Annotated in this window: 53 protein-coding genes (1 of these 53 running past the window's edge); 32 read left to right on the forward strand and 21 right to left on the reverse strand. The window is 36.6% G+C overall.

All coding sequences use genetic code 11. The features are described 5' to 3' along the window. Positions 1-1,465 (forward strand): site-specific recombinase (locus ASG21_RS09315; protein ID WP_241773480.1); only part of this gene is annotated, 1,465 nt, incomplete at its 5' end. Here the strand turns inward: ASG21_RS09315 and ASG21_RS09320 are convergent. Genes ASG21_RS09320 through ASG21_RS09345 form a run of 6 tightly spaced genes read right to left on the reverse strand, consistent with a single transcriptional unit; the run spans position 1,443 to position 4,668 of the window. Beyond that, positions 1,443-1,739, reverse strand: a complete 297-nt coding sequence (locus tag ASG21_RS09320; RefSeq protein ID WP_056078731.1) for a hypothetical protein — start codon at positions 1,737-1,739, stop codon at positions 1,443-1,445. The two genes, ASG21_RS09315 and ASG21_RS09320, sit on opposite strands and share 23 nt — an antisense overlap. 10 nt (positions 1,740-1,749) lie before the next feature. Then, positions 1,750-2,145: a hypothetical protein gene (locus ASG21_RS09325; protein WP_128414267.1), complete on the reverse strand. Its 396-nt coding sequence runs from the start codon at positions 2,143-2,145 to the stop codon at positions 1,750-1,752. A 32-nt stretch (positions 2,146-2,177) separates the two neighbouring features. Next, a complete protein-coding gene (locus ASG21_RS09330) occupies positions 2,178-3,284 on the reverse strand; it encodes a DNA replication/repair protein RecF (RefSeq protein ID WP_056078739.1) in 1,107 nt (368 codons plus the stop codon). Next, positions 3,281-3,589 carry a type II toxin-antitoxin system RelE/ParE family toxin gene (locus ASG21_RS09335; protein ID WP_056078742.1) on the reverse strand — a complete coding sequence of 103 codons (309 nt, stop codon included), beginning with the start codon at positions 3,587-3,589 and terminating at the stop codon, positions 3,281-3,283. Before ASG21_RS09335 ends, ASG21_RS09330 begins: the two co-directional genes overlap by 4 nt. Next, on the reverse strand, positions 3,577-3,891 hold the full coding sequence (locus tag ASG21_RS09340) for a hypothetical protein (RefSeq protein ID WP_056078746.1): 315 nt from the start codon (positions 3,889-3,891) through the stop codon (positions 3,577-3,579). Before ASG21_RS09340 ends, ASG21_RS09335 begins: the two co-directional genes overlap by 13 nt. Positions 3,892-3,903: 12 nt before the next feature. Next, on the reverse strand, positions 3,904-4,668 hold the full coding sequence (locus ASG21_RS09345; RefSeq protein WP_056078749.1) for a hypothetical protein: 765 nt from the start codon (positions 4,666-4,668) through the stop codon (positions 3,904-3,906). A gap of 107 nt (positions 4,669-4,775) precedes the next feature. Between ASG21_RS09345 and ASG21_RS09350 the strand changes: the two genes are divergently transcribed. The 18 genes from ASG21_RS09350 to ASG21_RS09430 all read left to right on the forward strand — a co-directional run bounded on the left by ASG21_RS09350 (position 4,776) and on the right by ASG21_RS09430 (position 26,614). After that, positions 4,776-9,953: an MG2 domain-containing protein gene (locus tag ASG21_RS09350; RefSeq protein WP_241773481.1), complete on the forward strand. Its 5,178-nt coding sequence runs from the start codon at positions 4,776-4,778 to the stop codon at positions 9,951-9,953. Between the two features lie 24 nt (positions 9,954-9,977). Continuing rightward, entirely contained in the window at positions 9,978-10,643 is a 666-nt protein-coding gene (locus ASG21_RS20595) for a hypothetical protein (RefSeq protein WP_241773482.1), read from the forward strand. Between the two features lie 9 nt (positions 10,644-10,652). Then, positions 10,653-16,514: an alpha-2-macroglobulin family protein gene (locus tag ASG21_RS09355; RefSeq protein ID WP_056078752.1), complete on the forward strand. Its 5,862-nt coding sequence runs from the start codon at positions 10,653-10,655 to the stop codon at positions 16,512-16,514. Positions 16,515-16,531: 17 nt separating this feature from the next. Next, positions 16,532-16,921 (forward strand): lysozyme inhibitor LprI family protein, encoded by a 390-nt coding sequence (locus tag ASG21_RS09360; RefSeq protein WP_056078757.1) that lies wholly within the window; start codon positions 16,532-16,534, stop codon positions 16,919-16,921. 102 nt (positions 16,922-17,023) lie between these two features. Beyond that, positions 17,024-17,479, forward strand: coding sequence for a DUF1569 domain-containing protein (locus ASG21_RS09365; RefSeq protein ID WP_056078760.1), 456 nt, complete (start codon positions 17,024-17,026; stop codon positions 17,477-17,479). Positions 17,480-17,488: 9 nt separating this feature from the next. Then, on the forward strand, positions 17,489-17,959 hold the full coding sequence (locus ASG21_RS09370; protein ID WP_056078763.1) for a hypothetical protein: 471 nt from the start codon (positions 17,489-17,491) through the stop codon (positions 17,957-17,959). Further along, complete coding sequence (locus ASG21_RS09375) at positions 17,959-18,366, forward strand: hypothetical protein (protein WP_056078767.1); 408 nt, start codon at positions 17,959-17,961, stop codon at positions 18,364-18,366. The genes ASG21_RS09370 and ASG21_RS09375 overlap by 1 nt, the downstream gene beginning before the upstream one ends. A 70-nt stretch (positions 18,367-18,436) precedes the next feature. After that, on the forward strand, positions 18,437-18,811 hold the full coding sequence (locus ASG21_RS09380) for a VOC family protein (protein WP_056078770.1): 375 nt from the start codon (positions 18,437-18,439) through the stop codon (positions 18,809-18,811). A gap of 198 nt (positions 18,812-19,009) precedes the next feature. Then, on the forward strand, positions 19,010-19,462 hold the full coding sequence (locus tag ASG21_RS09385; RefSeq protein WP_056078772.1) for a VOC family protein: 453 nt from the start codon (positions 19,010-19,012) through the stop codon (positions 19,460-19,462). Between the two features lie 216 nt (positions 19,463-19,678). After that, positions 19,679-20,353: a DUF2490 domain-containing protein gene (locus tag ASG21_RS09390; RefSeq protein WP_056078775.1), complete on the forward strand. Its 675-nt coding sequence runs from the start codon at positions 19,679-19,681 to the stop codon at positions 20,351-20,353. 129 nt (positions 20,354-20,482) lie between these two features. After that, positions 20,483-22,096, forward strand: coding sequence for a Na+/H+ antiporter (locus ASG21_RS09395; RefSeq protein WP_056078778.1), 1,614 nt, complete (start codon positions 20,483-20,485; stop codon positions 22,094-22,096). A gap of 17 nt (positions 22,097-22,113) precedes the next feature. Further along, positions 22,114-22,542: an SRPBCC domain-containing protein gene (locus tag ASG21_RS09400; protein WP_056078781.1), complete on the forward strand. Its 429-nt coding sequence runs from the start codon at positions 22,114-22,116 to the stop codon at positions 22,540-22,542. Positions 22,543-22,739: 197 nt separating this feature from the next. Then, positions 22,740-23,093 carry a hypothetical protein gene (locus ASG21_RS09405; RefSeq protein ID WP_128414268.1) on the forward strand — a complete coding sequence of 118 codons (354 nt, stop codon included), beginning with the start codon at positions 22,740-22,742 and terminating at the stop codon, positions 23,091-23,093. An 82-nt stretch (positions 23,094-23,175) separates the two neighbouring features. After that, a complete protein-coding gene (locus ASG21_RS09410; protein ID WP_056078785.1) occupies positions 23,176-23,559 on the forward strand; it encodes a VOC family protein in 384 nt (127 codons plus the stop codon). 34 nt (positions 23,560-23,593) lie between these two features. Further along, positions 23,594-24,619, forward strand: a complete 1,026-nt coding sequence (locus tag ASG21_RS09415) for a glutaminyl-peptide cyclotransferase (protein WP_056078789.1) — start codon at positions 23,594-23,596, stop codon at positions 24,617-24,619. A gap of 88 nt (positions 24,620-24,707) precedes the next feature. Beyond that, positions 24,708-25,601 carry a hypothetical protein gene (locus ASG21_RS09420; protein WP_185113723.1) on the forward strand — a complete coding sequence of 298 codons (894 nt, stop codon included), beginning with the start codon at positions 24,708-24,710 and terminating at the stop codon, positions 25,599-25,601. Between the two features lie 23 nt (positions 25,602-25,624). Continuing rightward, complete coding sequence (locus tag ASG21_RS09425) at positions 25,625-26,239, forward strand: deoxynucleoside kinase (protein WP_056078792.1); 615 nt, start codon at positions 25,625-25,627, stop codon at positions 26,237-26,239. 27 nt (positions 26,240-26,266) lie between these two features. Continuing rightward, the gene (locus tag ASG21_RS09430; protein ID WP_056078796.1) at positions 26,267-26,614 is read left to right on the forward strand and encodes an ArsC/Spx/MgsR family protein; all 348 of its coding nucleotides are present in this window, start codon (positions 26,267-26,269) and stop codon (positions 26,612-26,614) included. A 53-nt stretch (positions 26,615-26,667) separates the two neighbouring features. Here the strand turns inward: ASG21_RS09430 and ASG21_RS09435 are convergent, their stop codons facing one another. Both ASG21_RS09435 and ASG21_RS09440 read right to left on the reverse strand, forming a co-directional pair. Beyond that, complete coding sequence (locus ASG21_RS09435; protein WP_056078799.1) at positions 26,668-26,973, reverse strand: DUF493 family protein; 306 nt, start codon at positions 26,971-26,973, stop codon at positions 26,668-26,670. A 24-nt stretch (positions 26,974-26,997) separates the two neighbouring features. Next, positions 26,998-27,678, reverse strand: coding sequence for a DUF4197 family protein (locus ASG21_RS09440; RefSeq protein WP_056078802.1), 681 nt, complete (start codon positions 27,676-27,678; stop codon positions 26,998-27,000). A gap of 404 nt (positions 27,679-28,082) precedes the next feature. On the opposite strand from ASG21_RS09440, the gene ASG21_RS09445 reads away from it, so the two are divergent. From ASG21_RS09445 to bglX, 8 genes are all read left to right on the forward strand, one after another. Next, positions 28,083-30,875, forward strand: coding sequence for a SusC/RagA family TonB-linked outer membrane protein (locus ASG21_RS09445; protein WP_056078805.1), 2,793 nt, complete (start codon positions 28,083-28,085; stop codon positions 30,873-30,875). A gap of 15 nt (positions 30,876-30,890) precedes the next feature. After that, positions 30,891-32,354 carry a RagB/SusD family nutrient uptake outer membrane protein gene (locus tag ASG21_RS09450; protein ID WP_056078808.1) on the forward strand — a complete coding sequence of 488 codons (1,464 nt, stop codon included), beginning with the start codon at positions 30,891-30,893 and terminating at the stop codon, positions 32,352-32,354. Positions 32,355-32,370: 16 nt separating this feature from the next. Continuing rightward, a complete protein-coding gene (locus ASG21_RS09455) occupies positions 32,371-33,351 on the forward strand; it encodes a LamG-like jellyroll fold domain-containing protein (protein WP_056078811.1) in 981 nt (326 codons plus the stop codon). A 44-nt stretch (positions 33,352-33,395) separates the two neighbouring features. Further along, positions 33,396-34,793, forward strand: a complete 1,398-nt coding sequence (locus tag ASG21_RS09460) for a glucoamylase family protein (protein ID WP_056078814.1) — start codon at positions 33,396-33,398, stop codon at positions 34,791-34,793. A gap of 193 nt (positions 34,794-34,986) precedes the next feature. Then, positions 34,987-36,372: a glucoamylase family protein gene (locus ASG21_RS09465; protein ID WP_056078817.1), complete on the forward strand. Its 1,386-nt coding sequence runs from the start codon at positions 34,987-34,989 to the stop codon at positions 36,370-36,372. A 571-nt stretch (positions 36,373-36,943) separates the two neighbouring features. Next, complete coding sequence (locus ASG21_RS09470; RefSeq protein ID WP_056078820.1) at positions 36,944-37,651, forward strand: prolyl oligopeptidase family serine peptidase; 708 nt, start codon at positions 36,944-36,946, stop codon at positions 37,649-37,651. 31 nt (positions 37,652-37,682) lie between these two features. Continuing rightward, positions 37,683-38,249: a hypothetical protein gene (locus ASG21_RS09475; RefSeq protein WP_056078823.1), complete on the forward strand. Its 567-nt coding sequence runs from the start codon at positions 37,683-37,685 to the stop codon at positions 38,247-38,249. Positions 38,250-38,406: 157 nt separating this feature from the next. After that, positions 38,407-40,734, forward strand: coding sequence for a beta-glucosidase BglX (gene bglX / locus ASG21_RS09480; RefSeq protein ID WP_056078827.1), 2,328 nt, complete (start codon positions 38,407-38,409; stop codon positions 40,732-40,734). Positions 40,735-41,207: 473 nt separating this feature from the next. Here the strand turns inward: bglX and ASG21_RS09485 are convergent, their stop codons facing one another. The 11 genes from ASG21_RS09485 to ASG21_RS09535 form a co-directional block, all read right to left on the reverse strand. After that, positions 41,208-41,630, reverse strand: a complete 423-nt coding sequence (locus ASG21_RS09485; RefSeq protein WP_056078829.1) for an organic hydroperoxide resistance protein — start codon at positions 41,628-41,630, stop codon at positions 41,208-41,210. A gap of 1 nt (position 41,631) precedes the next feature. Continuing rightward, on the reverse strand, positions 41,632-42,066 hold the full coding sequence (locus ASG21_RS09490; protein WP_056078832.1) for a MarR family transcriptional regulator: 435 nt from the start codon (positions 42,064-42,066) through the stop codon (positions 41,632-41,634). Between the two features lie 24 nt (positions 42,067-42,090). Then, complete coding sequence (locus ASG21_RS09495; protein WP_056078835.1) at positions 42,091-42,723, reverse strand: NAD(P)H-dependent oxidoreductase; 633 nt, start codon at positions 42,721-42,723, stop codon at positions 42,091-42,093. A 191-nt stretch (positions 42,724-42,914) separates the two neighbouring features. Further along, a complete protein-coding gene (gene lipB, locus ASG21_RS09500; RefSeq protein ID WP_056078838.1) occupies positions 42,915-43,667 on the reverse strand; it encodes a lipoyl(octanoyl) transferase LipB in 753 nt (250 codons plus the stop codon). Positions 43,668-43,745: 78 nt separating this feature from the next. Further along, positions 43,746-44,522 carry a tryptophan synthase subunit alpha gene (gene trpA, locus ASG21_RS09505; protein WP_056082283.1) on the reverse strand — a complete coding sequence of 259 codons (777 nt, stop codon included), beginning with the start codon at positions 44,520-44,522 and terminating at the stop codon, positions 43,746-43,748. 237 nt (positions 44,523-44,759) lie between these two features. Beyond that, positions 44,760-45,968, reverse strand: a complete 1,209-nt coding sequence (gene trpB / locus ASG21_RS09510) for a tryptophan synthase subunit beta (RefSeq protein ID WP_056078840.1) — start codon at positions 45,966-45,968, stop codon at positions 44,760-44,762. Next, complete coding sequence (locus ASG21_RS09515) at positions 45,955-46,623, reverse strand: phosphoribosylanthranilate isomerase (RefSeq protein WP_056078844.1); 669 nt, start codon at positions 46,621-46,623, stop codon at positions 45,955-45,957. The genes trpB and ASG21_RS09515 overlap by 14 nt, the downstream gene beginning before the upstream one ends. Positions 46,624-46,644: 21 nt before the next feature. After that, the gene (gene trpC, locus ASG21_RS09520) at positions 46,645-47,424 is read right to left on the reverse strand and encodes an indole-3-glycerol phosphate synthase TrpC (protein ID WP_056082286.1); all 780 of its coding nucleotides are present in this window, start codon (positions 47,422-47,424) and stop codon (positions 46,645-46,647) included. A 229-nt stretch (positions 47,425-47,653) separates the two neighbouring features. After that, the gene (gene trpD / locus ASG21_RS09525) at positions 47,654-48,643 is read right to left on the reverse strand and encodes an anthranilate phosphoribosyltransferase (RefSeq protein ID WP_056078850.1); all 990 of its coding nucleotides are present in this window, start codon (positions 48,641-48,643) and stop codon (positions 47,654-47,656) included. A 78-nt stretch (positions 48,644-48,721) separates the two neighbouring features. Next, positions 48,722-49,330, reverse strand: a complete 609-nt coding sequence (locus ASG21_RS09530; RefSeq protein ID WP_056078854.1) for an aminodeoxychorismate/anthranilate synthase component II — start codon at positions 49,328-49,330, stop codon at positions 48,722-48,724. A gap of 15 nt (positions 49,331-49,345) precedes the next feature. Beyond that, a complete protein-coding gene (locus ASG21_RS09535) occupies positions 49,346-50,770 on the reverse strand; it encodes a chorismate-binding protein (protein ID WP_056078859.1) in 1,425 nt (474 codons plus the stop codon). Positions 50,771-51,146: 376 nt separating this feature from the next. Here ASG21_RS09535 and ASG21_RS09540 point away from each other — a divergent pair, with 376 nt between their 5' ends. The 5 genes from ASG21_RS09540 to ASG21_RS09565 all read left to right on the forward strand — a co-directional run bounded on the left by ASG21_RS09540 (position 51,147) and on the right by ASG21_RS09565 (position 55,846). Beyond that, the gene (locus tag ASG21_RS09540; protein WP_056078861.1) at positions 51,147-51,362 is read left to right on the forward strand and encodes a hypothetical protein; all 216 of its coding nucleotides are present in this window, start codon (positions 51,147-51,149) and stop codon (positions 51,360-51,362) included. Further along, on the forward strand, positions 51,362-51,730 hold the full coding sequence (locus ASG21_RS09545; RefSeq protein ID WP_056078864.1) for a c-type cytochrome: 369 nt from the start codon (positions 51,362-51,364) through the stop codon (positions 51,728-51,730). The genes ASG21_RS09540 and ASG21_RS09545 overlap by 1 nt, the downstream gene beginning before the upstream one ends. 3 nt (positions 51,731-51,733) lie before the next feature. Next, positions 51,734-52,657 (forward strand): 23S rRNA (adenine(1618)-N(6))-methyltransferase RlmF, encoded by a 924-nt coding sequence (gene rlmF, locus ASG21_RS09550; protein WP_056078867.1) that lies wholly within the window; start codon positions 51,734-51,736, stop codon positions 52,655-52,657. 535 nt (positions 52,658-53,192) lie between these two features. After that, positions 53,193-54,893 (forward strand): lysine--tRNA ligase, encoded by a 1,701-nt coding sequence (gene lysS / locus ASG21_RS09560; RefSeq protein ID WP_056078874.1) that lies wholly within the window; start codon positions 53,193-53,195, stop codon positions 54,891-54,893. 125 nt (positions 54,894-55,018) lie between these two features. Continuing rightward, the gene (locus ASG21_RS09565; RefSeq protein WP_056078877.1) at positions 55,019-55,846 is read left to right on the forward strand and encodes an OmpA family protein; all 828 of its coding nucleotides are present in this window, start codon (positions 55,019-55,021) and stop codon (positions 55,844-55,846) included. A 295-nt stretch (positions 55,847-56,141) separates the two neighbouring features. Here the strand turns inward: ASG21_RS09565 and ASG21_RS09570 are convergent, their stop codons facing one another. Both ASG21_RS09570 and ASG21_RS09575 read right to left on the reverse strand, forming a co-directional pair. Continuing rightward, positions 56,142-57,155 carry a cytochrome d ubiquinol oxidase subunit II gene (locus tag ASG21_RS09570; RefSeq protein WP_056078879.1) on the reverse strand — a complete coding sequence of 338 codons (1,014 nt, stop codon included), beginning with the start codon at positions 57,153-57,155 and terminating at the stop codon, positions 56,142-56,144. Further along, a protein-coding gene (locus tag ASG21_RS09575) for a cytochrome ubiquinol oxidase subunit I (RefSeq protein ID WP_056078884.1) crosses the window boundary here: on the reverse strand, positions 57,152-57,671 show its 3' end. 824 nt of this gene lie beyond the right edge of the window; the window shows 520 of its 1,344 coding nt (coding positions 825-1,344); the start codon falls outside the window, past its right edge; the stop codon is at positions 57,152-57,154. The genes ASG21_RS09570 and ASG21_RS09575 overlap by 4 nt, the downstream gene beginning before the upstream one ends.

A 57,671-nucleotide genomic window follows, 5' to 3' on the forward strand; every position in this document is an offset into this window, starting at 1 on the left:
TCCTTTTTTAGCACTCCAGAATGAATTGGAAGCGTTGGCTGAGGAATTTAAAATCAATCCCAAACTCCAGCTTTCGTCAAAAGACAGCCGTTACAAACAGATAAAAATCTACACTGAACAATGTCTGGATTTTGTAAATATTTCCTTCAAAAACTCCTCAAAGTATGGGATTTCAGGGAAGATCAATCAGTCACTTTTAAAGATCAGACAGCAGACAACGAGAATTTTTGAAATTGCCAATCTTTTGGTCATAGATTCACAAAAAGATGATTTATTAAAATCTAAGCAGTTGATATTTAATATTTTATCTTATAAATCTCATAAGAATAATATTGCTGAACTTTTCAATGACAGTACAAGACTGATTTCGCATTTAATTACCAATCATACTGCAGAAACAGGAAGTCACTACATCACGGCAAACCGCAAACAGTACATGAGTATGTTCTACAAAGCCAGCGGTGGCGGAATTATCGTAGGTGCGCTCTGTGTTTTGAAAATGTTGTACGGCTTTATGCCCGGCAGTGATTTTTTTCATGCTTTCCTGTATGCGATGAATTACGCGATGGGTTTTGTCATGATTTATCTGATGAGTTTTACTCTGGCAACCAAACAGCCCGCAATGACGGCTGCTACAATGACTAAAGTACTTTCTGAACAGGGAAATTCGCAGAAAAATTATACTGAGTTTGCAGATTTGGTCTCCAGGCTATTCAGAAGTCAGTTTATTGCATTTGTTGGAAATGTTTTGCTGTCTTTCCCGATTGCGCTGGCGATTATTTATGGTTTGGATGTTTTTTTCTCACAGAATTTAGCAGTGGAAAGATCAGATAAACTTTTAAAGGATTTGGATCCTTTTCAGTCAAAAGCCATTCTTCATGCGAGTATTGCAGGATTTTACCTGTTTATTTCAGGGATTATTTCAGGTAATATTGCCAACAATTCTGTATTTTATCAAATCCCAGACAGGATTGCCAAAAATCTGACTATCAAGAGATGGTTTGGGGGAAAATTTGCCAGGAGTCTTTCAAAATATTACGCAAAAAACTGGGCTGGAATAATTTCAAATTTCTGGTTTGGTGTTTTTTTGGGAGCAACTGCGCCAATCGGTTTTTTCTTCGGGCTTGATCTGGATATCCGTCACATCACATTTGCTGCAGGAAATTTTGCATTGGGACTTTATGGAAAAGACTTTTCCGTAGACAGTTACACTTTCTGGCTGTCGTTTCTCACCGTTTTTCTGATTGGTTTTTTCAACTTTGTGGTGAGCTTCGGTCTTTCCATGTTTTTGGCGTTCCGTTCCAGAAAGCTGAATTTGGGTGAAGTAAGAGATATTTACCGCGAGATTTTCAGGTATTTTTTACGCCGTCCGCTCAGTTTCTTTATTCCGATGCGTTCGGTTTACGACAGGAAATCTGATGCCTTAATCAGCAACAGCATTCCTACAAAATCTGAAGATCATTAAACTTTTCTTCCCCGAATTTCTCCTGAAATTTTTTTAGGAAAAAACTTTTTCTCATCTGAAAATCGTGCTTCAGTAAAGGCGAATTTACTTTTATAGAAATAATTTTATCTTCGAGATTTACAGATTTTATTTCATCAAATAAAGCTTCATCAAGATAGTCTTCAAGGAAATCTTTAATCTCAAACGCCACCAGTTTATCTTCAAAACCATGAATTCTGGCAAAAGATTTTACCAGTTCTGAAGATTGAAATTCTCGTTTTCTGTTTTTTCGCATCGGAGTGTTTTTATAGTTGGATCTCGTGAATAAATAAATCTCTAGTTGTTTCATTCCAATAAAATTGCGAATCTATTTTTTGATAAACAGTAGAATTTTTATTCGGTCTAAACCATTCTGGTATTTCTATTACTCTTTTATAATCTGGTTTTAATTTTAGCCGGATCTCTTCTGAAAAATTTGATTTATGAGCTTCCAATTCATTCACTTTTTTAAATTCATTCCACCATTTCTCAGTCGGTTTCAAATGAATGTAAACTTCGTATTCCTTCGTGAAATGTCCAGATTCCCAATATTTACCGTTTATTGTCAGTACATCTTTCGGGAGTTCAGCATTTGTCCAAAGATAAAAAATCTGTTCTTTATTATCAGTTTCAATTCCACAGCTTATCAGTGTGGTTAGCAAAAAGAATATTTTCAGAATTTTTTTAAAACTTTTCATCCTATTTCAAAAATAATACTTTCTTCATTAATCTTCTTTACGACATTTTCCGTACGTTCCCTGTGCGTATCCGTAATAAAAATCTGTCCGAAATTTTCCTGATTTACAAGTTCAATTAACTGGGAAACACGGCTGTCATCGAGTTTGTCGAAAATATCATCGAGGAGAAGGATTGGAGTTTTTCCCGTCAATTCTTTTACCAAACTCATCTGAGCGAGTTTTAAAGAAATTAAAAACGATTTCTGCTGACCTTGTGAACCGATTTTTTTGATTAAAACTGAATTCATTTCAAAAAGTAAATCATCTTTGTGAATGCCTTTTGAAGTGTAGGTGAGCATTCTGTCGCGGTCAATATTTTCGTGTAGCAGATCTCTGAAAATCTTTTCAGGCCGGTTGCTGTCGTAGCTTTCCAGCAAATGAGATTCGTATTTTACAGAAACAGTTTCCCTGCCGCCGGAAATAATCTGATAAAAATTCTGGACAATCGGATTGAGCTGTGAAACAAACTCTTTCCTTTTCTCAAAAATTTTTGTGCCCGATTTTACGATGGGATCATCATAAATCTCCAAAGAATCTTTGTCCCAGGTTCTGTTTTTGGCGAAGTATTTCAGCAAAGCATTTCTCTGTTGAACGGTTTTCTGGTATTGAATTAAATCAAAAAGATAAGAAGAATCGGTCTGCGAAATCATCGAATCCAGAAACTTTCTGCGGCTTTCCCCCGAATCTGAAATTAAATTTGAATCGTAAGGCGAAATCATGACACTGGGCAGGTAACCGATGTGATCGGCCATTCGGTCATAGCTTTTGTCGTTTTTCTTAATCACTTTTTTGGCCTCTCTTGGCTGAAGAATTTTGATAATATCTTCAGAATCTCCATTTTGAATTTCAGCTTCTATGGTGAAAAAATCTCCGTCATCCTGAATATTGTTCAAATCGCTGTTTCCCAGGAAACTTTTCCCCACCGACAGATAGTGAAGTGCATCTAGAATATTTGTTTTTCCCACGCCGTTGTTGCCAACAAAACAGTTGATTTGCGGGGATAGAGTGAAGTGCTTTTCTGCGTGATTTTTGAAGTTGTAGAGGGTAAGTTTGTTGATGGTCATAATCCTAAAATTTTGTCCAGTTTTTCAGGATTCTGATGATTTTCCCAAAAGGATATGATGGAAATAGTGTCTTTTTCTATGTAATAAACTAAGCTGTAATTCTTCAAAATCAAGATTCGGACATTTTCAGTGAGCATTTTTTTTCCTGTAAAAGGAAAAATTTTCAATTGATTTGTCCTTTGTCTGATAAGGTGTTTCAATTTTTTAGAGTAAGATGTACTTTTGTTTCTTTTGTTCCAGTAATCAAAAATTTCGTCTCGCTGTTGCTTGGCAAAATGGGTCCATACGACTTTTACTTTAGCCATTCCTCATCCATTTTGTCGATTTCTTCTTCGGTGTAGACTTTTCCGTTTTTCACATCATCCATTCCTCTTTCAATCATATTCATCAAATTAGCGGGCAAAACAACCACTTCTTCCTTAAAATATTCATCAACTTCCTCATCAGTCATCGGACGTTCTGAATCATAAAATGAAACAGGTTCTGAAACTGAAAAATCTGTGGTTTCGTCGTTCCAGAATTTCCACAAACGAACAATTTTTTCACGGTCAGCACTTTCTGAGATTGCTCTGAGTAATTTATTCTGAATTGTTTCGAAAGATTCCATCACTACAAATTTTTAGTAAAGGTAAAACATTTCAGACAGAATTAAAAACAAAAGAGGAAGTCCCGAGCAAAGCTCTACCCAAAAAGAAAAGTAAGAATCTCTGTTTGAATTTTCAGAAAAGTAGATGAGAATAAAGGTTGAGATTAAGGTTAAGAAAAAGCTTATAGAAAAGTTTAGTTTTAAATAAATTAAACCCAAAATAGTCGCTGCGAAAACTAAAAAGTAAGCTAAATATTTGGTATTCTGAACTCCGATAATCATTGGGAAAGTCTTCACTGTATCACTTTTCATATCGCGAATATCGAATGGCAAAACCAAAGCGGTAATAAATAAAAAACTGATCAGAAAAATAGGCAGACTGAATTCGGATAATGTAAGCCAGCAATTCATCAGACCCCAGACCAAACCGACGTAAAACACTTTCAGTAAGGGAATTTTTCTAATGTAAGTTTCCAAAAAAAATGAGTTGTAGAGTAGGCCGAGCACGACAATGATAAACCATTTTATCAAGCGTATTTCATTATGGTTTAAAATAATTAAAACTGCTGAAGCGATGCCTGCAACAAAATTTAAAACAAGGATTTTGGGGAAATATTTCGTTTTCTGATATTTTGTGTAAAGATAACCGCTGAAATAAGTGATAAAGATAAGCGCAACGGTCGGCCAGCGAAAGGTTTGCTGTTCCAGCATGAAAAAAACCGCAAAAAAAGTTCCCATCAAAGAGACAAATATTTGGCTGTCGATGATGTATTTTTTCAGTAAATTTAAAGCATTCATTCAGACAAAAATAAGATCTATGAAATCGCCATTAATTAAGTTTGCAAACAGGTACCGATGAAAATGTGGCGATAACATATGACAAAATAAAACAATAAAATCTACATATGAAAACCATATCCAAATGTCTTTTACTGTTATTTGTATTTTTCACAACTTTCATCTTTGCTCAGAATTCTTATGAAGAGCAGTGGAAAAAAATTGCCGAAGGTTATAAAAACGGAGAATTCAAATCGTCACTTCCGCTGATTCTCGACATTCAGAAAAGGGCAATCAAGGATAAAAATGCTCCACAGATCATTAAATCTTTAAAGGCAGAATTTGGAATTTATAAGGAAACCCACGACGATACGAAAAATGATTACGCTTCCGCATTCTTTGCAAAAATAAAAGAAACAGAAAATCAGCTTAAAAAAGATGATCATTTGTTCTTTAAAATCCTTGAAATAGAGTTTTTTGAAGAATATTTCAACCGTACCAGATATGAAATTCAGAATCGGACGAATGTGGCGGAAGGAAATGTTTCTGAAATTGAAACATGGACGAAGCTCGACTTTAAAAATCATTTTAAACAAAAGTTTGCCGAACTTTCGACACTTGATAATCAGCTCAAAAAAGTAAGGCTTGAATCTTACAAAGAAGCACTTGGCGAAAATACCGATTACGATTATTATCCAACTCTGTATGACTGGAAATTAAAGAAAAATATAGATTTTCTGAATAATGAAAGCATTTTCACAAAAGATGAAATCAAAGAAAACCATACTTCTATAAGAAATCTTTATCAGAATTTAATCAGTTTCAACAGGGGAAATCCACAGCTTTATTTTCAACATCAGCTTTTAATTTTTGAAAACAGTATAAAAACCAACGAGCAGTTTCTGAAAAAACAGATTGACATTGTCAATTCTCCCGAAAAAGGCGAATATAAAGTTTTAATCGTTAAAAGAATTGCCGAAGAATTACAGAGAAAATCTGAATTTAAAGAAGCCATCCGCTGGATTGAAAAAATAAAAGCTGAATATCCCAATTCGAAGCTTGTAAGCAATCTGGATTATTTAGAAAATAACATTAAAAGTCCTTTTGTACAGGTTTTTTATGAAGAACACAATATCCCCGAAAAACCAATTCATCTGGTGGCAACGCATAAAAATGCAGACCGCTTTGAAATAAAAATTTATGAGGTTAACGATTTCAAAAATCAATTGCTCTATCTGCAAAGTCTTGATTATGTAGAGTATTACAAAAAGATCGATAAAACTTTAGTAAGAACTGATGTTTTTGAACTTCCCAATCAAAAAGACTATAAAAATTATTCAACCTCACTGGAAATGAAAGGTCTTCCAAAAGGCCTGTATATCGGTGAATATATCAATGGGGGAGATGTTTCTAGGTTTCTGTTTGTTTCCACATCTTCAAGGGTAATTTATGATGAAAAGAAAGATTACATTTTGGTCGACAGAGAAACCTGTGAGCGAAAAATAAATACCCAGCTTCAGAGATATTATTTCAGGGACTACAAAAATGTAAGCGAGACCGAAATATTGATTCAGACTGATAATTTTGCGAAATTTCCTTCCATAAAAAGTTACCACGATTATAATCCCTACCTGATTTATGATGCAGTTTCGGGAGATTTTAATATTTTAAATTCTGTTTATGACGGAGGTGATGACTACAGAAGTCACGAAGAATTGTATCAGGTTTTTCTTGACAGAGAAATTTACAGACCCGGACAGACCGTTCATTTTAAAGTAATCGCCACAAGGCCTGATTATGAAAAACGTAAAGATGTTCTGCTTGTGAATAAAGAGCAGGAGGTGGTCATGTTTGATACTAACCATCAAAAAATATCTTCACAAAAATTCACGACCAATGATTTTGGCTCATTCAGTGGAAGTTTTGAAATTCCCAAAGACAGACTGAATGGAAAATTTTCAATTTATGTTTCTGGAAACCGTTATAATCAGAAATACTTTTCAGTAGAAGAATACAAAAGGCCAAAATTTGAAATCACATTTGATACAATTAAAAGTGAATACAAATATGGTCAAACCATTGAACTGAAAGGAAAAGTCACTACATTTTCTGGAGTTCCGCTGAGCAAAACTGCAGTAAATTTTGATATTAAGAGAGAAAATATCCGAAACAGATATTTCTGGTGGTATCCCGCAGAATACAGCAACGAAAATTCAGTTTTAGGAAAGGTTGAAACCAATGAAAAGGGAGAATTTATCATTAAAATTGATCTTAAAAAAGATGAAAACGTAAAAGGAATTCAGGTTCATAATTACAAAGTAAATGCAACCGTTACCGACCTGAACGGCGAAACCCAAAGTGCCGAAACCAATGTGAAAGTAGCTTCGGTATCGCACTATTTAAAAACAAATCCAGTTTCAGAAGCTTCTGCAAATGAAGATCTTAAAGTAAAAGTCGAGAGCTTTAATTACAATGATGTTGCTTTGGACAAGAGTTACAAAGTTAAACTGATGCAACTGAAGCAACCGGAGCGGATTTTAAGAAATAATTTTAAAAACAATGTCCAAAATCTTCCGAAGATGGGAAGAGATGAGTTTTTAAGCAAATTCCCCCATGACCGATATGATAAATCTGATGACCAGAAAAACTGGAAAGTTTTAAAAACAATTACCGACGGGACAAAATCCGGAAAAGAACTCAATTTCGGTAGACTGAATGCCGGAACTTACAGACTTTTAATCTATAATATTGAAGGCAAAGATTCCATCAAAACAGAGCAGGATTTCAGTGTCTGGGACAAAAAACGTTTGGGTGAAAATCAGTTTCCTTTTCTAAAAATTATTGGGCCTAAAAATGAAGTGAAGAGAGGTTCTACAGTGACGATTTACGCTTATTCTGCTATTCCTGATGCTGAAGTTAATATTTATGTTCAGGACGGATTTGGCGCTCCGAAAATGGAAAAAAGAAAATTCTCAAACGGAATTTTGGCTTTCCCATTGACCATTTCTCAGGAAAAAAATATTGAAAAATATAATGTCCAGTTCGTTCTGGCTCAGTACAACGATGTTCAAAATGAATACATTAATCTCAATATTAAAAATGAAGATCCGCCTCTGAAAATCGAATTGACAACCTTCAGAGACAAGCTGGAGCCCAACTCAAAAGAGAAATGGAGTATTAAAATTTTAGGCAGAGAAAAGGAAAAGGTTGTTGCGGAAGTTTTAGCTAATATGTACGATAAATCGCTGGATAAATTTGTTCCCAATACCTATTCATGGACGAAAATTTACAGACCGAGAAACGTTTTCAAAGATTTTAATGTTGAGATTTATCCATCACAGCTGTATTGGTATCAACAGGTTAAATACCTTGAAACAAAGCAAATCAATCTGCCACAACTTAAATGGTTTGATGAAAATGTTTTCTACGAATTATTGGTAAAATATGGTTTAACGACAGATATGGATGGCGACGGAATTGATGATATGAAAGATGCCTGCCCAAATGTTCCGGGATTGGAAACGTACAATGGTTGTCCGAAGCCGAATGCAATGATGGCAATGGAAGTTTCTTCTGAAAAAAGATCGTCCGGCCGTTTCGCTGATAAAGATGCCGACGGTGTTTTAGATAAAGACGATGCGCCACCGCCGCCTGTAAAAGATGAAGATTTGGATAAGGTAAATGCGAGACAAAATCTTAAAGAAACAGCTTTTTTCTATCCTCACCTGAAAACTGATGCTCAAGGCAATGTAAGTTTTGAATTTACTACGCCGGAAGCTTTAACCAAATGGAAATTAATGTTTCTCGCTCACACAAAAGACGACAGACAGGCAGTTTTAGAGCAGGATATTATCACTCAGAAAAAACTTTCAGTTACGCCAAATTATCCAAGGTTTTTAAGAGAAGGAGATGAACTCTCATTCCAGACTAAAATTTCTAATCTTACCGATACGTCTTTGGATGGAAAGGTTTCACTTCAAATTTTAAATGCCGAAACCAACGAAGACATTTCTTCTTTATTTGGAATTACGGGGTCAATTCAGGATTTTAAAGTTCAGAATACAGGAAATGCTGTGGCAAGCTGGAAGATCAAAACGCCTTACAATAAAGTAAATTCTATCATCATTAAAGTGGTGGCAAAAGCAGGCGATTTCTCGGATGGAGAGCAAATTCCCGTGGCCGTTTTATCGAATAGAATGTTGTTGACAGACGCAGTTCCGATTTTTGTAAAAGAAGGTCAGACCAAAACTTTTACTTTGGAAAGTCTCGCTAATTACACCACGGGAACGGCAGAAAACGTGAGAAATACTTTAGAACTGAAAACCAATCCGATTTGGGAAATTATTTTTGCTTTGCCTGATTTGAGTGAAAATTTAAATATCAGCTCGGATGACTGGTTCAATAGCTGGTTTGCAGATGTGGTTGGTACCGAAATATTTAAAGCAAATCCGAGAATGAAAGCAGTTTTTGATGAATATAAAACTGCTGATCTACTGAAAAGCAATCTTGAAAAAAATCAGGAACTGAAACAGGTTTTACTCGAAGAAACACCTTGGGTTCTGCAATCTCAGTCGGAAACGGAAACGATGAACAGAGTTGCACGACTTTTCGAGGTCAACCAGATGAAAAATTCTATTGCCAAAGACTGGAATATGTTACTGCGATATCAGAATGGCGACGGCGGTTTCCCTTGGCTTCCAGGCTACGAAAGTTCGTACAGCAATTCCTTATACATTCTTAAAAATTTAGGAAAAATGAATGTCTGGCTGAAAGACGGAATCGGAGAATACCAACCAGGCGGACAACAATCTATGGTTTCTCGACTCATCGGTTATATAGATTCTCAGCTGGAAAGACATTGGAGTGAAGAAAAAGACAACCCGTGGAGCAATTTTGCGTTAGATTACTTAGATACAAGACGTTATTGGGAAAAAGAATATCCGATTTCAGGAAAAGGAGAAAGATTAAAACAGATGATTATCGACAGAGCAGATAAGTTTAAAGTAACAGATCTGACATTTTATGGTGTACACCGTGCAGCATTGATTTACGATAATTACGGATTGAAAGACACCTCGAAAAAACTGATTAATTATTTAAAAGAAACCTCAGTTTCATCTGAAACTCAGGGTGCTTACTGGAAGAAAAATCTCAACGACTGGGGCTGGTACGAATCAAAAGCAGTAAATCATGCCGGAGCGATTGAAGCACTGGCAAAAGTAGCACCAAATGATATCGATTTTATTGAGGAATCTAAAATCTGGCTGGCTACACAAAAAGAAACCAATTCGTGGGGGAATTCGTGAACGACGGCGGAAATTATTTACATTATGATGAATTCCGGTAAATCGTGGACAACGCCTGAAGCCGATAAAGCAACGGTGATCTGGGGTGGAAAAGAAGTCGCTCCTCAAACAAAAACCACAGGATTTTTGAAACAGACCATCAATTCAGATAAAATAGATCCGAAATTAGGTCAGGTTACGGTGACCAAAACCGGTCCGGGAATTGTTCAGGGCGGATTGTTCTGGCAATATTATGAAGATATCAATAATGCAAAATCTACCGAGACCTACATTTCGATGACGAGAGAGTTTTACAAAAAAGTTAAAACTACGAATGGCGAAGAACTGCTTAAAATCACAGAAAACAGTCCGTTGAATGTAGGAGACCGCCTTACGGTAAGAATGATTTTAAACTCAGACCGACCGATGCAATATGTTCACCTGAAAGACATGAGAGCTGCCGGACTTGAGCCTGTAGATGTGCTTTCGGGGTATCAGTACAAAAACAATTTGGGTTATTATCAGGCAACGAAAGACGCTTCAACCAATTTTTATATTTATTACATGCCGAAAGGGAAATACGTTTTCGAGTACGATCTCGTTTGTAATGCAGCAGGCAGTTTCTCCAGCGGTTTTGCAACCCTTCAGAATTATTATGCACCTCAAATGAATGCCCGGACAAAAGGCGATAAACTTGAAATTAAAAACTAAGCATCAAATATGAAAAGCATTAAAATCATCTTAATTCTTCTGTGTTTTGGAATTTTCAGCTCCGTTCAGGCTCAGAATTATTACGACAGTCAATGGAATAAAGTTCAGGAAAATACAGATGGAGGAAAGTTTAAAAGCAATCTTCCTATCATTACAGAAATACAAAAACGCGCGATGAAAGAAAATAATGTAGTACAAATTATTAAGACACTGAAGGCAGAATCTGTAGTTGTCAGTCAGACTGCAGAAGACGAAAAAAATGATGTTTCTTCAAAGTTTTTTGCCAAAATTAAAGCAACACAAAAGCAGTTGAAAGGAGATGACAAACTCTTATTTAAAATTTTAGTTTCTGGCTTCGTTAAAGAATATTTTGAAGAGTACAGCTGGAAAATCAATCAGTTAACTAATGTTGATAATCAGGATGTTTCTCACATTGAAACGTGGTCTAAACTGGATTTTAAAAATTATCTTGCGCAATCTTACCAGGAACTGGATCAGTTTAAATCTGATTTAAAAAAGATCAGTTTTAATAAATACAAAGACGTTTTTTACAACAATGCAAATGCAGATTATTTCCCAACATTATACGACTGGTATGCTTTAGAAAAGATTAATTTCCTTGGCAATTCTGGTTTTTTTACTAAAAATGAATTAGCGGAAAACAAGATTCAGATTAATGCCATTTACGACGATCTAATCGCTTCAAATTCAGGAAATTCAAAGCTCTTTTTTTTACATGGTAAACTAAGTGAAAATTGTGGCTATAATTTTTGCAACAATAAGATTGATCAGCTTAAAACTCTTGCCGGTTTAAATATTGAGGGCGACTATAAGGTTTTGATATACAACGAAATTGCTCATCTTTTAGTTGAAAAAGATAACCAAAAAGAAGCTTTGGCACTTATTGAAAAAGTAAAAAAAGACTATCCGAAATCAATGTTTTTAAATAATTTAAAAAACATTGAAAGTGAGATTATAAACCCTTTTCTGAACGTCAGTTATGAGCAACAGACGTTGCCCAATGTGCCAGTTCATATTTCGGCGGAATTTAGAAATGTAGAAAATTTCATCTTTACTATTTATAAAGTTGATGATGTAAATGAATTTTTCCTGTTTACGCAAACAAATTCTTCTGATAAAATGAAAAAAACATTTGTCAGAAAAGATGAGTTTAAACTTAAAGCACCGAAAGATTACAAAACTCATATCGCATCTCTCGAAATAAAACCTTTGCCCACAGGAATTTATTTTGCAGAATATACTGTTGAGAATGATAAAGAAGATCTGAAAAATCAGCATTTTTATTTTTTGGTTTCAGAAAACAAAATTATTTATCAGTCCAAATCTGAAAAAGGAGATTTGCAGAATCTGATGAAATTAGTAAAAAGTGAAAATGGTCAAATCGCAGGCGAAGAAAATCTGATCATCTATGAATATTCCAGAGATAAAAAATTATCTGAAACGAAAGTTGTGACTGATAAAAACGGCGTATTTAAGTTTCCTGCAACCGATAACGAAGACAGTTACAGAAAATATCTGATTAGTCAGCCAAAATCCAATAGCTTCCAGATAATTAATATTTATGGTCACGGCAGATATCTTTACACTCACAGTGAAAACTCAAAGAAAGCACAGATTTTTACCGACAGAGCAATTTACAGACCTGGCCAGACGGTTTATTTCAAAGTAATCAACACTCAGATTGCAAATGATAAAGAATCTGTTGTTGCAAATCTAAAGCAGAAAATTACACTTACGGATGCCAATAATCAGGAAGTTTCGGCTCAGAACTTCGTTACGAATAAGTTTGGCTCTTATCACGGTAGTTTTATTTTGCCGAATGGTAAACTGAACGGAAATTTTACACTTTCTACTGACGGAGATAACAATGGCAACCATAATTTTCAGGTAGAAGAATACAAAAGACCAAAATTTGAAGTCAATTTTGAACCTGTCAAAGGCGAATACAAGTACGGTCAAACCCTTGAACTTAAAGGTAAAGCAATGATGTTTTCAGGTGTGGCTCTGAGCAATACGACCGTGAATTATGAAATTAAAAAACAAAACATCAGATGGAGATATTTCCCATGGTTCCCACATGAATATGGTAATGAAAACTCTATTTTGGGCGAGGTAAAAACCGATGATAAAGGTGAATTTTTAATAGAAGTTAATCTTAAAAAAGATGAAAAAGTTGAAGGAATTCAGATCGATAATTTTGCTATCAACGCTTCGGTCACTGATATTAACGGTGAAACTCAGTCTGCAAATACCAATGTGAAAGTAGCTTCAGTTTCCCATTATATTAGGATAGATGAGATTAAAAATGTTTTTGATAATGAAAATGTAAAACTTAAAGTTGAAACTAAAAATTACAACGAACAGAATCTTAAAAAATCTTATCAGGTAAAACTTTCAAAATTGAAATCACCGGAAAGAATTTTCAGAGACCAATTCAAGGACGAAATTCAGAACTTGCCGCAGTTTTCTAAAACTGAATTTGTTGCGAAATTTCCTAACGATCGTTTTGATAAAAATGATGAAAATAAAGAAGTTCAATCCATTATTTTAAATAAAACGGTGTATAGCTCTGAAGATGAAAGTTTGAATCTCGGCAAACTGAATGCTGGAAATTATGAACTGGAATTATTCAATATCGAAGGTAAAGACACGATTAGAACCAAACAGAATTTTGCTGTTTTCAATAGAAAATCAGTAGACAAAAACCAAAATATTTTTCTTGAAGTTGTGCAGACGCAAACAGAATTAAATCGGGGCGCAACTGCTGAGATATACGTTTATTCTTCCATTCCAAATGCTTTGGTCAATGTGTTTGTTCAAAACGGTGTCAGTGCGGTTGTGAGTTCTGTTCACAATATGAAAAATGGTGTTCTCAAATTTCCGGTCACTGCTCCGCAGGACGAAAAGATTTCTAATCTCAATATTAGTTTTCAGATTGTTGCATTCAATGATGTTCAAACAAAAACGGCAGAGTTTGCTATTGTAGACAACTCCAAAGATATAATCATCGAAACGGTAACTTTCAGAGATAAAATAGAACCAAATTCTAAAGAAAGATGGTCTGTAAAGGTTATAGGTGCCAATAAAGAAAAAATCAGTGCAGAGGTTTTAGCGAATATGTATGATATGTCTTTGGATCAGTTTAGTTCAAACAGATATCTGTGGAATTCAATGAGACAGTTCAATGATAATTTTGATTACTTTTCAATTGGAAACGCCCTTGATGAATTATCTTATCAAAAAGATATTGATTACCTCCGTCCAATTTCCTTTGGCAATCCCACATTCAGCTGGACTTATGACGCAGATATGTTCGCAGAAGATGGTGCAACACCTTATAAGGAATATTTGGATGAAGCTGGTGGGAGAGCTGGATTCAATAATGCTTCGCCTATAATGAGATTATCGAGCATGAGTATGGATGATGCAGCGGTAGAAATCCTCAATTCTGGAAGACAGCTTTCAAAAGAAGAAAAGATGCAATTCACAGATGTCATCGATCCTACACAATTGAGTCAAAAACTTGCCAATACAGTTCCAGTCCGCCAAAATCTAAACGAGACCGCATTTTTCTATCCCGATTTAAAAACTGACAAAGACGGAAATGTCAGTTTCGAATTCACATCTCCCGAAGCTTTAACAAAATGGAAACTAATGTTTTTAGCTCATACCAAAGATGCAAGAGCAGCTACTTTGGAGAAACAGGTCGTTACGCAGAAAGAGTTTTCAGTAACTCCAAACTATCCGAGATTTTTAAGAGAAGGAGATGAACTGAATCTTCAGTCAAAGCTTTCAAACTTAACAGACAAAAAATTAAGCGGAACAGCTCAGCTTCAAATTTTAGATGCCCTTACCAATGAAGAGATTACCGAAAGATTCGGATTAATTCGAAATAATTCGAGTGCATTTGAACTGAAAGAAAACGGAAATTCAGCTTTAGCATGGAAAATTGTTGTTCCGAAAGATGTTTCCTCAATTATTCTAAAAGTTGTTGCGAAGGCCGGAAATTATTCTGACGGCGAGCAAAAAGCAATCGCTGTTTTACCAAACAGAATGCTTGTAACAGAAGCGGTTCCCGTTTTTGTAAAAGAAGGAGAAACCAAAACTTTTGAGCTTCCAAATCTTAAAAATAACAGTTCAACTACGATATCCAATGTTTCCAATACTTTAGAATTGACGACAAATCCAATCTGGGAAATTATGTTTGCATTGCCAAGCCTTAAAAATGATCAGAACAATTCTGCTGATGTTGTTTTTAATAAATGGTTTGCCGATGTTTTGGCCTCGGAAATTTTTAAAGCCAATCCAAAACTGAAAACGGTTTTTGAAGATTATCAAAGCAAAGGATTGTTAACTTCAAATCTTGAAAAAAATCAGGAACTGAAACAGATGTTGCTTGATGAAACGCCATGGGTTTTGGAAAGTAAAAATGAAACAGAGCAAATGCAGAAATTAGCGTTGCTTTTTGATGCAAACACGATGAAAAATTCTATAAAAAGCGATTGGGATGAGCTTAAAAAACTGCAGAATCCTGATGGTGGTTTTTCCTGGTATCAGGGTTATCCTAGTTCGTATTCTACATCACTTTATATTTTGAAAAATTTAGGAAAAATCAATCTTTGGTTAAAAAATAATTCTAAAGATGAAGGAAATTCTGAACAAACAGATTTGGTTAAAAAACTGATTCAGTATGTCGATTTGGAAGTTGGAAAATATGATGTGAAAAAAGAAAATGTCTGGACAAATTTGACGTTGGATTACCTGAATGCAAGAAATTACTGGGAAAAAGAATATCCTTTGACCGGCAAATCTGCAACATTGAAATCTTTGGTTAAAGAAAAAGCCAAATCCGCCAAAATCACAGATTTTACATTCTTCGGACTGCACCGTGCAGCTTTACTGATGAACGACTATGGTCTGAAAGATGTTTCAGAAAAATTATTAACTTATTTAAAGGAAACCTCAGTTGATTCTAAAAATCAAGGCGTTTACTGGAAACAGAATTTAGACGACTGGGGCTGGTTCAACTCAAAAGTGGTCAATCATGCAGGCGCTTTGGAAGCTTTCAATAAATTGAAACCAAACGATCAGAAATTCATTGAAGACATGAAAATCTGGTTAATTACTCAGAAAGAAGTCAACTCATGGGGAAGCTCAAGAGGAACTGCAGAAGTTATTTTCACGATTTTAAATTCAGGAAAATCATGGACTACAAACGACAGCGATAAGGCAACAATTATTTGGGGCGGGAAAGAATTAAAGCCGGAAACTCAGGCAACCGGTTATGTGAAATCTTCTATAAAAGCAGACGTTTTAGATAAAAAATTAGCGACAGTTACCGTTACAAAACCAGGCACAGGAATTGTGCAGGGCGGATTATTCTGGCAGTATTATGAAGATTTAGATAAAATAAAATCTTCTGAAAATTATCTTTCAGTGACGAAAGAACTGTATAAAAAAGTAAAAACGGTTAACGGCGAAGAACTGAAAAAAATCACACCAAAAACTCCACTGAAAGTGGGCGATAAAGTGACCGTAAGAATGATTCTGAACACCGACCGTGCTATGGAATTTATCCAGATCAAAGATATGAGAGCGGCAGGTTTTGAGCCTTTAAGTGTAATTTCGGGTTATCAGTGGAAAAACAGTTTGGGATATTACCAGTCTACGAAAGATGCTTCAACAAATTTTTATATCCAGTCAATGCCAAAAGGGAAATATGTTTTTGAATACGATTTGATCTGTAATGCTTCCGGAGTTTTCTCCAACGGAATTACCACCATTCAGAATTATTATGCGTCGCAAATGAATTCAAATACGAAAGGTGTAAAAGTGGAAATCAAGGAATAATTTAAGAAATTTAAAAAATGAAAAAAACAGTAATCTTGTTTTCATTGATGTTCAGCTCTTCTGTTTTTGCCCAGACTCAGGCTGAAATGAATAAAATGGCTTACGACAATTATTCGAAAGCTGACAAACAACTCAATTTAGTGTACGGTGAGATTTTAAAGAAATATGTGAAGGATCAGGTTTTCCTGAAAAAACTAAAAGTTGCGCAGAATCTCTGGATAAAATTTCGGGATGCTCAGGTTGCAGCAAAATATCCTGAAGAAGACAAACAATATCATTATGGAACAGCATTTCCTGTTTGCTACAATATTTCGATGCAGGAACTTACAGAGCAGCGAACAAAAGAATTGAAAGTTTGGCTTGAGAAATACTATGACGGCGACGTTTGTAGTGGTTCAGCAAGGTAATTAATAAATGAATTTTCAATTAAATCATCATCGAGTTTGAGTTTAAACTAAAAATTAAAACAAAAAAAATAATATATTTGTTTGTATACAATTAATCAGACTATGGAAAACGTTTTCGACTCAAAAGATGCTCAGAATTACATCAATAGAATAAATAATCTCGTAGAAGATACACACGGAATGTGGGGAAGAATGACGGTAGACCAGATGTTGGCGCATTGTTGTGTAACTTATGAAATGGTTTACGAGCCCGAAAAACATAAAAAACCAGGCAGCATTGCCAAATTTATTCTCAAACGCTTTGTGAAGCCAAAAGTGGTGAGCGAAAAAGCGTATCCCAGAGATTCGCCTACAGCACCACAATTTGTGATTTCAAACAGAAGAAATTTTCACGATGAGAAAAAAAGACTGATAGGTTTTATTCAGAAAACGCAGCAGCTGGGAGCAGAGGCTTTTGAAGAGAAAGAATCTTTTTCTTTCGGGAAATTAAAGTCTCATGAATGGAACAATATGTTTGCAAAGCACCTTAATCACCATCTGAGCCAGTTTGGCGTTTAAAATTTTACCATGAAAAAATTATTATTTCTGTTCTTATTCTGCACTGCCTTCTGTTTTGCACAAATGCCGAATATTTCTAAAGTCTGGCTCAACGACAGCAAGCCGTACGTAGGGACGATAGGGAAAGAAGGTGAAGTGTTAAAACTTAAGATCAATATTTCTGAGCAGGATAAAAAAAATGATCAGGAATATTTCGTCTCGGGATATTCTTTGGTAGATAAAGTGTATGCAAAATTTGAAGGTAAAATGAAAATTACCAAATACAAAAATTCTGCAAAGAGAAGTACTGTTTACGGTGAATACGAGCTGGCTGAGGAAAATAAAGGCAAGCACTCCGGTGAGTTTAAAGGAACATTTGTTTATACTTTTACCTGGAACAGAGAAAAAGATCAGATTGAAAATCCTGTCATCACCCTGAAAGGAGACTGGTCGAGCTATGATAAAACCATGAATTTCAAAACAAAACTCAAAAACCAATAATGATGCTGAGAAAAATATTTGCAGTGATTGGCGGTATCGTCGTTGCCAATCTGATCATCTTTCTGGTGGAAGCCGTCGATCATATGATTTACCCGATGCCCGACGGTGTTACTTACGAAAAAGTGGAAGCTTTTAGAAAATATGTTCAGGAACTCCCTGTAGAAGCAAAAGTGATTGTAATTTTTGGATATGCCTTCGCTGCTTTTTCAGCAGGATTTGTGTCTACAAGAATTGCAAAGGACAGAAAACCGTACTGCGCAATTTTCTGTGGGGCAGTACTTTTGTCTGTGATTATTTTGAATTTCACTATGCTTCCTACACCAACCTGGATGTGGATTTGCGGTCTTGCGGCTCCTTTTCTCGTTTTCCCGGGATACAAAATGGCTTTAACTAAAAGTACGGTGTAAAATCACCACGATGACTTTTATTCCAAACTGAAAATGTACGGGATGATTTAAAAAAAATAAAAACCTAGCTATGAAATTAGGCGTATTCTCACTAAGTTTAAGTGTAAAAGATTTGGCTAAATCTAAAGAGTTTTACGAAAAACTGGGCTTCTCTTCCATGGGTGGAAGCATGGAAAACAATTATCTCATCATGAAAAACGGGAGCACCCTGATCGGTCTTTTTCAGGCGATGTTCGACGGAAATATGCTCACCTTCAATCCCGGCTGGGACGAAAATGCACAGAATCTCGAAGACTTCGATGATGTAAGACTCATTCAGAAAAATCTCATGGAAAGCGGAATCGAACTGGAAAAAATCGCCGATGAAACCACCACCGGCCCGGAGCATATCTTCCTCAAGGATCCCGACGGGAACATGATTCTTATCGATCAACACAGAGCATGAGTAATGTGTGATGAGCAATGAGTAATAAATGATGATTGATAAATGATGAATAAATCTCGCATCTCAAATCCCGAAACTCATAACCTAAGTCACAAAACTCGCAACCCGAATCCCGTAACCCGAATTTCAAACCTTGAATCTTAAATCTTAAACCTTGAATTTCAAATATCAAACCTCAAATCTCAAATACTAAATACCATGGCAACAGTAAACGTTTATCTTACCTTCAACGGTAATTGCAGAGAAGCATTCGAATTTTATCAGACCGTTTTCGATACGGAAATTCCTTACATGGGAACTTTTGGTGAAATGCCTCCTCAGGAAGGAACCGAAATGTCTGAAGAAGACAAAAACAAAATTATGCATGTGAGCATGCCGATTTCCAGCGAAACAGTTTTGATGGGAAGCGACGTTGCTGGCGAATACGCAGAACAGGTCACGATGGGAAATAATTTCGCCATCTCTGTGAATGCAGAATCCCGTGAAGAAGCCCAAAGAATCTACGAAAGACTGGGCAGACAGGGCGGACACATGAAAATGCCTATGACAGACACATTCTGGGGTGCATATTTCGGTATGCTCACAGATCAGTTTGGTATAAACTGGATGGTCAATTACGACGACCCCTCTAAAACGCAACAACATCCTTAAGATGTATTAAAATAAAGACCGTCAGTTTCTCTGGCGGTTTTTTGTTTTTTAAAAACGTTTAATTTCAATGACAATTTGACTTTTTGAATAAATGAGAATTAGATAATCTGACCATTTACGTCACAAAATTGATCTTCAATCCGACTCTTTGTCTGTTATTGATTTTTAGTATTGATTTTGATTATTTGATAGAGAATATTTATTGTCCAACTATACATGAAACTTATTAAACCCTTTTCTGCCTTCCTTTTTCTTTTGACAGGATCGTTTTCAATTGCTCAAACCAATGATCTCGGAGCCTGGTATATGTATTTTGGAAACAATAAAATCAGCAATAAATTTAATTTTCATAATGAAATTCAGTACAGAAGTTTTGACGGAACAGGTGATCTCGAACAGTTGCTGATCCGTACCGGAATTGGATATGACCTTACCGAAAACAATAATAATGTTTTGCTGGGGTACGGTTTTATCCTCAGCCAACCCTACAGAAACGGTGAAAAAACTGAGAATATTGAGCACCGGATTTTTCAGCAGTTTATTACAAAACAGAAATTCGGAAGGTTTAATCTTCAGCAGCGTTACCGTCTGGAAGAACGTTTTTTAGAAGATGATTTCAGGATGAGATTCAGATATTACATCGGTTTAAACATTCCTTTAAATAATAAAGAGATGAGTCCTAAAACTCTGTATTTATCGGCTTACAATGAATTTTTTCTTCATCTGAACAGCCCTGTTTTTGACCGGAACCGTGTGTACGGCGCTTTAGGATTTGTTATTAATAAAAATATGAAAATTGAAGCCGGCTATATGAATCAGATTCAGGAAAATAAAAACCGCGGACAGATACAGATCGGGTTTTATAACAACATTCCCTTCACGGGAAACTAAAGTAAAACAAGACCAGATTCGGTCTTTAAAAATACAGAGAAATTTAATTTTAATCTGAACATTTCCGTTTGTTACTGAGATTATTTTTAAATTTAAATTAAATAAAAACTACACTAAAACTCAAAAATAATGATTCACGATTACGTAATTATTTCAATAGCCGTGCTGCTTTCCGTCATGATTCTTGTAATGATTGGTCAGAAGCTGAAAGTTGCCTATCCCATTTTCCTTGTCATTGCGGGTTTGCTGGTAAGTTTCATTCCCGGAATGCCGCAAATCGAGATTGAGCCAGATCTCGTTTTCCTCATTTTTCTTCCTCCGATTTTATTTGAAGCTGCGTGGTTTACCTCATGGCAGGATTTCCACAAATGGAGAAAACAGATTTTTTCCATGGCTTTCGGTCTGGTATTTCTTACCTCAATCGTTGTTGCTTATCTTTCATCCTCAATTATTCCAGGGCTTACGGTGGCGATGGGATTCCTTCTAGGCGGAGTAAATTCTCCTCCCGACGCTGTTGCTGCAACATCAATTTTAAGGAATATGAAAATTCCGAAAAAAATTACAACCGTTTTGGAAGGGGAGAGTTTAATCAATGATGCTTCGAGTTTAATTGTATTTAAATTTGCTTTGGCGGCAGTTATTTCCGGGCAGTTTATTTTCCGCGAAGCCGTTCAGGACTTCTTTACAATGGCGATTGGCGGTGTCGCTGTAGGAGTCGGTGCAGGGCTTGTTTTCGGTAAGTTTTTAAGGATGATTCCTTCCAATTCAAATATTGACACAGTGATTACTTTGATTGTTCCCTATGTGATGTATGTTGCGGCAGAACATTTTCATTTTTCGGGAGTTCTCGCCGTAGTTGCAGGTGGTTTGCTGATGTCTTACAATTCACATTGCTATTTGAGTCACACCTCAAGAATCCAGACAGGAAATGTCTGGAGCGTTGTAATTTTCTTAATGAATACCATTATTTTCATACTGATAGGTCTCGAACTTCCGGTTGTTATTGAATCCATGAAAGATTACACCATTTCTGAAGGTATTTTTTACAGTATTGTCATCGGTGGAGCCATCATTTTTACACGTTTGGCTTACAGTTATGCAATAGTTTATGTTCCAAGGCTTTTTTCAAAAAAAGTAAGGCACGAAAACCCAAAACCCGACTGGAAAGAGCCTTTTATCATCAGTTTTGCGGCGATGCGAGGTGTTGTTTCTCTGGCTGCAGCACTGTCAATCCCAGTTTACATCAGTCCGGGCGAACCTTTTCCGCACAGAAATATAATTTTATTCGTAACTTTTGTCATCATTTTAATTACCTTAGTAGGGCAGGGTCTCCTGCTTTCTCCAATATTAAAATGGCTGAAAATAGAAGATGCCGGAAGTGAATTGCCTGAGGAAAAGCAGGAAGCAATCCTGATGCGGAAACTGAAAGAAACAGCTCTGGAAAAACTGACAAGTGATTTTTCTGAACTTTCAGAAAAAAACAAACTCGTAAAACACCAGATTCACAAGCTTGAAAATGAGATGATGATGATGGCTGATAAAGCCCAGTGTATGGCGACAACAGGAGACTACGTTCTGGCAATGAATGAGAATAAAGACGTGCTGAGACAGGTGATTCAGGCACAGCGTAATGAACTTCACCGCATGAAGCGTGAGAAAATTTTTGATGATCACGTGATGAGAACGATAGAAATGCAGCTCGATTTTGATGAAGCAAAAATCACAGGTTTTGCACACACTTAATATTTAAAAGTAAAAAAATGGACAATCCCATCGAAATTCAAACCGTAATTAAAGCATCTGCAACTCAAGTCTGGAAGGCTTTGACAGATAAAACAGAAATGAAAAACTGGTATTTCGATATTCAGGATTTTCAGCCCGTGACAGGAACTGTTTTCGATTTTTATGAGCCGGGAGATCATAAAAAATACCATCACGTAGGTGAAGTTCTGGAAGTAATTCCAGACAAAAAACTTTCGTATACATGGACGTATCCTGATTTTTCCACAGCAAAAACAACGGTTTTATGGGAAATTGAGGAAATGGAAACAGGGGAAACCTCCGTAAAAGTAACTCACAGCGATACAGAAAAATTCAGTGAACTGGGTGAAAATTTTTCACGCAAAAGCTTTGCAGAAGGATGGCGCGGAATTTTAAATCAAAGTCTGAAACCTTTTTTGGAGAAATAAATTTAATGTCAGTTATATAATTTATGTATTGTAAAAACTTAATCTGTTTATCTGTCTTCATATTGATCTTAAATTGCTCCAGATCCTCAGATTCAAAAGTTTCTGATCAGTTTATTGCAAAATTATCAGTCACTGACGATTCTTTACCTTCACCGTATGTTGGGTACAATTTATATGTTAAGACAAATAACGATTCAGTGATTGTAAGTAATGTTAATTCTTTACATGAAATTTACAGCGACCATTATCAGACTGAATTTAAAGACTTTCACAGCTTTCTGACAGCATTGTTAAAAAATAATTTTAAAATCAGTGAAGGAGCGGTTTCGAATCATAATTATGGAGCGTTTTTATCAGATAAAAAAATTACAGGTCTTCCGGTAGAATCAATTGTAAAAAAATATTTTGATCAGGATAAAAACAGTAAAAAATACTATTTTTACCCACAGACTTTATCTTATAATACAAAACAGACAATATTATACAAAATGTTCTTAGATGGTTATTTAGTAAGCTTTGATGATTACGGCGGCAAATTTATTATTGAGTAAGATTCTTCGAAATAATGATTTTATAAGCAAGATATAAGTTAATCTTTTAAGCATTTTTGATATTCAAATAAATATTTTTTTAATGACAAAATTTAATGCACTCCGTCCAGTACTTTGGACTGACCATTTCGAAGAAACCATATCTTTTTATACCCAAATTTTAGGTTTCAGTTTAAATGAAAAAAACGAAAACTGGCAGTGGGCTTCTTTGCAGAAAGATGACGTGGTTCTGATGATTTCAAAGAAGAATGACCATTCTAAATCTAACAATATCGGCTTTTCGGGATCATTTTATTTTAATATAAATGATGTGGAAATTTTATGGTCAGATCTTAAAGAAAAAGCTGATGTCTGCTATGAAATCGAAACGTTTGAATGGGGAATGCGTGAGTTTGCGATCTACGATAACAACGGTTATATTTTACAATTCGGAGAGAATGTTTCGGAAATTAGCAAAGAGCCGTAATTTTTGTTATTTTTGAGAAATTTTTAATTAGAATATGAAAAATAAAATCATAGCAGGTTTTGCAGCTCTTTTAATGGTCGTTTCATGTAAAAATGACGAGAAAGTGATGAATAATCTTGCGGACTACAACAATTCTATGGAGGCGAAAGGATATCATTTCGGAGATAAACTCAATCTGCCACAGGATGTTTTAGATATGGCAGAAACCATTACCATCAGTTTTGGAGATAAAGAGACCAAAGATTTGGTTATTGATTCAAAATATTTCACGCTTGGAGATAATGCGGTTACTTTTAATATAAAAACAAAAGGTGGCAAAATGCTAAATCAGGATGCAACCATCAATGTGTACAGCAAAACTCCAGAGCAGGCGCTGAACTATGAGATTGTAGCTGAATATCCTCACAATCCTGCCAATTTTGTACAGGGTTTTCAGATTGACGGAAACACAATTTACGAAAGCGACGGTCAGTACGGAACTTCAAGACTGATTACCTATAAAATCGGAGATACTATTCCCACCAAAGAAGTAAAACAGCCGGCAGATGTTTTTTCTGAGGGCAGCACCATTGCAGGAGATAAAATCTACCAGCTTACCTGGGAAAATAAAAAAGGTTTTGTTTATGATAAAAATACCTTAAAACTGCTTTCAGAATTTCCTTATCCGGACATGATGGTGAAAGGATGGGGACTGACGTATGACGGTAAAAATCTGATTGCCTCAGACGGCACAAAAAATCTTTATTTTCTGAACCCAAATGACCCTTCAAAAATTGTAAGATACATTTCAGTTGCAGGAAACAGTTCGGTCTATGATCAGCTGAATGAGCTTGAATATTACAAAGGTTTCGTTTACGCCAACGTTTGGCATCAGCCGATCATTTTAAAAATTGATCCAAAAACCGGTGAAGTTGTAGGTAAATTTGATTTCACAAAAATTGCAAAACCGTTTACCGACGCAGACAGCGAAAATGTACTCAATGGAATTGCCTTCAAAGGTGACAACATGGTCGTAACAGGTAAAAAGTGGTCTAAAATTTATGAAGTTGCTATAAAATAGTTAAAGTTGAAAGTAATTTCTCTCTTAATAAAATAAAGTATGTAAATTGTCAGCGTTCCTTTCGGGACGCTTTCTTAGTAAAATAGTATTGAGGTTATTTAGTATCATCTGTTTATTTTTATTCTGTACGGTTTCTGCGCAGAAAAGTCTTCCTTTAGACACACTGAAACTGAAGGAAGTAAAAGATTTTTTTGCCGATGATTACGGAAATCTTTACATCTACAAAAGCAAAGATTTCAGCCTGACCAAATACGATTCTCTTGGGAAACAGATCGGGCAGATGATGCTTCCTGTTCCTTATAAAATTCAGAGTGTTCAGAATCCTTTAAGCATTCCGCTTTTTTCGGAAAATGCTCAGGAAATGAAATTTGTAGATCAGAATCTCAACGATATTCAGAAGATAGATTTCAAACAGAAGTTCAGCTACATTAAACATGCTTATGCCGAAGATCTGCAGCAGATCTGGCTCTTGGATGAGAGCACGAGAAGGCTTCTGCAATACAACTTCCGGAACGATACCACTATTAATTCTTATCCATACGACGGGGGTTTTGAAGATATTATTGATCTTTTGGTTTTCGAAAATAAGGTGTATGTTTTAAGTAAAAAACTGTTCAGGATTTACAACTTGAAATTTGAAAAACTTTTTGAAGCCGAAATTGCGAATGGAAAACGTTTCAGAAGAGAAAACGAAATGGTTTTAATAATTACCAAAAGCAGCATCCTGCGATTCAGCCCTGATCAGAAAATCACCAAAATATTTGAAGATCCCGACACGCAGATTGTGGATAAAAACAGCCTCGCTTTTTTTGAACTAAAAGGCAACAAACTCTATCTTTACACACCCGAAACTATTCGTCTGATGGAAGCTAAAGCTAAGAAGGAAGAACTTGAAGAGACCATCGAAAAACTTGAAAACGAAAAATCTGAGAAAGGCGACGTTCTGAAGGTTTTGGAGGAAATTGAAAATCTTGGGTATTAAATCTTAATAAGACACAGAGAAATATGCATATTGCGGTTACAGGAAATATCGGAGCAGGAAAAACCACCTTAACGACCATGCTTGCAAAACATTACGGGTGGGATGCACAGTTTGAGGATGTAGATCACAACCCTTATCTCGAAGATTTCTACGCAGATATGAGCAAGTGGAGTTTCGCACTGCAGATTTATTTTCTCGGAAGCCGTTTCAGGCAGGTAAAAGAGATCCGTGAAAGCGGTAAAAATATTATTCAGGACAGAACGATCTATGAAGATGCCCACATTTTTGCGGAAAACTTAAATGACATGAAACTTTTGTCAGACAGAGACTACAATAATTATGTATCGGTATTTAATCTGATGAAATCTTTCGTCTCGGCTCCAGATCTTCTGATTTATTTAAAATCTGATGTTCCAAATCTGGTAAAGAAAATTTATAAAAGAGGAAGGGAATACGAAGCCTCGATCAGCATTGAGTATCTTTCTAAACTGAATCAGAAGTACGAAAAATGGATCTCTGAATATACCGAAGGAAAGCTCCTTGTAATAGAAGTGGATGATCTGGATTTTGTTGAAAAGCCTGAAGATTTTGGCTTTATTCTTGAAAAGATTGAAGCGGAGCTGAATGGCTTGTTTTAAATATCAAATATCAAATCTCAAATAATCATGGTACTTAAAGTGCTTCACAACGGAAACTGCTCAAAATCAAAAGCAGTTTTAGAATATCTTGACGAAAACGGCGTTGCCTTCGAAATTATAGATTTAATGGAAGATCCGCTTTCGGCATTGGAAATTAAAACACTATTGAAAAAGCTAAGCCAGAGCGTTCACGATCTGATCAGAAAAACAGATCGTCTGTATCTTGAAAACTACGCAGGAAAACAGCTTTCTGAAGATGAGTGGATTGATGTTTTAGTTAAAAATCCTTCACTGATTCAAAGGCCAATTTTAATTAAAGGTTCAGTGGCAATGCTTGGCAGACCGATTGAAAACGTGAAATTCTTTATTGAATAAAATAGAAAAAGTCAGCACTGCGCTGACTTTTATTTTTAAGATTGGTTTCTGATTTACAGAAGAATTACCTCTTCAATTTTACTTACTTCCTTATAAATTCTCACTACCTGATCCGCGTCCAGAACAAAAGCATTGATGTTGCAGGCTGTATATTTTCCGTTTTTGCTTTCGCGGTTTCCTAAAGTAAATTTAATTCCGTCGAAAACCTTATAGATTTCGGTAAGTTTCGCCTGATCGGTAGGGATGATAAATTTAAATAAATAATCTTCCGGAAAATCGTGATTATCTTCTAATTTCTGTTTCAGAGATTCATAAAAATCTTCAGGGCTGGCGTGTTGGTTTCCCTCTATTATATCCATTTTTTAATTTGTCTTAAATTTAATTTACTGTTTTCCCAATGGTCCCAAAAGGCTTTTGGAATTTTCGATTTCGTAATCCTGTATAATGTTGAACATCCCGTTTACCAACTGTTCAGAAGCCAAAGTGCTCAGTCCGCCTGAATTAACTGACGTCTTATTACCTCCCAGCAGACTTCCTAAAAGATTACTTCCTGACAGCGCGGTGTTAATGGTCTTCACGATTCCGTATTTGTTTAATTCCTGCTCAACCCTCGGCGCAATAGCCTGTATCAGCTGAGTCTGGGTTTTCTCTTTCAAAATTAAAGTGGCAGTTCCTTTTTCACCCTGAAGAATTCTGGTAACATCCTGTGCATTCAGGCTGTTCACAGCACTTTCCAAAATTGGTTTTGAAATATTGACTGTGTAAGCCGCTGCTTCAGCAATGTATTGTTTTTCTTTCTGAACTAAGGACGGAGCAATCTTCTCCAAAGTAGCATTGATATCTCTCAGCTCCTTTGGTAGCGCTTTATCTATGAGATTACTCTGCATAAAAGCATCTTTATTCCCGTAAATATTTGCGCCTTTATTTATTCCGCCAAGCAAAACACGTTTTATAACCGCCAGTCCAACATCAGATGTTGCAAGCGTAGTGCAGGATTGAACAGAAGTGGTAATTACAATACCGGTTCCCAAAATCAAAGCTGCAGCTATGATATATTTTTTCATAATAAAGTTTAATAGAGATCAGGTTTCAAATATAGCACCAAAAAATCAGAGATGAAAATTTTGGTGAGTTATCGGGTTTTATAGGACGTAAATAATGTTAAAATATGTCTGATATTTTTAACATTTTGGCTTTTTAGACAACTTCTCTCATCATTTTGGGGAAGTAAATGCTTCAAAAGGAAAAATTAGGAGTTTTTGAAAGTATAAAAATGATAATTTTTAGGATTTATATTAAGTATATGTTAACAGATATTGCTATTATCTTGCTTAATTATAGGGTGATATGTTAAAATCGTAAATTCTTTAGGTAAAATTAACAGAAATCGATTTTTTTTTTATTTTTGGATTAATGTCTTATTTTGAGATAAGAAACAGAAGAAAACAAACAAGAAAATTGAAACTATATGAAACACAAAAATTTAAAGTATCCCACCCTCATTGCGGTTCTCTACTTCGGTATGAATGCTTATGGGCAGACTACTCCCCAAGACACTATTCCAAAAGAGAATAAAATTGAGGAAGTGGTGATGATTGGGTATGGTAGCAGAAAGGCTGTAGACAATACAACTGCAGTTAGTTCTTTGAAAGCAGAAGAGGTTTCTAAAACCAAGGTATTAAATGCATCACAAGCCATTCAGGGAAAGGTAGCCGGAGTTCAGGTGACTGCATCAGACTTACCAGGCTCTACTCCAACCATTCTAATCCGTGGTTTGGGTACCGTTGAAGGAGGTCGGTCTCCGCTTTATGTTGTTGATGGATTATTTGCAGATAATATTAATAATATCAATACAAACGACATTCTTACATATGATGTTTTGAAAGATGCATCTGCTCTGGCTATATATGGTAACCGTGGTGCAAACGGAGTTATTATTATCACAACAAAATCAGGTCGCGGAAAAGGTATAACATTAGAATATGATGGTTTTGTAGGAGTCAGAAGTCCTCTGAGAAAAGTGAAAATGGCTGGCAGTAATCTATTTAGCCTGTATAATAACTTAGCTTTAAGTACAACACGTTTTTCACAAGATCAACCTGTGAATACAGATTGGTTTGACGCAATTACAAGAACGGGTGTATACAATCAACATAATGTTAGTATTTCTGGTTCGTCAGAAAAGGCTAAATATTTCTTAAGTCTTAATAATTATGATGAGAAAGCGATTTTACGTGGTACTGATTTCAACAGAGCAACAGTAAGAACAAACAACGAATTTAAGATTTCTAAGGGTATTACCCTATCACAGAATTTAAGCGTTGCATTCTCAAATATAACTCCAAAACCACTTGGAGCTTTCACTTCAGCGTATAAACAGTCACCAATTGTTCCGGTACGCTTTGCCGATGGGCAGTATGGTGTTTCTATTGTAGGAGCGGATGGATTTGCTTCTCCTACTGGTGTTTCATCATTTAACAATGTTGGTAATCCTTTAGCACAGCTCGAGCTTAATAACGAAAGACAGAAATCTATGCAGATGCAAGGAGGGTTAAAGCTTGATATGAACTTGTTTGAGGGCCTCAAATTTACATCGCAGTTCAGCGGAGAATATTACAATTTCAAGAATTATACTTTTGATAATGGAACGCGCCTTATCGGTCAGGCATTGCCCGCATTTACTAATCAGCTTACTAATGTAAAAGAAGATTACTTTAACTGGCAGTTGACCAATTACCTTACATACAACAAAACATTTGCTGATATTCATAATATTGAGGCAACTGCAGGTACAGAAACAACATTTAGATCAGGTACAAACAGATTGAGATTGGTTCGTCAGAATTTATCTCAAAACAGCAATTATTGGAATTTAAATGATATTGATTATGTAACAAATCAAACTCTTGTTAATTTAAACAGTGTGGATTTTAACGAAAACAGAACATTATCTTATTTCGGTAGAGCACAGTATAAGCTGTTAAACAGATACTTACTTACAGCAACCATCAGAAGAGATGGATCTTCACAGTTTGCCGATGGAAACAAATGGGGTAACTTCCCATCATTCGGAGCAGGATGGGTAGTATCTGAGGAAAGTTTCTTAAAAGGTAATTCTATCGTAAATCTGCTGAAATTCCGAGGGGGATGGGGTAGATTAGGTAATCAGAACGTTCCATTAAATATCGCAACTCTTGCTTCAGGTGCAAATTATAATTATTCTTTCGGCGGAGCAAATAATGCCAACGGTACCACAAACAATCAATTGCTGGACCCAAATTTAGGATGGGAAATTACAGAAGAAACCAGTGGAGGTGTTGATTTTGCTTTGTTTAACAGGAGACTAAGTGGATCATTTGATCTGTACAATAAAATTACAACAAATATTATCTTAGGATCTCTACCACCTTCAACTTCAGGTATTGCAATTTCAGGATTCTCTCATTTAGGTAAAGTTTCAAACAAAGGATATGAGATGAGTTTAGGATGGCAGGATACTGCTGGTGAAGATTTTTCATACTCATTTAATGCAAACTATTCAAGTAACAAAAATAGGTTAGATGAAATTTTTTCTAGTGTTAACCCAATTTTAGGAGGAAGTTTGGGTAACGGTCAATGGACTAAGTATTTTGGCGAGCAGGCTGTGGGTCAACCTTTAGGAAGTTTTTATTTATGGGAAACAAATGGGATTGACGCTAATGGAAATATGACCTATGTAGATACCAACGGAAATGGAAGAACTGGCTCACAAGATGCGGAGGACAGAAAATTCTTCGGATCATATATTCCAAAATCTACTTTAGGTATTAACATTGACCTTCGTTATAAGAACGTAGATTTGGCTGTCAACGGTTTTGGTGCTTTTGGTCACAAAGTTTACAACGGTAAGAAAGCACAAAGATTCTCAGGAGAGAACGTGGAGTATGATGTTGCATCTGATTTCTGGTCATCTTCAAATACATCTGCGGCAAATCCTGCTCCGTTTAATGCCGTACCTATTGCGTCCACGTACTATTTAGAGTCTGGGGATTTCTTCAGAATTAATAATATTACCTTGGGTTATAATCTTGTTAAACCTGTAGAATATATTTCTACTTTAAGATTATACGTAAGTGCAATTAACCCATTTATATTCCAGAAATTCTCAGGGTTTTCACCTGAGTTGAATGCAGATGGTAACCCTTACAGACTTACCGGAGTAGAACTTGATGCGTATCCTACGCTTCGTTCATTCGTGTTTGGGGTAAATGTTAAATTTTAATACCAAGAATTAATTATGAAAAAGAAAATAATATTTTTATCGGTTTTATCACTAGGTTTTTTAAATCAGAATTGCAGTGATGACTATTTAGATACAAGACCGACTGAGCAGGTTGCATTAGAAGATATTTTGAGTGAATATAACAATAATGCAGGTGCAGAGAGTTTCGTTACGTCAATATATTCAAAGTATCTTGATTGGAATATAAGCTCGTTTGCATGGATCGGTATCAGCAGCATAACTTCAGACGATGCAGACAAGGGGTCATCACCTGGAGATTCAGGAAGTGATAAAGATGTTTTGGATCAATTGACATTCTCTTCTACGTCGCCATCTTTTCAGGATGTTTGGGAGGGGCATTATCAGGCAATCAACAGATCAAATCAGGCGTTAAAATATTTACCGCTTTTAGATAAAGCAGATGCATCTTTAAGAAGCAGATTAGAAGGTGAAGCCAAATTTTTAAGAGCATTCTCTTACTTTATTTTGGTACGAAGCTACGGAGATGTGCCATTGGTAAACAGGGTTTTTGAAAATACTGAAGAGGACCGCAACATGGTGTTTACCAGAAAATCGAAAGCTGAAATTTATGCATTTATAGAAAGTGATTTGCAGTCTGCTATAGCCACATTGCCTCAAAAATCTGCTTACACAGGTGATAACGTGGGAAGAGCTTCTAAAGGAGCAGCATATGCCCTTTTAGCTAAAGTAGCACTTTATCAGAAAAAATGGCAACAGGTAATCGATAATTGTGATCAGGTAACCGGTTATTCATTGACTCCCAATTTCCAGGATATCTATAAAGTATCAGGTGAAAACAACCCTGAATCTATTTTTGAAATTCAAGGAAAAGGCGGACCTAGTCAGCCAGGAATCCAACAGTACTCACAAGTACAGGGAGCGAGAGGAGCAGGCGGCTGGGGCTGGGGTTTCAATACACCGTCGCAAAGTCTTGTAGATGCATTTAATGCGGAAGGGGATACAGAGAGAAGAGATGCAACAATAATAATAAAACCTACAACACTTTATGATGGTAGAGTAGTACCTACAACAGTAGAAAACAATTATTATAATTACAAAGCGTACTCGTCAGCATTTACAGGCGATGATGACTCAGATACAAACATCCGGTACCTGAGATATTCTGAAGTACTTCTTATGAAAGCTGAAGCACTTAATGAGTTAGGTCAAACCAGCAACGCAGCGACATTCTTAAATCAGGTTCGTAACCGTGCAGGTTTAGCAAACACTATAGCAACTTCACAAGCAGATATAAGAACCGCTATTTACAGGGAAAGAAGACTGGAATTAGCTATGGAGCATGATAGATGGTTTGATTTAGTAAGAACGGGCCAGGCTGCAGCCGCAATGAGTGCTAATGGAAAAACATTTAAGGTAGGAACTCACGAAGTATTCCCAATACCTAATAAATTTATATTGGAAGCAAAGGGACTCGCATCACAAAATTTAGGGTATTAATACAAAAAAAGAAATTATGAAATCATATAAAAATTTGAAATATTTTGGATCTGCGTTGGTGCTGAGTGCAATTTTTTTAAGTTGTGAAGACAGTATAGACAAAGATAATCCGCCAGTTCCGTATGCAGAAATCGGAGGTTATTCCAATTCAGATGAAATTGCAGCCTCTAGCTTAGTTGCTAAGCTTAGTTTTGAAAATAATCTGACTGATACTAAAAATAATATCACTGGAGGGATGCCAACTAATGTTGCGTATGTTGCCGGAGTAAAGGGCAATGCATTCAATGGCTCAAGTTCCGAAATGAGATATGCAGTTGCGAATGCAGCAAGTGCAATTACGAATCTTAACAATTTCACTTTAAGTTTTTGGATGAAAAGTGCAAATACTGTAGACCCTGCAACTCCAGGTCAAGGCAAAGGAGCACAGGGAATCTTCAGTATTGTTCGACCTACAGAATTCTGGGGCGGAATAAATGTTTTCCTAGAAAATCCTGATAACTCAAAACCAGACAGATTAAGATTAAAGTTAGGAGTTGAAAACGGTAGAGCAGGAGTTTCGTGGAAGGGTCAAGGTGTTATCATGAACATCGATGGTCAGAAAAACAACTGGGTTCACATTACAATGTCATATAATGCCACTACTAGTAGAGTTAGTTGCTATGTGAATGGCGAACCAGCGACGAATCTTGTTGGTTTTGCCTATGCTCCGGCAGCAGGTTTGCAAGGTTCTGCACCTTGGTATGCAAGTGATCCTGGCGATATCAATAATTCAGGTGGTGCTGCTCAGGGATATGGACAGTTGCAGATGGTAGGAACTAATGGTAAAGTCGTTTTTGGATCTCATCAGTTTGAAACTGTTCCGCCTTTGAACAATGGCTCACAACAGGACTGGGCAACAAGTTTTGCAGGTCAGCTGGATGAATTTAGAATTTACAATACAGCTTTATCAAACGCTGATGTAATAGCTCTTTACAAATTAGAAAAAGACAACCGATAATCTCAAAAGAGCCCTTCATCGGGCTCTTTTTTATAACTTTGAATATGAAAAAAATTACAGCAGCAATATTATTTATAGGTTTGATTTTGGGTTCTTGTTCTTCTGAAGATACGGCTCCAAGTGCCGGAACACCATTGGGAGGGGGAAATGGTGGCTCAACAGAAACACCAAACAACTACACAGACACCCAACTCCTTGAGATGGTGCAGAAAGATGCGCTCAAATATTTTTGGGACTACGCTGAAAGCAATTCAAAACTGGCCAGAGAAAGATACCATACCGATAATCCGGGACAGGATGCTAACGTCGTTTCGGCGGGAGGATCTGGTTTTGGATTAATGACAATTTTGGTTGGTATTAAAAACGGTTTTGTAACGAAAGCAGATGCGGTTTCAAGATTATCAACAGCACTCAACTTTCTTCAGAATGCCAACAGATTTCACGGTGCTTGGCCACACTGGATGAACGGAACAAACGGACAGGTGATTCCCTTCAGTCCACAGGATGATGGTGGTGACTTGGTGGAAACTGCATTTTTAGCACAGGGACTGATTTGTGTTAGAGAATACTTTAAAAGTTCTACTGATGCTGCAGAACTTGCTCTTTCACAAAAAGCAGACACTCTTTTCAAAGGAATCGAGTGGAATTGGTATACAAAAGGAGAAAACACGTTGTACTGGCACTGGTCTCCGAATTACAATTTTCAGATGAATATGCAACTCAAAGGTTTTGATGAAACTTTAATTACTTATGTAATGGCAGCAGCTTCACCTACCTTTACCATAGATAAACCAGTTTACACGCAAGGTTGGGCTAGAAACGGAAGCATTGCCAACGGCGGAAGCGTCTACGGAAATTCTGTCGTAGTTGCTCACAACGGAGCTCCGGGAAGCATTGGACCAATGTTTTGGTCACATTATTCATTCCTAGGACTTGACCCAAGAGGTTTAACGGATGATTATGTAAATTACGGCACTGCCACGACCAATCATGCAAAGATCATGTATCAGTATTCCGTTGCTAATCCTAAGGGTTGGCAGGGTTACAACTCCAAAAGTTGGGGATTAACTGCCAGTTATTCCCGAAATGCAGACGGTTCTACCGGATATTCTGCACATCAGCCGAATAATGATTTGGGAGTTATTACACCTACAGCTGCACTTTCAAATATGCCCTACACGCCAACTGAAAGTATGAATATGCTTAGATTTTTGTATAACGAAAATTACAGTAAATACGTGGGAGTTGCAGGACCATACGATGCATACTCCGTGCATTATAACTGGGTAACGCCAAGATATCTGGCAATCGATCAGGGAACTATCGCGCCAATGATTGAAAATTACAAAAACCAGTTTCTGTGGAATCTGTTCATGAATGCTCCCGATATACGACAGGGACTTCTTAAGTTAGGTTTCCATTCTTCACAACATGGTTTTTAAAAGTGAATATATCAGGCTGAAATAAATTCAGACTTATTAACTTTAAAAACGTTGGCAGCTTTTTAAAACAATAAAACGGTTTTAATATAAAGGACTTAGGTTTTTATTCATTTAGAAGTAAGAATAGAACCTGTAAATACAGCTTTGCTAAAGTTTAAAATCTTTAGCAAAGTTTTTAAAAATAAAATTTAAAATGAAAAAATTAGCACTTACAGGAATTGCGGCATTGACCATCATATCCTGCACAACCACATCATCAACCGCTCAAAATACTTCTCAAAACAAAACCGTTGGGGAAAATATTTCAGACAATCAGTTGATGGATAAAGTTCAGAGAGATGCTTTAAAGTACTTCTGGGATTACGCAGAACCCAATTCAAAACTGGGAAGAGAGCGTTATCACGAAGACAATATTTATCCTGATAACGACAAGCACGTCATCACCACCGGCGGTTCAGGATTTGGATTGGCAACAATTTTAGTGGGTGTGGAAAGAGGTTTCATTCCCAGAAAAGAAGCTGTAAAAAGGCTTTCCACGATTATGGATTTCCTTTCAAAAGCAGACCGTCACAAAGGTGCATGGTCACACTGGATTAATGGAGAAACCGGGAAAACGGTTCCCTTTGGAAAGAAAGATAATGGTGGAGATTTGGTAGAAACTGCTTTTCTGACCACAGGAATCATTCAGGTTCGTGAATATTTTAAAAACGGAAATGCCGAAGAAAAAGCCTTAGCTAAAAAATGCGACGAACTCTGGAAAGGAATTCAGTGGAACTGGTACACCAAAGGCGGCGAAAAAGTTTTGTACTGGCACTGGTCACCGGAATATCAGTGGGAAATGAATTTTCCGTTGCAGGGATACAATGAATGTCTGATCACCTACATTCTTGCGGCGTCATCACCAACCTATTCCATCGATGCAGAAACGTATGAAAAAGGATGGACGAGAAACGGAACTTATCTTTCAGACAAAGAAAAGTACGGACTTCCGATGTTTGTCAAGCACAACGGAGCCGAAGAATATGGCGGGCCACTTTTTTGGGCACATTATTCCTACATCGGTTTAGATCCTACAAATCTGTCGGATAAATTGATCAAAAACTATTTTGATTTAAATAAAAATCAGGTTTTAATCGACTACAAATACTGCGTCGAAAATCCAAAGCAATGGAAAGGCTACGGTGAAAACTACTGGGGACTTACGGCAGGTTATTCACGAAACAAAGATGGCGGAGTGGGGTATGACGCGCATTTTCCACAAAATGACCACGGTGTCATCACGCCGACTGCTGCTTTGAGCAGTTTCCCGTATACGCCAAAAGAATCTATGAATTTTCTGAGATTTATGTATACTCAAAAGCCTGAATTTATCGGGACTGCAGGTCCTTACGATGCGACGTCGATTCATTATGACAACTGGACAACACCAAGGTATTTAGCCATCGATCAGGGAACAATTGCCCCGATGATTGAAAATCACCGCACCGGATTTTTGTGGAAATTATTTATGAATGCCCCGGAAATTAAGCAGGGATTAAAGAAACTGAATTTCAAATCAGAAAAATATAAAATAAAATAGAGGTTAATTATGCTAAATACTAAAAGCCATCAGCCAGTTGCCTTTTAGGAGCTTAATCCCGATAGTAGTTTATACTGAGCTTGTCGAAGTGCTGTATCTTTTTTGTCACGGCCTCCTCTTCGTTTCGTCGGCAACAAAAAAGGATGCCGCTGCTATCGGGGCTAGTGATAAATAACCGCCAAAAGTTCAGAGCAGGCAGCCTGGTAAAGTTTCAAACCCTTATAGGGTTTACAAATTTCAAATATAAAAACCAGAGGGTTTAATTTGAATAGCCGTCGGTGAAACCGATGGAAAAAAAGAACAGACAAATTCAGGAGCCTAAAAGGGTTTCAATAATAATTATAATCAGAAAAAAGTTTGAAATTTAAAACCTTGACAGATCGTAAAAAAAACATTCGTTGTCATCGTCTTGAAATATAAAACCCGGAGGGTTCAATTTGAGTAGCCGTCGGTGAAACCGATGGAAAAAGAACCGGTTAAATTCAGAACCCTAAAAGGGTTCTGAATTTAAATAACCACCGATACAGCCATTAAAAAAAATCAAACGGCTTTAGCCAAAACCTAAAGAAATATGAGTTTAAAACTAAAACATCTTCCACTTTTACTCCTACCATTTTCACTGAACTTAAATGCTCAGGAATTGAAAACCACATTCAGTAAAGATGTAAAACGTGCAGAAAAAATATCCTATATCCTCGATTATCCTAAAAATGCAAAAGGAAAAATACCGTTGGTGGTTTTCCTGCATGGTTCCGGCGAACGGGGAAATGATCTCGAAAAAGTAAAAGCGCACAGTCCGTTTACCTATAAAAATTTAATCAAAGAGCCAGTCGCAATTTTGGCACCTCAATGTCCGGCAGATACTTGGTGGGACACGGTGACGGTTTATCATTTAATCAAAGAAATTCAGGCAAAATACAAAATCGACGATTCCAGAATTTATCTTACCGGACTCTCAATGGGTGGTTGGGGAACTCTAAAATTAGCGATGGAACATCCTGAAATGTTTGCAGCAGTTGTTTCCGTTTGTGCACCGACCGACCGAGTGATGTACGCAAATATTCATCAGTACAAAAATCTCAACATGAAGATTTATCACGGCGGAATGGATGATGTTGTTTTGCCCGAAAATGCTTTTAATTTCTACCAAAAACTCCATCCGGTCAATCCATCAGCAGAACTGACGATTTTTCCGAATGATAATCACAACTCCTGGGATTCAACTTATTCAAATCCTGCCTTGTACGAATGGATGTTAAGTAAGAAGAAAGATAAATAATGTTAGGACTTCATTAAAATCTATTCATAAAATGACTCAACAGATAAAAGATACACTTATTTACGAAAATCAGGAATTTTACTTAGATGTTGAATTAATCGAAGGATATTTCCTTGAATTTCCAGAGAAACGTACTGAATTCGAAATCTCGTGTAGTGCGCTTTGGAAAGGATATATTGCACAGTTTGAAGTGAAAAATGATGAGTTGTGTATCAATAAACTGGAATGGTTAACTGACATAGATTTTAATATGAAATCTTTACGAGAAGAAATTTTCCCGGAAAATAAGTTTGAATGGTATTCTGGGCTTATTAGGATAGATGATTTCAGAGGCGAATTTGGAGATGAACCAAAAGATGGGATATTTGAATATTTAGAAATTCTTAATGGAAACTTTAAGCAAAAAAGAATTTTCAACTATTCCGAATTGCAGGAATTTAAAAAAGCGCAATATGAATATTTTTTAATTTCTGAAGAAATCGAACAGGTTTATGATTTTTGGAGAAGAAACAATGAAAATGGAATTGTTAAGAAAGATTTTGTTAACAAGATTATTTTAAAAAACATAATGGAATATACCCGAGAAGTATATGTTTAGTGAAAAATAACTTACCAGCATTTTATTGTGCTATCATTTGGTGAGTGAAACTCCCTTGGGAAAACGTAGCCAAGACGATTTAGAAAAAAATCTTAGCAAACGTTGCGTCGAAAAATTAAAATTAAAAAAAAAGAAATATAATTAAAGAAGAAGATACATGAAAAAGTTAATTGTAATCGCCACTTTGGCATTGGCACCAATGTTCTCGGCACAGGAAATGGTCACGAAGCCCGTTCAGTCTTATCAGACTGCGCAGTATCAGGCAAAGAAAAAAGCTTTTGTTGATGCACTTTTGGCTAAAATGACCTTAGATGAAAAAATCGGACAGCTGAATTTACCGAGTTCAGGTGATTTTACAACAGGTCTTGCTAAAAGTTCAGACATCGGAAAAAAAGTTGAGCAGGGATTAGTCGGTGGACTTTTTAATATAAAAGGTGCGGAAAAAATTAAAGCCGTACAAAAAGTAGCAGTAGAAAACAGCCGCCTGAAAATTCCGTTGATTTTCGGGATGGACGTTATTCACGGTTATGAAACGACTTTTCCAATTCCATTAGGATTGGCAGCTTCATGGGATATGAATCTGGTTCAGCAGTCCGCAAGAGTAGCAGCAAGAGAAGCCGCAGCAGACGGAATCAACTGGACATTCTCGCCAATGGTGGACATTTCCCGCGAACCGAGATGGGGAAGGGTTTCCGAAGGTTCCGGTGAAGATCCATATTTAGGAAGTGAGATTTCTAAAAATATGGTTTATGGTTATCAGGGTAAAGATTTGGCGAACGGAACCAATATTTTAGCTTGTGTAAAACACTTTGCATTATACGGAGCTGGCGAAGCGGGTAGAGATTATAACACCGTTGACATGAGCCACGTGCGAATGTTTAATGAATATTTTCCACCTTACAAAGCGGCTGTTGATGCAGGTGTTGCTTCGGTGATGGCTTCTTTCAATGAAGTGGACGGCGTGCCGGCAACCGGAAACAGATGGTTACAGACTGAAGTTTTAAGAAACCAGTGGAAATTCAAAGGTTTTGTCGTTACAGATTATACCGGAATCAACGAAATGGTAGATCACGGAATGGGAGATTTACAGCAGGTATCGGCTTTGGCTTTGAAAGCTGGTGTTGATATGGATATGGTTGGAGAAGGCTTTTTAACCACATTAAAAAAATCTCTGGCTGAAGGAAAAGTGACTCAGGCTGAAATCGATATGGCTGCTAAAAGAATTCTGGAAGCGAAATACGACTTAGGCTTATTTGATAATCCTTACAAACACGGAGATGTAAAACTTGCTGCGAAAGAAGTCTACAATATGGAAAACCGTAACATCGCCAGAAGCGCAGCAGCTCAGTCGATGGTTTTGATGAAAAATGAAAATCAGGTTTTACCATTGAAAAAATCAGGAACGGTCGCGGTAATCGGTCCGTTGGTCAACAACTCAATGAATATGCCGGGAACATGGAGTGTCGCTTCTAAACATGCCAATGCAGTCAATCTGATGCAGGGTCTTCAGGCAAACTTCGGAAAAGAAGTGAAATTCCTTTCTGCGAAAGGTGCCAACATCGATTACGATGCTAAACTCGAAGAAATCTACGCAGCGCACGGCAAGAAAACCGACAGAGACAACCGTTCAAAAGAAGCTTTATTGAAAGAAGCTGTTGATATTGCGAACAAAGCTGATGTCATTGTTTTGGCTATTGGAGAATCTGCCGAAATGAGTGGAGAATCTTCTTCAAGAACTGAAATTACTATTCCACAATCACAAGTTGATTTATTAAATGAATTGAAAAAAACAGGAAAGCCAATCGCCATGGTACTTTTCACGGGTCGTCCGTTAGCTCTGACAAACGTAAAAGATACTCCTGATGCAATTCTGAATGTATGGTTCCCGGGTTCAGAGGCGGGATCTGCTATTTCTGATGTTCTTTTCGGAAAAGTAAATCCTTCAGGTAAACTTCCTATGACTTTCCCAAGAAGTTTAGGACAGGTTCCAATTTATTATAATGCTAAAAATACAGGCCGGCCTTTAGATCAAAAACTGGTTGATAAGTGTGAATATCAAAGATTCCGTTCCAATTATATGGATGAGTGTAATACACCATTGTATCCGTTTGGTTATGGTTTGAGCTATACTAAATTTACCTATTCTGATGTGACAGTTTCCAATGCCAATCCAAAAGGAAATCAGACGGTTCAGGCTTCGGTAACGGTTACCAATTCAGGAAATTATGACGGAGCAGAAGTGGTTCAGTTATACATCAGAGATTGGGTAGGAACCATTACAAGACCGGTAAAAGAACTGAAAGGATTCCAGAAAGTGATGCTGAAAAAAGGAGAATCTAAAAAAGTAACCTTCGATATCACTCCGGAACAGCTTAAATTCTACAACGGAGATTTAAAATACGACTGGGAAGCTGGAGATTTTGAGATCATGATCGGAACCAATTCCGAAGACGTGAAACATTCAAAAATTAACTGGACAAAATAAGTAAAAAAAAGCCATTCGAAAGAATGGTTTTTTTTATGAGTAATTGGCAATGAGCAATAGGTAATCGGATGCTTTGATGACTGATTTGAAGATATAATCTGTAATTTCAAAGGCAGCATTACTTCGGGTAGAATTTGAAGAAAATTGTATCGGGAAGTTGTTTTTTCACAAAATTCTTGTTAGTTCACTAGTTCTCGATACATTTTTCTCGTTTCGCTGCGAAAAACACTCGAACTGACGGAGTGATTTCAAAGTAAAAAAAAGCGTCACTTCGGGTAGATTTTTGAAGAAAATTGTATCGGGAAGTTGTTGAATTTAAAAGAAAATTTGTAGTTCGTTCACTGGTTCTCGATACATTTTTCTCCGCTTCGCTGCGAAAAACACTCGAATGAACGGAGTGATAACTATTCTAATTCTGACAAAAAAAAATCTGCCTCCAAAGAAAGCAGATTCATATTTAAAAAGAAAAAATCTTAGTTGTTCGTCACCGAAAGTTTCACCTCAATATTATTTCTTGTCGCATTTGAATACGGACAAATCTGATGCGCCTTTTCTGTCAGTTCCTGAGCTTCTTCGAGAGAAACTCCCGGAATATTCACAGCTAATTCTGCAGCCAAACCAAAACCTCCATCTTCATTCTGTCCGATGCTCACATTTGCGACTACCGAAGTTTCTCCGGTTTTAATTTTAGATTTGCTGATAATTAAATTAAGTGCGCTGTCAAAGCAGGCCGCATATCCTGCTGCGAAAAGCATCTCAGGGTTGGTGTAATCGTCGTTGGCTCCTCCGAGTCCTTTTGGCATTCTCACTTCAAGATCCAAAACTCCGTTATCGCTTTTTACCTGTCCGTTTCTTCCGCCTTTTGCGGTAACGTTGGTTGTATATAATGTTTTCATTTTATTTTTGAATTTTATTTAAAATTTTCTGAATGGTTTCTTTAAGTTCAAGTAAATCTTCAGTCGAAAGATTCAGTTTTTCCTGCATTTTTGCCGGAATTTCACAGGCTTTATGTTGTAAATCTTTACCTGCCTGATCCAGAAAAACTTCAACCACCCGTTCATCTTCTTTTTTTCTTTTTCGGATGACGAAACCTTTGGCCTCCAGTCTTTTCAGAAGTGGCGTTAACGTTCCGCTGTCGAGATACAGTTTTTCACCCACCTGATTTACGGTCAATCCATCCTTTTCCCAAAGTACCATCATCACAAGATATTGTGGATAGGTAATATCAAGTTCATCGAGAAACGGACGGTACAAACCGGTGATTTCCTTTGCGATGACATAAAGAGGGAAACACAGTTGGCTTCCTAATTGGGGTGGGTTGTGATTTTCCATAATTGAGTGTGTTTTTTAAAAGTACTATTTTGTAATGATAAATTCCTCCATCGGAATTCTCACCTTTTTCATGTGCGACAGCCAGTCGTTTTCAGCATCACGGTAACCCAAATACAGAAGCGAAACACTTTTTAATCCTAATTTTTTAAGTTCAAGGATTTCGTCAACTACTTCATTATTGAAACCTTCAGCTGGTGTAGAATCTATTTTCAATTCGGCCGCCTGAGCCATCGCCAAGCCTAATGCAATATAAGTCTGTCTTGCTGTGTGCGCAAAATGCTGTTCGGGAGTTTGGGCGTTGTACAGATCTTTAATCATATCGGTATAACTGCTGAAACGTCCTTGTGGCAAGTCTCTCACATCGGTATGATGATCGTATACTTTGTCAATTTTTTCATTGGAATAGCTGTCCCAGGCAGCAAAAACCAAAACATGAGAACAGTCTCTCATCACTTCCGGATTAAACGCTCCGCTCACCATTTTCTCTTTCAGATCCTGATTTTCTACAACAATTAATCTGAAAGGCTGTAAACCTGATGAAGTGGGAGCCAATCTTGCAGCTTCTAAAATTTTATCTAAATCTTCCTGTGATACTTTTTTTGATGAGTCATACGCTTTTGCGGCATGTCTCCAGTTTAAATCTTCTATTAACGACATTGTTTATTATTTTAAATTAAAATTTTGATTCTTAAATAATCTGAATCAAATAACAATGCAAATTTACAAAACAATTAAATTGCACAAAATTTAATTTTAAAAAATTTAATTTAGATGAAATCAATAATGTAAATTATTTGAAACAAAAAATCCATCGCAATGAACAATGGATTTTTATCTTTTAAATAAAATTAAACTCTTTGGGAACTTTCTGTTTTATGATCAACCAATTCTGCCTCAAAAACATCCGCAAAATGCATTCTGATTTTGGCCTTGATATCTTCCATCTCTACAGGAGTCAATTCTCTTTCAAGTTCTCTCTTTAAAGAAGTCACCTGCTTGTCCTTTATTCCGCAGGGAACGATGTACTCAAAATAACGCATATCCGTATTGATGTTTAAAGCAAAACCGTGAAGGGTAACCCAACGCGAGGCTTTCACTCCCATCGCACAGATTTTTCTTGCATAAGGTTTGCCAACATCCAGCCACACTCCGGTTTCGCCTGGAGATCTTTCGCCTTTCAGACCGTAATCGGCAATGGTTCTGATAATCACTTCCTCCAGATTTCTCATGTATTTGTGAATGTCTGTGAAGAAATTTTCAAGATCTAAAACAGGATAACCAACGATTTGTCCGTAGCCGTGATAGGTAATGTCTCCACCACGGTTTACTTTTACAAAAGTGGCGTCGATTTCTTTTAATTTGTCAATTCCTGCAAGCATATTTTCTTCGTGTCCGCTTTTGCCGAGCGTGTAAACGTGAGGATGCTCTACCAAAAGAAAATGATTGGGCGTTGCGATATGATTTTCAGGAGCTAAATCGCGGTTTTTGATTTTAATATCAATAATATCTTTCATCAGTTTTTCCTGATAATCCCAAGCAGGCTGATATTCTCTGATGCCTAAATCTTCAAATTCTACGACTTTATTTTGATGTGTATTCATGCGGATCTCTGTTTTCTCCAAATGGTTCAGCTAAAATTTTTGATCAGCTCCATTTTGAAGATACAAATTTAGTGATTTTTACCCTTTGATGGAATGGACAAAATCTATGGCGTCCTTCCTCCAATCTCTATTTTGTAATAGGATGTTGACAAAGGCCGTTCCGATGATTCCGCCGTCTGCTTTTTCGGTAACGTTTTCAAAATCTTCTTTGGATTTAATTCCGAAACCAATCATAACAGGGTTTTGTAAGGGAAGAGCATCAATTCTTGATAAATATTCTTCATTTTTTAGAACAGCATTTTCCTTTCCTGTTGTGGAAGACGAGCTTACCGCATACAGAAAGCCCGAACTTAAAGAATCCAGATACAAAATTCTTTCATCTGAAGTTTCCGGTGTAATCAGAAAGGTGAAATTTAAATTATATTTTTCTAAAATTTTCTGATAATTTTTTTCAAATTCAATAGGTGGGAGGTCAGGAATAATCAATCCCGAAATTCCGCTTTCAGAACATTCTCTACAGAAATTTTCAAATCCAAAACTCAAAACCGGATTGATGTATCCCATCAGAATGACCGGAATTTTGATCTCAGTTTTAATGGATTTTAACTGTGAAAGTAATTTTTCAATCGTCATTCCGTTTTTTAATGCCAGTTCATGCGCTTTCTGAATAACCGGTCCGTCAGCAACAGGATCAGAGTAGGGCATCCCGATTTCCATCATATCTGCTCCCGAATCCTGAATTACTCGGACTATTTCTGCGGTATCTTCCAGCTGCGGAATTCCTGCTGTGAAGTAGATGTTGAGGAGTTTGGGTTGGGTGTTGGATGATGGGTGTTGGGTGTTATGTTGGTTCATTGTTTTATTTTTTTGGTTTTTAAAAATATTTTTCATTCTGCATTTTTGATGGGAATTTACTCTATAAGCTATCAAGTTGTTGCGTTGAATCTTTTTTCTGATGATATTTTTTAATAAGACTATAACCTATTCTTTAGTAAGTTTTTCAGAAGGATATTCTAATGAACTTTTTGATAGGATTGCATCCTGTCCTCAGGTAAGTCGTCCCTTTGGGACTTTTAGTATTTTTTTAGCTGACTAATTATTCTTATTCCCATTACCATTTTCCAGCGCCCTTAAATACGTTTCCATATCTTTATCGCCGCGGCCACTTAAACATATAACAACAACATCATTTTCATTGAATTTCTTTTTATTTAAAACGGCTAAAGCGTGAGCACTTTCCAAAGCGGGGATAATTCCCTCCAGTTTTGTCAGTTCAAATGCAGAAACCAAAGCTTCATTATCATTAATACTGAAAAAATCTGCCCTCTTTTCTTTAAATAAATGCGCATGAAATGGCCCGATTCCAGGATAATCCAAACCGGCAGAGATGGAATGAGGCTCGATAACCTGACCGTCATTGGTCTGCATGACCAGACTTTTACTTCCGTGCAAAACACCCAGCGTTCCCAAAAAAGTAGTAGCAGCAGATTTTCCTGAGTCAATCCCGAAACCACCTGCCTCTGCGGCAATGATTTTCACATTTTCTTCCTCCACAAAGTGGTAGAAGGTCCCTGCCGCATTGCTTCCTCCACCAACACAGGCAATCACATAGTCAGGATTTTCTCTGCCGATCTGTTCGTAAAGTTGTTCCTTAATCTCTTCTGAAATCACAGATTGAAATCTCGCCACCAAATCCGGAAAAGGGTGCGGTCCGACCACACTTCCAATCACATAATGTGTTGTGGTGGAGTTATTAATCCAGTCTCTTAATGCTTCATTCACAGCATCTTTCAGCGTCTTTGAACCGGAAGTTGCAGGAATAACGGTTGCTCCCAGCATTTTCATTCTTCCGACATTGGGAGCCTGTCTGGCAATATCGACTTCGCCCATATAAACAATACACTCCAGGTTCAGCAATGCACACGCAGTAGCAGTTGCCACACCGTGCTGTCCGGCACCTGTTTCTGCGACTATTCTGCGTTTTCCAAGTCGTTTTGCCAATAGAACCTGCCCTAAAGCATTGTTAATTTTGTGCGCTCCCGTATGATTGAGATCTTCTCTTTTAAGATAGACTTTAGTTTTATATTTTTCACTCAAATTTTTTGCAAAATAGAGTGGAGTAGCACGTCCGACATAATTTTTCAGCAAATCCTGATACTCATTTTGAAACTCTTCGGACTCTATGATTTCAAGATAATTTTTCTGCAGTTCTTCAACGTTTGGATACAGCATTTCGGGGACAAATGCACCGCCGAATTCTCCGTAATATCCGTTTTGGTCTGGGTTTTTATAATTTTTCATATAATTTTTTTATTTTTTCTAAATCTTTCACCCCCGCCTCAATTTCAAATTTTGAATTGATATCCAGTGCAAAAGGTTTTTGTTTTAAATTTTTGATATCATCAACATTTTCCAGGGAAATTCCGCCACTTAGAAAATAGGGAAGTGGGATTTTAATTTCGTTCAGAATATTCCAGTCGAAGGTTTTCCCTGTCCCTCCGAAAGCTTTTGAATCGGTGTCGAACAGAAGATTTGAGATTTGAGATTTAAGGTTTTCGATTTTTTCTACTTCGATTACTGCTTCAGACTTTATATTTCCAACCAGGATTACTTTTATAATTTTTGTATTTTCTTTTAGAATCTGTCTCAGCCTTACAATATATTCCTCATTTTCGTCTCCGTGAAGCTGGATGAAATTTAAATCTGCTTTTTCTGAAATTCCAACAATTTTTTCAACAGTTTCATTCACAAAAACTCCAACTTTTCCCTGATGATTTATTTTTGAAATCTCATCTAAACTCAAATGATCCAAAACAAACCTTGGTGATTTTTCATAAAAGATAAATCCCAAAAAATCAATTTTTAGTGCCATCAATTCTTTGATTTGGCTGAGTTGGGTTAATCCGCAGACTTTAACTTGCGGTTGGCGGTTGGCTTCTTGCTTTTGGCTTTCCATTATTGGTAAATTATTAGATTTTTACATTGCTACATTAGAAATAAATTCTGCGAATTTATTTCCAGGTTTCTCATCTTTCATAAAGTATTCACCCATCAGAAACCCGTCAAAGCCTTTTTCTTTCAGAAAATTAAAATCTTCTTCGCTGTAAATACCGCTTTCAGCGATGGATAAAGTGTTTTCCGGAAGCTGATTTTTCAGATGAACTGAATGTTGTAAATCCACCTTGAAATCTTTTAAATTTCTATTGTTGATGCCGACGAAATCAACGTTTTCATTAATGTGTAGAAGTTCTTCTTCAGTGTGAATCTCGAGTAAGACTTCCAGATCTAAACTGTGCGCCAATTCAGTAAATTCTGAGACCTGATTTGGCGAAAGACAGGCTGTAATGAGCAAAATTACGTCAGCGCCCATCGATTTTGCTTCGTAAAACTGATATTCATCAATCATAAAATCTTTTCTTAAGATCGGAATGTTGATGTGATTTCTGACGCTGAGAATATCTTCAAAACTACCAGCGAAAAAATCCGTATCCGTTAAAATCGAGACGGCACTAGCTCCAAATTTTTCATAGGCAGAAGCAACTTCCAAAGGAGAGACTTTATCATTGATAATTCCCTTTGAGGGAGATTGCCTTTTAAATTCAGCGATAATTCGGGATTTTGACTGTAATGTTTCTTTCAACGATAATGATTTTCTGTTGAAAAATTCTGAATCCTTCAACTGCTGCAATGAAATTCTGGATTTTGAATCTGCTATTTCCTGCTTTTTTCTTGCAATGATCTTATCTAAAATATTCATTTTGTTTATTTTTTTCACCACTAGGGACACAAGCTTTGTGGATGTTGTAACTTTAATTTTTAACTAAATTTTCTACTTATAAAAACTTTGCGACCCGGCTTGAGCGGAAATCCTTTTTTTTGCGGTGGTAAAAGCCTGGCAAAAAAAAGATTGGGAGCGGAAGACGGAAATTGTCGCCCTAAAAAATTGTAAAATTAACGTTCGGGGAAGTGTTTTTGTTGGTTGAAAATTAGTTTTTGATCAAATTGCTTAAACTAATCAGGGCTTTTCCGCTTTCTAAACTTTCCTGTGCCAGCAAACGACAATCCGAATAAGAACCCCAGTTTTTTGTGTGATACAGCGCAACCGCGGCGTTCGCCACAACAACTGCATTCTGATCTGCCGAACCATTGCCTTCCAGAATATTTTTGAACAGTTCCGCAGATTCCTGAATGGTTGATCCACCAGCAATATTTTGCGGATCGACAGGGTTGAAACCTAAATCTTTAGATGAATAAATTTCTTCACCATCTTTCGTGATGATCTTGCTGTCGCCGGTCAGGCTGATTTCGTCGTAACCGTCCAATCCGTGCACCAGAATAAAGTCGCAGCTGTCTTTCTGAAGCAGATACTGATAAATTCTTGCAATCTCGAGGTTGTAAACACCAATCACTGAAAACTGTGTTTTTGCGGGATTAACCAACGGACCGAGCAGGTTGAAAAACGTACGCAGTCCCAAAGATTTCCGCAAAGCGCCCACCGACTGCAGTGCCGGATGAAAGTAAGGAGCGTGCAGAAAACAGATATTGGCTTTTTCAAGATCCTGATTGAGCTCTTCAGACGTTTTTTTGAACTGATATCCCAGTGCTTCCAAAACATTTGACGAACCAGTTATCGTTGAAGCTCCGTAATTTCCGTGTTTGGTCACCTTCTGTCCGGCTCCGGCAACCACAAAACTCGCCAAAGTGGAAATGTTGATGGTGTTTTTTCCGTCGCCACCGGTTCCCACGATGTCGATGGTATTTTCTGCTTCAATGCTGACTTCAACGGCCATGGTAAGTAGAGCCTGTCTGAAACCTTCCAGTTCTTCCAAAGTGATATTCCGCATCAGAAAAATACTGATGAAAGCGGTAACTTCAGTTGCATTGAATTTATTTTGAGCAATTTCAATCATAATCGCTTTTGCTTCCGATTTTGATAAGGTGTGATGATTGAAAAGGTATTCGAGTATTTCTTTCATAAAAGTTGTTGGTTTTTAGTTGTTGGTTTTTAGTGAAATTGTTGTGAATAAATTCTATCAACAATCAGTTAAATCCAATCAACTATTTAAAAAATTCCTGATTATCTGTTCTCCATCAGGTGTCAGAATACTTTCAGGATGAAACTGAACGCCGTGAACATCATAATTTCTGTGTTGCAAGGCCATGATCATTCCGTCGTTATCGGTCGCTGTAATTTCCAGTTCTGACGGGAAATCCTCGGGATTGACTGCCCAGCTGTGGTATCTTCCAACTTCAATTTCTTCGGGTAAATCTCTGAACAGTTTTACATTTTCTCTCACAGTTTTGGAAGATGTCGCCACGCCGTGAAAAATTTCTGTCAGATTGATTAAATTTCCGCCGAAAGCTTCTGCAATTGCCTGTTGACCGAGACAAACGCCGAGAATACTTTTTGTTGGTGCGTATTTTTTAATTAAATCCAGTAAAATTCCGGCTTCTTCAGGAATTCCTGGACCTGGAGAAAGGATTATTTTGTCATATTTTTCGATTTCTTCCAGTGAAATTTCATCGTTTCGGTACACGTCAACTTTTTTATTTGAAATTCGCTCAATCATCTGAACGAGGTTGTAGGTAAAGCTGTCGTAGTTATCGAAGACCAATATTTTGGTTGTTGTTTGATGGTTGTTGTTTGATAGTATATTTGTCATTTTGTTTTATAATAATTAATTAACAACTAATTTCTCCGCCTTCTCTACCGCTTTTTTCAGGGCGTTGAGTTTGTTATTCACCTCCTGAAGCTCGTTTTCGGGAACTGATTTTGCAACCAATCCAGCTCCGGCCTGATAAAATAATGTATTGTTTTTGCTCAGAAACGTTCTGATCATAATCGCCATATTGCAGTCACCGTTCAAACCGACCATCCCGATGCAGCCACCATAATATCCGCGGGAATCTTTTTCATATTCGTTGATGAGCTGAAGTGCTTTGTATTTCGGAGCTCCGCTTAAGGTACCCTGCGGAAATGTGGCAGAAACAATGTCAAACGGATTCGTGTTTTCTTCCAGTTCTGCCGTCACTTCGCTGACCATGTGAATGACGTGCGAGAAAAGCTGAATTTCTTTCAGTTTGGTCACGGTTATGTTTTTTCCCATTTTGCCTAGGTCGTTTCTGGCTAAATCGACCAGCATCGTATGTTCGGCATTCTCTTTCGGATCTTTTTTTAAGGCTTCGGCAGACTGCAAATCGGTTTCAAAATCTCCGCTTCTTTTGAATGTTCCGGCAATCGGATGGATAATGGCTTTCCTGTTTTTAATGATCAACTGACTTTCAGGGCTTGAACCAAATAATTTATAGTCTCCGTAATCGAAAAAGAATAAATATGGGGAAGGATTGATGTTTCTCAAAGCACGGTAAACATTGAATTCATCACCTTTAAATTTCTGCTCAAATCTTCTGCTCAAAACCAACTGAAAAACGTCACCTCGCATACAATGTTTTTGCGCTTTTCCTACCAGTTCCAGATATTCTTCATCGGTAAGATTTGAAGTTTCAAAACCATCTTTTTCGAAAGGATAAACAAGAGCGTTTTTATTTTTAATTAAGTCCTGCAGCAGGCGCATTTCAGATTTTACACCGTCGATTTGATTTTCAATAAAGTGCATTTCATCATTAAAATGATTGATGGCAATCACGTACTGATATAGTCTGTACCGCAAAACCGGGATTTCAACTTCTTTGCTTTGAGGCTTGAAACCGATGTTTTCAAAGAGTGGAACAGCTTCAAAACTAGTGTATCCAAAAAGACTCTGTGCAGTTTCTTCGATAGAATCATTTGTTTTTTCACAGATGAAAGTTCTAGAAAATTGATTCAATAGATCTGTCAATTTAATATTCTCCAAAGGCTTTTTCTCTGGACTTTCATTAGGGAATTTTACTTCAAACTCGTGTAGATTTTTAATTTCAATTCCCGCAATCGCATTGACGGCAATAAAAGAAAAATTGTTGTCGATATTCTTGCTGTCTGAACTTTCCAAAAGAATAGTGTCGCGGAATTTATCTCTGATCTGAAGATAAATATTCATCGGGGTCTGAAGGTCTCCCAATGTCTTTTTTGAGGTGGTTTTTATATTGATTTTCTGAGTAAACATTTTAATAAATTTAAATTTTTCGACAAAAAAAAGACTTCAACGCAATCGTCAAAGTCTCTGTATGTTTTTCTATAATATTCCTGCTGTAAAATTAACAACACGACAATAGCATCAGACCCGACGAAGAGTTTGATTGCCACCACCAATTTTTGTTAACTGAATTAATCATAGGACAAATGTAGAACTTTTTTTAATATCAGAAATGAAAAATATGAAAAAGTGAAATTTATTTTTCTTTGAATCAGTTTAAATATGATTTAAAAACCTTTAATTCTCGTGTTTCAATAATTATTTTTATATTTTTGTGACCGAAAATAACAACGGATGAAGTCACCAACTGATTTCATTTAAAATTAGAAAAATAAAAAATATTCATATGAAAAAAGTATTGGCAATCGCATTTATCGGAGGTTTAGTAATGGCAAGCTGCTCAAAAAAGACAGATCATTCTTTACAGGACAGCAACACGATGTTGGAAGAACCGGAAGTAAAAACAGCACCTGCTGATTCTACAGCTAAGACCGAAACTGCTCCTGCTGCAGCTATTCCTGCGCCGTCACCATCTACAGATTCTACAGGAACAAACAAATAATGAAAAAACTGTTTTTGGCTGGAATGGCAGGCTTTTTTGTTATTTCATGTTCTAAAAAAGAGACTTCCGAACCGCAGTCTACAGAATCAAAAGACGTGGCGACTTCGGTTGTAAGCAATTCTTCGGGGCAAACCATGATTGAAACGTCTGACTGTCTGTCCTGTCACAGCATCAACGAAAGAATGATTGGCCCATCTTATAAGGAAATTGCCGAAAAATATTCTGAAAAAGACATCGAACTGTTGGCCTCAAAAATCATTGAAGGCGGCAGTGGTGTGTGGGGTAGCGTTCCGATGCAGCCTCATCCGCAGTTTTCAAAAGAAGATGCCAAAAAAATGGTGGAATATATTCTGAAACAGAAAAAATAATTCATGACCACCGAAAAATCAGGCCTGCACACAAGAAATCTGCACCGGAATTCTTATAATTTCGACGAACTGATCTCCTGTGTGCCGGAACTGAAACATTATGTTTTCACAAATTCGTACGGAAATTTAACCATCAATTTCAGCATTCCGAAAGCGGTAAAGTTGCTTAACAAAGCTTTGTTGCAGCATTTTTATCAGGTGAAAGACTGGGATATTCCCGACGAAAATCTTTGTCCGCCCATTCCGGGACGTGCAGATTACATTCATTACATCGCTGATTTATTGGCAGGAAATTCCAAAGAAATCCCGAAAGGATCGTCAGTCAAAGGTCTCGACATTGGAACCGGAGCCAATTTGGTTTATCCGCTGATTGCGCATCAGTCTTACGGTTGGGAAATGCTTGGAACCGATATCAGCCAGAAATCTTTAGATAATGCGCAGAAGATTTTGGATGAAAATCTGGATTTTTCTGAAAATATTCAGTTGAAATTTCAGCCGGAATACAATTTTATCTTTAAAAATATTCTTTCTCAGGATAAATTTACGTTTTCCATGTGCAATCCGCCATTTCATGATTCTGAAGAATCTGCGTTAAAAGGCAATCTCAGGAAAACAAAAAATCTTAAAAATTCAAAAGTTCAAAAACCCAATCTCAATTTCAGCGGACAGCAGGCTGAATTGTGGTGTGAAGGTGGAGAAATCGCTTTTATCTCAAAAATGATTGAGGAAAGCGTTCTGTATTCTTCACAGATTCTCTGGTTCACAACTTTGGTTTCGAAAAAGGAAAATTTATTTAAATTAAATTCACTTTTAAAGAAGGTAGCTGCTCTCGATGTAAAAACAATCGATATGACGCAGGGTCAAAAGATCAGCAGAATTTTAGCATGGACTTTTGTTCCTAAAAACAGGAGAAATAGTTTCTTTTAATTATATTTGGATAAACCTTCAAAATTGAATTTGATTATCCACTGTTTGTCATCTTTGGTTTTTACCACAAAGAACACTAAGAATGTCACAACGTTCACAATGTTTTGTGCACCTCGCGTAAATCCTTTGTGCACATTGTGGTAAAGGATATACCACAGATAATAAGATTTTAAAAATTTCAATGCTTTTACAATAGCGAATCAAATCAAATACTTATTTCTCACTAAGATTTAATTGTATTTGAAATTTGCGTTCAATTGTAAGTCATTTTCTTTCAAATTTATTATGAACTATAGTTGTGTGAGAACGCTTCGACAGGCGCAGCGTGACATCTCTAATATTAAACGCTTTATAATAAACAGTGTCAGGCTGAGCTTGTCGAAGCCTTAAAGATTCAATATTAAAATCCTTAAACAAGATTGAAATTTTTATAACTTAAAGTGTGAGATATTTACTGTATAATTTGCAATCAAAATTTAACTTCCATAAACCTATAAATTTCCTTATTTTTGCAATTCGAAAAAATTGAATTATAATGCAATTATCAGAACAGGAAATCATTAGAAGAGAAAAGCTGACTAAGCTTGTTGAAATGGGAATCAACGCATTCCCCGCAGAAGAATATACGGTTACAGATACTACAGAATCTATAAAACAGAATTTTTCTGAAAGTAAACAGGTGAAGATTGCGGGCAGACTGATGTCCCGCCGTATTCAGGGGAAGGCTTCTTTTGCTGAATTGCAGGATTCTACAGGGAAAATTCAGGTCTATTTTAACCGTGACGAAATCTGTACGGGAGAAGACAAAACTTTATACAACGACGTTTACAAACACCTTTTAGATATCGGTGATATCATCGGTATTGAAGGAGAACTTTTCACAACTCAGGTTGGAGAAATGACGGTTTTGGTGAAAAACTTTACGCTTTTAACTAAAACTCTAAGACCACTTCCTCAGGCAAAAACCGATGAGAATGGAGTAGTGCACGATGCTTTCAACGATCCCGAAATGAGATACAGACAGCGTTATGTAGATTTAACGGTAAATCCGCAGGTGAAAGATATTTTCGTTAAAAGAACTAAATTGTTCAATGCAATGAGAACTTTCTTCAATGATGCAGGATATTTTGAAGTTGAAACTCCAATTTTACAGTCGATCCCTGGTGGAGCGGCGGCAAGACCATTTATTACGCATCACAATGCTTTAGACATTCCTTTATATTTAAGAATTGCGAACGAATTATATCTGAAAAGACTGATCGTTGGTGGTTTTGACGGTGTTTATGAATTCTCTAAAAACTTCAGAAATGAAGGAATGGACAGAACACACAATCCTGAGTTTACAGCAATGGAAATTTATGTAGCTTACAAAGACTACAACTGGATGATGGATTATACCGAGAAGTTATTGGAATTCTGTGCAACGTCTGTTAATGGAAGTTCAGAATCTGTTTTCGGGGAACATACAATCAGCTGGAAAGCGCCTTACCCAAGGGTTTCTATGACGGAAGCAATTCAAAAATATACAGGTTTTGATATTACCGGAAAGTCTGAACAGGAATTGTTCGAATTTGCAAAATCTATCGGAATTGAAGTGAATGAGACGATGGGGAAAGGGAAATTAATCGACGAGATTTTTGGTGAGAAATGTGAAGGAAACTTCATCCAGCCGACTTTTATTACCGATTATCCTGTAGAAATGTCACCTTTAACAAAGAAACACAGAAGTCAGGAAGGTCTTACTGAGCGTTTTGAACTGATGGTTTGCGGTAAAGAAATTGCCAATGCATATTCAGAATTAAATGATCCAATTGACCAGAGAGAACGTTTTGAAGATCAGTTAAAATTAGCTGAAAAAGGAGATGATGAAGCAGGACAATTTATTGATGAAGACTTCTTAAGAGCTTTGGAATATGGAATGCCGCCAACTTCAGGAATGGGAATCGGGATGGATAGATTAATTATGTTCTTAACGGATAACGCATCCATTCAGGAAGTTTTGTTCTTCCCACAGATGAAGCCGGAAAAAACTGTCCCTCAGGTTGAATTGGGAGAAGATGAAAAAGTGATTCTTGAGATTTTAAATTCCCGTGAAGAAGTTTTTTCTTTGGCTGAAGTAAAGGAAAGAAGTCAGTTATCAGGAAAAAAATGGGATAAGGCATCTAAAACTTTGACCAAAGGAGGTTTGGTGAAAGTGGAGAAGATTGATGAGAATGTTTTGATGAAGTTGGTTTAAAAACCATTTAATAGATATTTTAGTAAATAGCAGGCTGAAAAGTCTGCTATTTATTTTTAAGTGAATTTTGATTTTCTGTTGTAAACAATAAATCAGTATTTTTCCGTTTACTATAAAAGCTAATAATGATGAAATACTTTGTGACAGTTTTTATTCTTCTTTTTTGTCTCAAAATCGATGCACAGACGCTTACATCAATTTATTTTAAAAACAATTCTTTTGATTTAGATTTAGAATCAAAACAGAAATTAGACAGTCTTTCTCAGCTGAAATCGAATTTTACTTTCAGAATTTTCGGGAATTCAAATCCGCTTGGAAATGAAGATTTAAATAAAAAACTTTCTGAACAACGGGCGAAAGCAGTCAGCGAATATCTTCAAATGCGAGTCGGCAAAAATATAAAACTTTCCACCTCAGTTGGATTAGGAATTACTAAACAGATCAACGATAACAGTACAGAAGATCTGCGTGCAAAGAACAGGAGGGTAGATATTTTTATTGAGCGATTATTCAATAAAGGAGAGAAGATTTCAAGGAAAGCACCTCCGAGTTTTCTTGATTCAAAAACCGCAATGATGAAAGTGAAAGATACTTTTTCATTGCATAATGTGAATTTTTTTGGAGGGCGACATGTCTGGCTTCCAAGCGCAAATACAAATTTGTTCAGACTGTATAAACTTCTGAAAGAAAATCCTGACTTAGAAGTTGAACTGCAGGGCCACATCTGTTGTGACTACGAAAATTTTGATGGCGAAGATGCAGATTTGGGAACCTTTAATCTTTCATGGACGAGAGCAAATTCCATCAGAGAATATTTATTGAAGCAGGGAATTGACTCAGCCAGAATCAAAGTTTTGGGATTGGGTCATCTTAATCCTGTTGTTTATCCCGAAATTACTGAAGCCGACCGTGTCAAGAACAGGAGAGTGGAGCTGGTTTTGCTTAAAAAATAAAATTAAGCTCTGTTTTAATAAAGAACTTCAACTAGCAGCTTTTGTCTTTTTTGTGATAACAGTTATAAGAAATATACTACGATTTTTCACAATTTCAAAATCTTCTTTTTTTAAATAGAAATCTTTCCGCATTCAGTTTTACCTAAACCATCCAAATTAAGTGGAATCTGAAGTTGACTTTAAATAAAATGTATCCCGTTTATCTTTTAATTAATGTTTGCATGAGTTTAAAGGAAATGAGTGTAAATTTTAAGTTACTATTTTTCAGTATCCAAACGAATTAAGTTTATTTAAATTAAGATCGTTTCTTTGATGCCTTTGAAAACGAAAACATCAGATAAAATAAAAATGGCAGAATGAAAATCGATCCCAAAATCAATCCCCAGCCCAGCACAGAAATCGTTTTTTCCGCTGCAATATGTTTCAGTAGAGAAAGGTGTTGTCCGTTTCCTAAAAGAATAATATCCGGATTGTGCTGATAGGTTGCCGCAACCAGAATCATAATGATTTGAAATCCTGCTAAAGCTCTCACCGGAAGTAATTTTCTTTTATGCATTGCTCTTAAAATTAAACCTAAAGAAATCGTAGCAAAAGAAATTGACATCACACCTAATGGTTTAGAAAAAATCCATTTAGTTAAAGGAATACCGGAAAAATAAGCGGCTGAAAAAACCAATAGTCCTGAAATCACTACAAAAACCATCGTCTGATGTGATTTTTTAATCATCAAAGCCAATTCTAACCTGTCGCTTATTTCACGTAAAGAAAAAATGGACGCCAGATAAGCACAAAGCGAGACAGTAAACAATCCAACCGCAACACCAAACCAGTTAAGCCAGCTGAAAACATACAGATCTAAAAAGTTTTCAGCATCAGGATTAATTGATTGTGAAACCGTTGCTGCAGCGATTAAGCCCAGGAAGAATGGCGTTAACAGACTTGCATAATAAAAGATCTGCGTATAAATAATCTGCCATCGGTCTTCCACCGCATCGTAGTGTCTAAAGGTAAATGCAGTTCCTCTTGCAATAATTCCCACCAACATCATCACCAAAGGAATATGAAGATAAGTGGACATCGTGGTGTAAATTTCCGGGAAACCGACAAACAGAATCACAATTGCAATGATCAGCCACATGTGGTTGGCTTCCCAGATGGGTGCTATCGATTCGTACATAATTTTTTCGGTGTACTTTCTGTTTTTCTTTTTGGTCATTAATTCCACAATTCCTGCTCCGAAATCAGCGCCGCCCAAAATCACATAAAGACATACGGAAAGCCACAGGAAACCAATTACTACATAGATCATGATTTTTTAGATTTAGAGTTAAACTGCGCGTCTGTAGGGTCGTAAAGTTTCGGAACCATTTTGATCTGTCTGTTGAGAAGAAATATAATAATCAATGAGAGCGAAACAAATATCGCTGTAAAAAAGTAAAATGAATACTGAATTCCGGGCATTGGAGTTACCGCGTCTGCCGTCCTCATAATTCCGTAAATAATCCAGGGCTGCCTGCCGACTTCGGTAACCGTCCAGCCTGCTTCCAAAGCAATATATCCGAAAGGTGTTGCGAAAAGAAATGTTTTCAATAACCAGTTTTTATTTAACCAATCCTTTTTGAAAAAGAAAGCGTAGAGATAAAGACTTCCGATGGAGATCATCACTACTCCAAAGAAAATCATAATCTGAAAAGCGTAATGTACAACGGCAACAGGAGGCCATTCATCTTTAGGAAAATCGTTAAGACCTGTCACTTCCGCATTAAAATCATTCGTTGCCAGAAAACTTAATACTTTTGGAATTTTTAAAGCATAATTTATTTCA

Source organism: Chryseobacterium sp. Leaf394 (assembly GCF_001424105.1).
Classification (GTDB): domain Bacteria; phylum Bacteroidota; class Bacteroidia; order Flavobacteriales; family Weeksellaceae; genus Chryseobacterium.

Coding starts and splice junctions, on each gene's coding strand:
- ASG21_RS09320 (WP_056078731.1), bottom strand. CDS start 1,739: ATGCGAAAAAACAGAAAACGAGAATTTCAATCTTCAGAACTGGTAAAA.
- ASG21_RS09330 (WP_056078739.1), bottom strand. CDS start 3,284: ATGACCATCAACAAACTTACCCTCTACAACTTCAAAAATCACGCAGAA.
- ASG21_RS09335 (WP_056078742.1), bottom strand. CDS start 3,589: ATGGCTAAAGTAAAAGTCGTATGGACCCATTTTGCCAAGCAACAGCGA.
- ASG21_RS09340 (WP_056078746.1), bottom strand. CDS start 3,891: ATGGAATCTTTCGAAACAATTCAGAATAAATTACTCAGAGCAATCTCA.
- ASG21_RS09345 (WP_056078749.1), bottom strand. CDS start 4,668: ATGAATGCTTTAAATTTACTGAAAAAATACATCATCGACAGCCAAATA.
- ASG21_RS09350 (WP_241773481.1), top strand. CDS start 4,776: ATGAAAACCATATCCAAATGTCTTTTACTGTTATTTGTATTTTTCACA.
- ASG21_RS20595 (WP_241773482.1), top strand. CDS start 9,978: ATGATGAATTCCGGTAAATCGTGGACAACGCCTGAAGCCGATAAAGCA.
- ASG21_RS09355 (WP_056078752.1), top strand. CDS start 10,653: ATGAAAAGCATTAAAATCATCTTAATTCTTCTGTGTTTTGGAATTTTC.
- ASG21_RS09360 (WP_056078757.1), top strand. CDS start 16,532: ATGAAAAAAACAGTAATCTTGTTTTCATTGATGTTCAGCTCTTCTGTT.
- ASG21_RS09365 (WP_056078760.1), top strand. CDS start 17,024: ATGGAAAACGTTTTCGACTCAAAAGATGCTCAGAATTACATCAATAGA.
- ASG21_RS09370 (WP_056078763.1), top strand. CDS start 17,489: ATGAAAAAATTATTATTTCTGTTCTTATTCTGCACTGCCTTCTGTTTT.
- ASG21_RS09375 (WP_056078767.1), top strand. CDS start 17,959: ATGATGCTGAGAAAAATATTTGCAGTGATTGGCGGTATCGTCGTTGCC.
- ASG21_RS09380 (WP_056078770.1), top strand. CDS start 18,437: ATGAAATTAGGCGTATTCTCACTAAGTTTAAGTGTAAAAGATTTGGCT.
- ASG21_RS09385 (WP_056078772.1), top strand. CDS start 19,010: ATGGCAACAGTAAACGTTTATCTTACCTTCAACGGTAATTGCAGAGAA.
- ASG21_RS09390 (WP_056078775.1), top strand. CDS start 19,679: ATGAAACTTATTAAACCCTTTTCTGCCTTCCTTTTTCTTTTGACAGGA.
- ASG21_RS09395 (WP_056078778.1), top strand. CDS start 20,483: ATGATTCACGATTACGTAATTATTTCAATAGCCGTGCTGCTTTCCGTC.
- ASG21_RS09400 (WP_056078781.1), top strand. CDS start 22,114: ATGGACAATCCCATCGAAATTCAAACCGTAATTAAAGCATCTGCAACT.
- ASG21_RS09410 (WP_056078785.1), top strand. CDS start 23,176: ATGACAAAATTTAATGCACTCCGTCCAGTACTTTGGACTGACCATTTC.
- ASG21_RS09415 (WP_056078789.1), top strand. CDS start 23,594: ATGAAAAATAAAATCATAGCAGGTTTTGCAGCTCTTTTAATGGTCGTT.
- ASG21_RS09425 (WP_056078792.1), top strand. CDS start 25,625: ATGCATATTGCGGTTACAGGAAATATCGGAGCAGGAAAAACCACCTTA.
- ASG21_RS09430 (WP_056078796.1), top strand. CDS start 26,267: ATGGTACTTAAAGTGCTTCACAACGGAAACTGCTCAAAATCAAAAGCA.
- ASG21_RS09435 (WP_056078799.1), bottom strand. CDS start 26,973: ATGGATATAATAGAGGGAAACCAACACGCCAGCCCTGAAGATTTTTAT.
- ASG21_RS09440 (WP_056078802.1), bottom strand. CDS start 27,678: ATGAAAAAATATATCATAGCTGCAGCTTTGATTTTGGGAACCGGTATT.
- ASG21_RS09445 (WP_056078805.1), top strand. CDS start 28,083: ATGAAACACAAAAATTTAAAGTATCCCACCCTCATTGCGGTTCTCTAC.
- ASG21_RS09450 (WP_056078808.1), top strand. CDS start 30,891: ATGAAAAAGAAAATAATATTTTTATCGGTTTTATCACTAGGTTTTTTA.
- ASG21_RS09455 (WP_056078811.1), top strand. CDS start 32,371: ATGAAATCATATAAAAATTTGAAATATTTTGGATCTGCGTTGGTGCTG.
- ASG21_RS09460 (WP_056078814.1), top strand. CDS start 33,396: ATGAAAAAAATTACAGCAGCAATATTATTTATAGGTTTGATTTTGGGT.
- ASG21_RS09465 (WP_056078817.1), top strand. CDS start 34,987: ATGAAAAAATTAGCACTTACAGGAATTGCGGCATTGACCATCATATCC.
- ASG21_RS09470 (WP_056078820.1), top strand. CDS start 36,944: ATGAGTTTAAAACTAAAACATCTTCCACTTTTACTCCTACCATTTTCA.
- ASG21_RS09475 (WP_056078823.1), top strand. CDS start 37,683: ATGACTCAACAGATAAAAGATACACTTATTTACGAAAATCAGGAATTT.
- bglX (WP_056078827.1), top strand. CDS start 38,407: ATGAAAAAGTTAATTGTAATCGCCACTTTGGCATTGGCACCAATGTTC.
- ASG21_RS09485 (WP_056078829.1), bottom strand. CDS start 41,630: ATGAAAACATTATATACAACCAACGTTACCGCAAAAGGCGGAAGAAAC.
- ASG21_RS09490 (WP_056078832.1), bottom strand. CDS start 42,066: ATGGAAAATCACAACCCACCCCAATTAGGAAGCCAACTGTGTTTCCCT.
- ASG21_RS09495 (WP_056078835.1), bottom strand. CDS start 42,723: ATGTCGTTAATAGAAGATTTAAACTGGAGACATGCCGCAAAAGCGTAT.
- lipB (WP_056078838.1), bottom strand. CDS start 43,667: ATGAATACACATCAAAATAAAGTCGTAGAATTTGAAGATTTAGGCATC.
- trpA (WP_056082283.1), bottom strand. CDS start 44,522: ATGAACCAACATAACACCCAACACCCATCATCCAACACCCAACCCAAA.
- trpB (WP_056078840.1), bottom strand. CDS start 45,968: ATGAAAAATTATAAAAACCCAGACCAAAACGGATATTACGGAGAATTC.
- ASG21_RS09515 (WP_056078844.1), bottom strand. CDS start 46,623: ATGGAAAGCCAAAAGCAAGAAGCCAACCGCCAACCGCAAGTTAAAGTC.
- trpC (WP_056082286.1), bottom strand. CDS start 47,424: ATGAATATTTTAGATAAGATCATTGCAAGAAAAAAGCAGGAAATAGCA.
- trpD (WP_056078850.1), bottom strand. CDS start 48,643: ATGAAAGAAATACTCGAATACCTTTTCAATCATCACACCTTATCAAAA.
- ASG21_RS09530 (WP_056078854.1), bottom strand. CDS start 49,330: ATGACAAATATACTATCAAACAACAACCATCAAACAACAACCAAAATA.
- ASG21_RS09535 (WP_056078859.1), bottom strand. CDS start 50,770: ATGTTTACTCAGAAAATCAATATAAAAACCACCTCAAAAAAGACATTG.
- ASG21_RS09540 (WP_056078861.1), top strand. CDS start 51,147: ATGAAAAAAGTATTGGCAATCGCATTTATCGGAGGTTTAGTAATGGCA.
- ASG21_RS09545 (WP_056078864.1), top strand. CDS start 51,362: ATGAAAAAACTGTTTTTGGCTGGAATGGCAGGCTTTTTTGTTATTTCA.
- rlmF (WP_056078867.1), top strand. CDS start 51,734: ATGACCACCGAAAAATCAGGCCTGCACACAAGAAATCTGCACCGGAAT.
- lysS (WP_056078874.1), top strand. CDS start 53,193: ATGCAATTATCAGAACAGGAAATCATTAGAAGAGAAAAGCTGACTAAG.
- ASG21_RS09565 (WP_056078877.1), top strand. CDS start 55,019: ATGATGAAATACTTTGTGACAGTTTTTATTCTTCTTTTTTGTCTCAAA.
- ASG21_RS09570 (WP_056078879.1), bottom strand. CDS start 57,155: ATGATCTATGTAGTAATTGGTTTCCTGTGGCTTTCCGTATGTCTTTAT.